This window comes from Scytonema sp. HK-05, from assembly GCF_963872035.1.
In the GTDB taxonomy this organism is placed as follows: domain Bacteria; phylum Cyanobacteriota; class Cyanobacteriia; order Cyanobacteriales; family Nostocaceae; genus Kalymmatonema.
Genome location: NZ_CAWMYC010000125.1, coordinates 1 through 57,031 on the forward strand (window position 1 = coordinate 1; position 57,031 = coordinate 57,031).

58 protein-coding genes and 2 pseudogenes (1 of these 60 cut by a window edge) are annotated in these 57,031 nt (G+C 43.0%); 36 read left to right on the forward strand and 24 right to left on the reverse strand.

Annotated features, from left to right (window positions below):
- The 5 genes and pseudogenes from AACT52_RS26675 to vapC all read left to right on the forward strand — a co-directional run.
- Nucleotides 1-568 (forward strand): annotated as a pseudogene (locus AACT52_RS26675) (hypothetical protein); the annotation flags it as partial.
- 282 nt (nt 569-850) lie between these two features.
- On the forward strand, nt 851-1,924 hold the full coding sequence (locus AACT52_RS26680; RefSeq protein WP_073627454.1) for a glycosyltransferase family 4 protein: 1,074 nt from the start codon (nt 851-853) through the stop codon (nt 1,922-1,924).
- A gap of 107 nt (nt 1,925-2,031) precedes the next feature.
- Nucleotides 2,032-2,958 carry a S66 peptidase family protein gene (locus AACT52_RS26685; protein WP_073627456.1) on the forward strand — a complete coding sequence of 309 codons (927 nt, stop codon included), beginning with the start codon at nt 2,032-2,034 and terminating at the stop codon, nt 2,956-2,958.
- A gap of 98 nt (nt 2,959-3,056) precedes the next feature.
- Complete coding sequence (locus AACT52_RS26690) at nt 3,057-3,257, forward strand: type II toxin-antitoxin system VapB family antitoxin (protein WP_073627458.1); 201 nt, start codon at nt 3,057-3,059, stop codon at nt 3,255-3,257.
- Nucleotides 3,254-3,655, forward strand: coding sequence for a type II toxin-antitoxin system VapC family toxin (vapC, locus tag AACT52_RS26695; RefSeq protein WP_073627460.1), 402 nt, complete (start codon nt 3,254-3,256; stop codon nt 3,653-3,655). The genes AACT52_RS26690 and vapC overlap by 4 nt, the downstream gene beginning before the upstream one ends.
- On the opposite strand, the gene AACT52_RS41520 is transcribed toward vapC, so the two are convergent.
- The gene (locus AACT52_RS41520) at nt 3,648-3,770 is read right to left on the reverse strand and encodes a hypothetical protein (protein ID WP_443216596.1); all 123 of its coding nucleotides are present in this window, start codon (nt 3,768-3,770) and stop codon (nt 3,648-3,650) included. The two genes, vapC and AACT52_RS41520, sit on opposite strands and share 8 nt — an antisense overlap.
- Between AACT52_RS41520 and AACT52_RS26700 the strand changes: the two are divergent.
- Nucleotides 3,717-3,851 (forward strand): annotated as a pseudogene (locus AACT52_RS26700) (LD-carboxypeptidase); the annotation flags it as partial. The gene AACT52_RS41520 and the pseudogene AACT52_RS26700 sit on opposite strands and share 54 nt — an antisense overlap.
- A 226-nt stretch (nt 3,852-4,077) precedes the next feature.
- Here the strand turns inward: AACT52_RS26700 and AACT52_RS26705 are convergent.
- Nucleotides 4,078-4,341, reverse strand: coding sequence for a SemiSWEET family sugar transporter (locus AACT52_RS26705; protein WP_073627462.1), 264 nt, complete (start codon nt 4,339-4,341; stop codon nt 4,078-4,080).
- Between the two features lie 379 nt (nt 4,342-4,720).
- The gene (locus AACT52_RS26710; protein WP_073627464.1) at nt 4,721-6,796 is read right to left on the reverse strand and encodes a S9 family peptidase; all 2,076 of its coding nucleotides are present in this window, start codon (nt 6,794-6,796) and stop codon (nt 4,721-4,723) included.
- A gap of 255 nt (nt 6,797-7,051) precedes the next feature.
- Here AACT52_RS26710 and AACT52_RS26715 point away from each other — a divergent pair, with 255 nt between their 5' ends.
- Both AACT52_RS26715 and AACT52_RS26720 read left to right on the forward strand, forming a co-directional pair.
- Nucleotides 7,052-7,255 carry a helix-turn-helix domain-containing protein gene (locus tag AACT52_RS26715; RefSeq protein ID WP_339375005.1) on the forward strand — a complete coding sequence of 68 codons (204 nt, stop codon included), beginning with the start codon at nt 7,052-7,054 and terminating at the stop codon, nt 7,253-7,255.
- Entirely contained in the window at nt 7,215-7,463 is a 249-nt protein-coding gene (locus AACT52_RS26720; RefSeq protein ID WP_233153786.1) for a hypothetical protein, read from the forward strand. The genes AACT52_RS26715 and AACT52_RS26720 overlap by 41 nt, the downstream gene beginning before the upstream one ends.
- Here AACT52_RS26720 and AACT52_RS26725 read toward each other — a convergent pair.
- Complete coding sequence (locus AACT52_RS26725) at nt 7,458-7,586, reverse strand: hypothetical protein (protein WP_233153787.1); 129 nt, start codon at nt 7,584-7,586, stop codon at nt 7,458-7,460. The genes AACT52_RS26720 and AACT52_RS26725 overlap by 6 nt on opposite strands.
- A gap of 146 nt (nt 7,587-7,732) precedes the next feature.
- The gene (locus AACT52_RS26730) at nt 7,733-9,325 is read right to left on the reverse strand and encodes a B12-binding domain-containing radical SAM protein (protein WP_073627466.1); all 1,593 of its coding nucleotides are present in this window, start codon (nt 9,323-9,325) and stop codon (nt 7,733-7,735) included.
- A 371-nt stretch (nt 9,326-9,696) separates the two neighbouring features.
- Between AACT52_RS26730 and AACT52_RS26735 the strand changes: the two genes are divergently transcribed.
- The 3 genes from AACT52_RS26735 (at nt 9,697) to AACT52_RS26745 (ending at nt 13,576) form a co-directional block, all read left to right on the forward strand.
- Entirely contained in the window at nt 9,697-9,897 is a 201-nt protein-coding gene (locus AACT52_RS26735; RefSeq protein ID WP_073627468.1) for a hypothetical protein, read from the forward strand.
- A 607-nt stretch (nt 9,898-10,504) separates the two neighbouring features.
- Nucleotides 10,505-11,347: a hypothetical protein gene (locus AACT52_RS26740; protein WP_073627470.1), complete on the forward strand. Its 843-nt coding sequence runs from the start codon at nt 10,505-10,507 to the stop codon at nt 11,345-11,347.
- Between the two features lie 219 nt (nt 11,348-11,566).
- Nucleotides 11,567-13,576 carry an HAD family hydrolase gene (locus AACT52_RS26745; RefSeq protein WP_143172711.1) on the forward strand — a complete coding sequence of 670 codons (2,010 nt, stop codon included), beginning with the start codon at nt 11,567-11,569 and terminating at the stop codon, nt 13,574-13,576.
- 425 nt (nt 13,577-14,001) lie between these two features.
- On the opposite strand, the gene AACT52_RS26750 is transcribed toward AACT52_RS26745, so the two are convergent.
- On the reverse strand, nt 14,002-14,961 hold the full coding sequence (locus AACT52_RS26750) for an NAD-dependent epimerase/dehydratase family protein (protein WP_073627474.1): 960 nt from the start codon (nt 14,959-14,961) through the stop codon (nt 14,002-14,004).
- Nucleotides 14,962-15,087: 126 nt separating this feature from the next.
- Between AACT52_RS26750 and AACT52_RS26755 the strand changes: the two genes are divergently transcribed.
- Nucleotides 15,088-15,621, forward strand: coding sequence for a GNAT family N-acetyltransferase (locus tag AACT52_RS26755; protein ID WP_073627476.1), 534 nt, complete (start codon nt 15,088-15,090; stop codon nt 15,619-15,621).
- Between the two features lie 105 nt (nt 15,622-15,726).
- Here AACT52_RS26755 and AACT52_RS26760 read toward each other — a convergent pair whose 3' ends face one another.
- Entirely contained in the window at nt 15,727-16,332 is a 606-nt protein-coding gene (locus AACT52_RS26760) for a protein-S-isoprenylcysteine O-methyltransferase (RefSeq protein ID WP_083629981.1), read from the reverse strand.
- An 88-nt stretch (nt 16,333-16,420) separates the two neighbouring features.
- Complete coding sequence (gene hemE / locus AACT52_RS26765) at nt 16,421-17,476, reverse strand: uroporphyrinogen decarboxylase (RefSeq protein WP_073627478.1); 1,056 nt, start codon at nt 17,474-17,476, stop codon at nt 16,421-16,423.
- Between the two features lie 147 nt (nt 17,477-17,623).
- Between hemE and AACT52_RS26770 the strand changes: the two genes are divergently transcribed.
- From AACT52_RS26770 to AACT52_RS26820, 11 genes are all read left to right on the forward strand, one after another.
- Nucleotides 17,624-18,388 carry a hypothetical protein gene (locus AACT52_RS26770; RefSeq protein WP_073627480.1) on the forward strand — a complete coding sequence of 255 codons (765 nt, stop codon included), beginning with the start codon at nt 17,624-17,626 and terminating at the stop codon, nt 18,386-18,388.
- 324 nt (nt 18,389-18,712) lie between these two features.
- The gene (locus AACT52_RS26775) at nt 18,713-18,913 is read left to right on the forward strand and encodes a hypothetical protein (RefSeq protein WP_041037465.1); all 201 of its coding nucleotides are present in this window, start codon (nt 18,713-18,715) and stop codon (nt 18,911-18,913) included.
- A 202-nt stretch (nt 18,914-19,115) separates the two neighbouring features.
- Nucleotides 19,116-20,375 carry a GNAT family N-acetyltransferase gene (locus AACT52_RS26780; RefSeq protein ID WP_073627482.1) on the forward strand — a complete coding sequence of 420 codons (1,260 nt, stop codon included), beginning with the start codon at nt 19,116-19,118 and terminating at the stop codon, nt 20,373-20,375.
- A gap of 117 nt (nt 20,376-20,492) precedes the next feature.
- Nucleotides 20,493-20,951 (forward strand): Holliday junction resolvase RuvX, encoded by a 459-nt coding sequence (ruvX, locus tag AACT52_RS26785; protein ID WP_073627760.1) that lies wholly within the window; start codon nt 20,493-20,495, stop codon nt 20,949-20,951.
- Between the two features lie 134 nt (nt 20,952-21,085).
- Nucleotides 21,086-21,658, forward strand: a complete 573-nt coding sequence (locus tag AACT52_RS26790) for a DUF3727 domain-containing protein (protein WP_073627484.1) — start codon at nt 21,086-21,088, stop codon at nt 21,656-21,658.
- Between the two features lie 83 nt (nt 21,659-21,741).
- The gene (mltG, locus tag AACT52_RS26795) at nt 21,742-22,821 is read left to right on the forward strand and encodes an endolytic transglycosylase MltG (protein ID WP_083629984.1); all 1,080 of its coding nucleotides are present in this window, start codon (nt 21,742-21,744) and stop codon (nt 22,819-22,821) included.
- An 89-nt stretch (nt 22,822-22,910) separates the two neighbouring features.
- Nucleotides 22,911-23,456: a YqeG family HAD IIIA-type phosphatase gene (locus AACT52_RS26800; RefSeq protein WP_073627486.1), complete on the forward strand. Its 546-nt coding sequence runs from the start codon at nt 22,911-22,913 to the stop codon at nt 23,454-23,456.
- A 1,231-nt stretch (nt 23,457-24,687) separates the two neighbouring features.
- Nucleotides 24,688-25,797, forward strand: a complete 1,110-nt coding sequence (gene proB / locus AACT52_RS26805) for a glutamate 5-kinase (RefSeq protein WP_073627488.1) — start codon at nt 24,688-24,690, stop codon at nt 25,795-25,797.
- Between the two features lie 124 nt (nt 25,798-25,921).
- On the forward strand, nt 25,922-26,146 hold the full coding sequence (locus tag AACT52_RS26810; RefSeq protein ID WP_073627490.1) for a DUF2281 domain-containing protein: 225 nt from the start codon (nt 25,922-25,924) through the stop codon (nt 26,144-26,146).
- Between the two features lie 2 nt (nt 26,147-26,148).
- Nucleotides 26,149-26,436 carry a type II toxin-antitoxin system VapC family toxin gene (locus tag AACT52_RS26815; protein WP_073627492.1) on the forward strand — a complete coding sequence of 96 codons (288 nt, stop codon included), beginning with the start codon at nt 26,149-26,151 and terminating at the stop codon, nt 26,434-26,436.
- Nucleotides 26,437-26,458: 22 nt separating this feature from the next.
- Nucleotides 26,459-26,530, forward strand: a complete 72-nt coding sequence (locus AACT52_RS26820) for a hypothetical protein (RefSeq protein ID WP_143172715.1) — start codon at nt 26,459-26,461, stop codon at nt 26,528-26,530.
- An 81-nt stretch (nt 26,531-26,611) separates the two neighbouring features.
- Here the strand turns inward: AACT52_RS26820 and AACT52_RS26825 are convergent, their stop codons facing one another.
- The 3 genes from AACT52_RS26825 to AACT52_RS26835 are packed head-to-tail and all read right to left on the reverse strand — an operon-like array spanning nt 26,612 to nt 30,396.
- Nucleotides 26,612-28,195 (reverse strand): DUF262 domain-containing protein, encoded by a 1,584-nt coding sequence (locus AACT52_RS26825; protein WP_073627494.1) that lies wholly within the window; start codon nt 28,193-28,195, stop codon nt 26,612-26,614.
- Entirely contained in the window at nt 28,192-29,238 is a 1,047-nt protein-coding gene (locus AACT52_RS26830) for a hypothetical protein (protein ID WP_073627496.1), read from the reverse strand. Before AACT52_RS26830 ends, AACT52_RS26825 begins: the two co-directional genes overlap by 4 nt.
- Nucleotides 29,239-30,396 carry an AAA family ATPase gene (locus AACT52_RS26835; RefSeq protein WP_233153789.1) on the reverse strand — a complete coding sequence of 386 codons (1,158 nt, stop codon included), beginning with the start codon at nt 30,394-30,396 and terminating at the stop codon, nt 29,239-29,241.
- A 652-nt stretch (nt 30,397-31,048) separates the two neighbouring features.
- On the opposite strand from AACT52_RS26835, the gene AACT52_RS26840 reads away from it, so the two are divergent.
- The 3 genes from AACT52_RS26840 to AACT52_RS26850 are packed head-to-tail and all read left to right on the forward strand — an operon-like array spanning nt 31,049 to nt 34,460.
- The gene (locus AACT52_RS26840; protein WP_083629987.1) at nt 31,049-33,427 is read left to right on the forward strand and encodes a molybdopterin oxidoreductase family protein; all 2,379 of its coding nucleotides are present in this window, start codon (nt 31,049-31,051) and stop codon (nt 33,425-33,427) included.
- Between the two features lies 1 nt (nt 33,428).
- Complete coding sequence (locus tag AACT52_RS26845; protein WP_083629998.1) at nt 33,429-33,887, forward strand: molybdopterin oxidoreductase; 459 nt, start codon at nt 33,429-33,431, stop codon at nt 33,885-33,887.
- Between the two features lie 12 nt (nt 33,888-33,899).
- Nucleotides 33,900-34,460 (forward strand): HPP family protein, encoded by a 561-nt coding sequence (locus tag AACT52_RS26850; protein WP_073627498.1) that lies wholly within the window; start codon nt 33,900-33,902, stop codon nt 34,458-34,460.
- Nucleotides 34,461-34,747: 287 nt separating this feature from the next.
- Here AACT52_RS26850 and AACT52_RS26855 read toward each other — a convergent pair whose 3' ends face one another.
- The gene (locus tag AACT52_RS26855) at nt 34,748-35,716 is read right to left on the reverse strand and encodes an ROK family protein (RefSeq protein WP_073627500.1); all 969 of its coding nucleotides are present in this window, start codon (nt 35,714-35,716) and stop codon (nt 34,748-34,750) included.
- Nucleotides 35,717-35,796: 80 nt separating this feature from the next.
- Nucleotides 35,797-36,540 carry a Mut7-C RNAse domain-containing protein gene (locus AACT52_RS26860; protein WP_073627502.1) on the reverse strand — a complete coding sequence of 248 codons (744 nt, stop codon included), beginning with the start codon at nt 36,538-36,540 and terminating at the stop codon, nt 35,797-35,799.
- 837 nt (nt 36,541-37,377) lie between these two features.
- On the opposite strand from AACT52_RS26860, the gene AACT52_RS26865 reads away from it, so the two are divergent.
- Complete coding sequence (locus AACT52_RS26865; protein WP_073627506.1) at nt 37,378-37,845, forward strand: hypothetical protein; 468 nt, start codon at nt 37,378-37,380, stop codon at nt 37,843-37,845.
- A 66-nt stretch (nt 37,846-37,911) separates the two neighbouring features.
- The gene (locus AACT52_RS26870; RefSeq protein ID WP_073627508.1) at nt 37,912-38,898 is read left to right on the forward strand and encodes a sucrase ferredoxin; all 987 of its coding nucleotides are present in this window, start codon (nt 37,912-37,914) and stop codon (nt 38,896-38,898) included.
- A 269-nt stretch (nt 38,899-39,167) separates the two neighbouring features.
- Here AACT52_RS26870 and AACT52_RS26875 read toward each other — a convergent pair whose 3' ends face one another.
- Nucleotides 39,168-39,395 (reverse strand): hypothetical protein, encoded by a 228-nt coding sequence (locus tag AACT52_RS26875; RefSeq protein WP_143172712.1) that lies wholly within the window; start codon nt 39,393-39,395, stop codon nt 39,168-39,170.
- A gap of 406 nt (nt 39,396-39,801) precedes the next feature.
- Nucleotides 39,802-41,682 carry an ABC transporter ATP-binding protein gene (locus tag AACT52_RS26880; protein WP_073627510.1) on the reverse strand — a complete coding sequence of 627 codons (1,881 nt, stop codon included), beginning with the start codon at nt 41,680-41,682 and terminating at the stop codon, nt 39,802-39,804.
- Between the two features lie 79 nt (nt 41,683-41,761).
- Between AACT52_RS26880 and AACT52_RS26885 the strand changes: the two genes are divergently transcribed.
- The 3 genes from AACT52_RS26885 (at nt 41,762) to AACT52_RS41525 (ending at nt 42,828) form a co-directional block, all read left to right on the forward strand.
- Nucleotides 41,762-42,316: a GNAT family N-acetyltransferase gene (locus tag AACT52_RS26885; RefSeq protein WP_073627512.1), complete on the forward strand. Its 555-nt coding sequence runs from the start codon at nt 41,762-41,764 to the stop codon at nt 42,314-42,316.
- Nucleotides 42,317-42,387: 71 nt separating this feature from the next.
- A complete protein-coding gene (locus tag AACT52_RS26890; RefSeq protein WP_233153790.1) occupies nt 42,388-42,696 on the forward strand; it encodes a GNAT family N-acetyltransferase in 309 nt (102 codons plus the stop codon).
- A 6-nt stretch (nt 42,697-42,702) separates the two neighbouring features.
- Nucleotides 42,703-42,828, forward strand: a complete 126-nt coding sequence (locus AACT52_RS41525) for a hypothetical protein (protein WP_272937061.1) — start codon at nt 42,703-42,705, stop codon at nt 42,826-42,828.
- An 8-nt stretch (nt 42,829-42,836) separates the two neighbouring features.
- Here the strand turns inward: AACT52_RS41525 and AACT52_RS26895 are convergent, their stop codons facing one another.
- The 3 genes from AACT52_RS26895 to AACT52_RS26905 all read right to left on the reverse strand — a co-directional run bounded on the left by AACT52_RS26895 (nt 42,837) and on the right by AACT52_RS26905 (nt 48,137).
- On the reverse strand, nt 42,837-45,086 hold the full coding sequence (locus AACT52_RS26895) for a hybrid sensor histidine kinase/response regulator (protein ID WP_073627514.1): 2,250 nt from the start codon (nt 45,084-45,086) through the stop codon (nt 42,837-42,839).
- Nucleotides 45,087-45,168: 82 nt separating this feature from the next.
- Nucleotides 45,169-45,594, reverse strand: coding sequence for a response regulator (locus AACT52_RS26900; protein ID WP_073627764.1), 426 nt, complete (start codon nt 45,592-45,594; stop codon nt 45,169-45,171).
- A gap of 14 nt (nt 45,595-45,608) precedes the next feature.
- Entirely contained in the window at nt 45,609-48,137 is a 2,529-nt protein-coding gene (locus AACT52_RS26905; RefSeq protein ID WP_073627516.1) for a GAF domain-containing protein, read from the reverse strand.
- Between the two features lie 226 nt (nt 48,138-48,363).
- Between AACT52_RS26905 and AACT52_RS26910 the strand changes: the two genes are divergently transcribed.
- A complete protein-coding gene (locus AACT52_RS26910) occupies nt 48,364-48,642 on the forward strand; it encodes a GNAT family N-acetyltransferase (RefSeq protein WP_073627518.1) in 279 nt (92 codons plus the stop codon).
- A gap of 38 nt (nt 48,643-48,680) precedes the next feature.
- Here the strand turns inward: AACT52_RS26910 and AACT52_RS26915 are convergent, their stop codons facing one another.
- Nucleotides 48,681-49,385 (reverse strand): class I SAM-dependent methyltransferase, encoded by a 705-nt coding sequence (locus AACT52_RS26915; RefSeq protein ID WP_073627520.1) that lies wholly within the window; start codon nt 49,383-49,385, stop codon nt 48,681-48,683.
- A 106-nt stretch (nt 49,386-49,491) separates the two neighbouring features.
- Nucleotides 49,492-50,136, reverse strand: a complete 645-nt coding sequence (gene hisG / locus AACT52_RS26920; RefSeq protein WP_073627522.1) for an ATP phosphoribosyltransferase — start codon at nt 50,134-50,136, stop codon at nt 49,492-49,494.
- A gap of 61 nt (nt 50,137-50,197) precedes the next feature.
- Here hisG and rppA point away from each other — a divergent pair, with 61 nt between their 5' ends.
- Nucleotides 50,198-50,884, forward strand: a complete 687-nt coding sequence (rppA, locus tag AACT52_RS26925) for a two-component system response regulator RppA (protein ID WP_073627524.1) — start codon at nt 50,198-50,200, stop codon at nt 50,882-50,884.
- 169 nt (nt 50,885-51,053) lie between these two features.
- On the opposite strand, the gene AACT52_RS26930 is transcribed toward rppA, so the two are convergent.
- The 3 genes from AACT52_RS26930 to AACT52_RS26940 form a co-directional block, all read right to left on the reverse strand.
- Entirely contained in the window at nt 51,054-52,100 is a 1,047-nt protein-coding gene (locus AACT52_RS26930) for a 1-acyl-sn-glycerol-3-phosphate acyltransferase (protein ID WP_073627526.1), read from the reverse strand.
- Nucleotides 52,101-52,376: 276 nt separating this feature from the next.
- Nucleotides 52,377-53,561 (reverse strand): aspartate aminotransferase, encoded by a 1,185-nt coding sequence (locus AACT52_RS26935; protein WP_073627528.1) that lies wholly within the window; start codon nt 53,559-53,561, stop codon nt 52,377-52,379.
- Nucleotides 53,562-53,661: 100 nt separating this feature from the next.
- Nucleotides 53,662-54,837 (reverse strand): iron-containing alcohol dehydrogenase family protein, encoded by a 1,176-nt coding sequence (locus AACT52_RS26940; protein ID WP_073627530.1) that lies wholly within the window; start codon nt 54,835-54,837, stop codon nt 53,662-53,664.
- Nucleotides 54,838-55,152: 315 nt separating this feature from the next.
- Here AACT52_RS26940 and AACT52_RS26945 point away from each other — a divergent pair, with 315 nt between their 5' ends.
- Complete coding sequence (locus tag AACT52_RS26945) at nt 55,153-55,638, forward strand: peptidoglycan-binding domain-containing protein (RefSeq protein ID WP_073627532.1); 486 nt, start codon at nt 55,153-55,155, stop codon at nt 55,636-55,638.
- Between the two features lie 72 nt (nt 55,639-55,710).
- On the opposite strand, the gene AACT52_RS26950 is transcribed toward AACT52_RS26945, so the two are convergent.
- Nucleotides 55,711-56,244, reverse strand: coding sequence for a Ycf51 family protein (locus tag AACT52_RS26950; RefSeq protein WP_073627534.1), 534 nt, complete (start codon nt 56,242-56,244; stop codon nt 55,711-55,713).
- Nucleotides 56,245-56,437: 193 nt separating this feature from the next.
- On the opposite strand from AACT52_RS26950, the gene AACT52_RS26955 reads away from it, so the two are divergent.
- Nucleotides 56,438-56,617 carry a hypothetical protein gene (locus AACT52_RS26955; RefSeq protein ID WP_073627536.1) on the forward strand — a complete coding sequence of 60 codons (180 nt, stop codon included), beginning with the start codon at nt 56,438-56,440 and terminating at the stop codon, nt 56,615-56,617.
- Nucleotides 56,598-57,031: the 5' portion of a class I SAM-dependent methyltransferase gene (locus AACT52_RS26960; RefSeq protein ID WP_073627538.1), read on the forward strand. Its footprint extends 292 nt past the window's final position; only the first 434 of its 726 coding nucleotides appear in the window; the start codon lies at nt 56,598-56,600; its stop codon lies off the right edge, out of view. The genes AACT52_RS26955 and AACT52_RS26960 overlap by 20 nt, the downstream gene beginning before the upstream one ends.

Sequence of the window (57,031 nt, forward strand, 5' to 3'; positions counted from 1 at the left end):
ACTGCCAAGGGATTTATTACCCGAAGCACTGGCTGCGGCAAAACTGATTCAGGATGAGTTATTTCGCGCCAGGGCACTAGCTGCCTTAGCCGACAAACTGCCATCCGTATTACCCGAAGCACTGGCTGCCGCAAAACTGATTCAGGATGAGGAATCTCGCGCCACGGCACTAGCAGCCTTAGCCGACAAACTGCCATCCGTATTACCCGAAGCACTGGCTGCCGCAAAACTGATTCAGGATGAGGAATCTCGCGCCACGGCACTAGCTGCCTTAGCCGACAAACTGCCATCCGTATTACCCGAAGCACTGGCTGCCGCAAAACTGATTCAGAATGAGTCAGATCGCGCCAGGGCACTAGCAGCCTTAGCTCTTTCTTTGTCAAAGAGACCAACAACTCTATTTTTTCCAGTCTGGGGGCAGACACTTCATGAGCTATCTCTCCGTACTCGTCAGAATTTATTGACAGACATAAAGACACTAGTTCCAGTTATTTTTGCATTAGGAGGTCAGGAAGCAATAGCAGAAGTGAGTTGTGCGATCTCAAATGTGGCACGATGGTGGCATTAACAATTCAAAATTCAAAATTCAAAATTCAAAATGAAAGACAGTTTGAGTATTGTAGGGTGGGCAGTGCTTACCCTATTTTGCCGACTACATCCGGGTTTTGCGTTCGCACTGCCCACCTTACGTGTTAAAGGTATGTAGTAGCGCTTTAGCGCTAAAGCGCTTACTACAAGCTAGCAATGTAAAGACTCGCCATGGCGCGTCTCTACACCATCACCAAATCTCACTAAAAATCCTTCACTGAACCGTATTGTTACATAAAGTGGTTAAAATTACCTGCTGCGGATGACTTCCAAACCTCTTAGACTCCTCTTTGTCTCCACGCCCGTTGGACCACTTGGGACTGGACTCGGTGGCGGTGTGGAATTGACTTTGTATAACATCGCCCAAGAAATGATCCGGCGCGGTCATCAACTGCAAATCGTTGCCCCTTCTGGTTCCACATGGGATTCTCTACCAATTGTGCAAATTCCTGGCAATTTACAAATCATTGCCCAAAGTCAGGAACGCACAGATCCTATAACCATGCCAGAAAATTCCGTGCTGGCGAATATGTGGGACTATGCACGACAAATTCAAAGTGAGTACGATTTGATTGTCAACTTTGCTTATGATTGGTTGCCATTGTATTTAACACCTTTTTTTCAACGTCCCATCGCCCACTTAATTAGCATGGGTTCGCTGAGTAACGCTTTAGACCAAATTATCAAACAAGTTGCAAAGCAGTTTCCTGGTACGATTGGCTTTCATAGCCTCGCACAAGCTGCCACTTTCACTCTTGACGAGCAGTTTTTTTGTTTAAGTAATGGAATTGATGTATCGCAGTATGAGTTTTGCGCCCAACCAAAACAACAGTTAGCTTGGGTAGGTCGAATTTCCCCAGAGAAAGGTTTGGAAGATGCGGTATCTGTAGCAGAAATTACCAACATTCCATTAAAAATTATGGGTAAACTCCAAGATGAATCATACTGGCAGCAGATTTGCCAGAATTACCCAAATGCATCTTTTGAGTATTTAGGATTTTTATCAACTTCCCAAATGCAGCAAGTTGTGCGCGAGTGTCGCGCGTTGTTGATGACACACCGTTGGGTGGAAGCATTCGGAAATGTCGCAATAGAAGCACTAGCCTGTGGAGTTCCCGTGATTTCCTATCGTCGCGGTGGTCCAGCGGAAATCGTTAAAGATGGCAAAACGGGGTTTTTGGTAGAACCTGATAGTATTCCTGGGTTAGTCGATGCTGTTTCCCGCTTGGATGAAATCAACCGTCACACCTGTCGCGCATCCGCAGAAACCGAATTTTCTCTGGAAGCTTTGGGCGATCGCTTTGAACAATGGTTCATGCAAATTTTAAACTTTTGATTTTCGCCTCTTAAGTCACTTGTCAATTAACTTGTACTGCCGAACTTTTTCTTTGCGTCTACAGCCTAGAGCGCCAGACAAAATAATATATATGCAAGGGTCTATTCATGCAATCCAAAATCCAAAATCTAAAATCTAAAATTGTTCCACCACCTCTCAAACCTGGTGACTTACTACAAGTCATTGCGCCAAGTGGTGCTTTGCGAGAATTTGAGGCTTTCCAAAAAGGAGTGGAAATTTGGCGATCGCGTGGTTATCAAGTAGAAATAATACTAGAGATAGATGACAAATGGGGATATTTAGCAGGTAAAGACGAACAACGTCGCGATCGCCTAGCAACAGCATGGAAGGAACCAGAGTGTCGCGGTATTCTCTGTGCTAGAGGCGGTTTCGGCAGTACCCGCATTTTAGAAAATTGGACTTGGCAGGATTCAGAAAACTCAGCACTTCCAAAATGGCTCATTGGCTTTTCTGACATCACTGCGCTTTTGTGGAGCCTTTACACAGCACGAATTTCCAGCGTTCACGCTCCCGTACTGACAACTCTCGCCTCAGAACCAGATTGGTCAATTGAAAGGTTATTTGATTGCGTAGAAGGTCGCCCTCTTGCACCCTTGGAAGGTTCTGGTTGGGGTGGAGGTGTTGCAACTGGTATCCTATTACCAGGTAATCTTACAGTGGCAACCCATCTTCTCGGTACGCCAATGCTACCAGATATCAATGGTGTAATTTTGGCATTCGAGGATGTGACAGAAGCTCCCTACCGCATCGACCGAATGCTGACACAGTGGCGGATGAGTGGCGCTTTATCAAAAGTCCGTGGGATTGCATTGGGTAGCTTTAGCCGTTGTGAACCGCCGCCAAACGTTCCCAGCTTTAGTGTTGAGGAAGTGTTGCGCGATCGCTTGGGTGATTTGGGTATTCCCATTGTCTCCGACTTGCCTTTTGGTCATGATGGACCGAATGCAGCGTTACCAGTTGGTGTATTGGCAACTTTGGATGCAGACCAAGGTATTTTGAGTTTGGGAGGCTAAGCTGTTAAGAAGTCTTTAACAGCTCTTTACCCTTTGAAACGCCTGTAGACTGAGCAGTCAAATTTTGATAGTGTAGCAGTTTCGCCAAAAGCAAGTGCATGACCATCAATCTCGAAATAGACGAAGCTTTAATCCAAGAAGCTCTAGCCCTTGGAAATCAACAAACAGAGCGTGATGTGGTCGAAGAAGCATTGCGCGAATATGTGCAACGTCGCAAGCAACTTAAGGTATTGGATTTGTTTGGAACAATAGACTACCACGAAGATTACAACTACAAACAGCAGAGAAGGCTGCAATGAGAGTTGTTGTGGACACGTCCGTATGGTCATTGGCACTACGGCGAAATACTCCATCACAAGCAATGCCTGTTGTCAACCAGTTGCGCGATTTAATTGTTGATGGTCGAGTCGTTTTGTTAGGGGCTGTGCGGCAAGAGGTGCTTTCAGGAATTCGTCATGTTGAACAGTTTACTCGCTTGAGGAACTACCTTCGTGCCTTTGGTGACCTAGAGTTAACAACCGAAGACTACGAGTTAGCTGCTGAGTTTTACAATACTTGCCGGACACATGGCATCCAAGGGGCGAACACTGATTTTCTACTCTGTGCAGTTGCCCACAATCGTGACTGGTGCATTATGACAATAGATAAGGATTTTGAGAGTTTTCAAGCGTATATCCCTGTTCGTTTATTTAGCTAAATTGGGTAGAAGCCCCTGACTCACCCGAACTAAGTTCTTCGGACATATTACGCAAACGGGCGATCGCTTGGGTGATTTGGGTATTCCCGTCGTCTCCGACTTGCCTTTTGGTCATGATGGACCGAATGCAGCTTTACCAGTAGGTGTGAAGGTCACTTTAGATGCGGAACAGGGAATATTAGATATTATCCAATAGATGCATTACTGTATTAGAGGATGTTTGGAAAGTGTAGTTTTGTACCAAAATTTATCAATGATCCCCCTAAATCCCCCTTAAAAAGGGGGACTTTTACCCCCCTTTTTAAGGGGGGCTGGGGGGATCAAATAAAAACTTTGATACTTCTCAAAGATCCTCTTAGGCATTAGCCAACAAAATATCTCTAAACTCTCAAATCGGTTGGCTCTTAGCCTTGCTTAATAGATTATTTATTTCTATAATAAATTGCCAATAATGTTACAGCACCACAAGCAATAAAACTAATTAAATTACCGTACATCAAAATCCAATCATTTTGGTAATATCCATAGAAAATACTGTTAAATTGAATAAAATTAAAGCCAGCAAAAGTTATTAAAGAAATATTTCTAGCACTTTGAGTTTTGAGAATTCTAATGGCTTGTGGAACAAATAAACTAGCATTGAATATAAATCCTAAGCCAAATAAAAAAGTGACTATTTCTTTCATGTTTACTATATCGCATACTTTGGAATTAAAAATATTGAAATAATTTTTATCTGAGTTTGAAATGATTTCATCTGTGATCCGATGTAGTGTTTGGTACGCCTAAAAATAAAACTTGGGAAGCTAAGCTGCCAGTGTAAAATTCTAATGGTGCAACAGTTTCGCCAAGGCACTCCGCGCTCTAATCTTTACCTTTGAGACGTTAGCTTGTTGGCTTGTTCCCAGTCAAAGACTGGGAATACTATTGGCTGGCTCTGCCTGCTTTACTTGCTCAACCGCCCCAACCGCATTTCCAGGTGAAACCACCGAAACGAGATTTTAGAAGGGTTTTGGCTTAAGTTGACACCAATGAACATTGTTATGTCCCTACAAACCACTGTACTTAGCTTCCACTGGATTCTAAACCTAGCCTATCTAAAACAAAGGCATATTCAAAAGCCAATTCTTTCAAGCTTTCATAACGCCCAGATGCGCCGCCATGTCCTGCACCCATGTTGGTTTTAAGCAGGAGAATGTTGTTATCTGTTTTCAGTTCTCGTAGTTTTGCCGTCCATTTGGCTGGTTCCCAATATTTGACGCGAGAATCATTCAAGCCAGCGACGATCAGGGTATCTGGGTAATCCTTCGCCTCGACGTTATCGTACGGCGAGTAGGACTTCATGTAGTCGTAATAAACTTTGTCGTTGGGATTACCCCATTCTTCCCATTCCATAGCTGACAGCGGTAGGGAGGTATCCAGTATAGTCGTCACTACGTCTACAAAGGGTACATCAGCAACGACGACTTTGAAAAGGTCGGGACGCATATTCATAACTGCTCCCATCAATAAACCGCCTGCACTCCCGCCGGAAATGGCAAGGCGATCGCTCGATGTCCACTTTTCGCCAATCAAATATTCTGCACAGGCAATAAAATCGGTGAAGGTGTTCTTTTTCTTCAAGAACTTGCCATCTTCATACCACTTGCGCCCCATTTCTTCGCCGCCACGAATATGTGCAACAGCAAACACTATCCCACGATCTAGCAGCGCAAGTCGATTGGAAGAAAAAGACGCCGGGTAAGATGCACCATAAGAACCGTATCCTGTAAGATACAAAGGATTTTTACCATCTTTTTTGATTCCCTGTTTGTAAACGATGGATATGGGAATTTGCGTACCGTCTTTGGCGGTAGCCATCAGCCACTCACTCTTATACTGAGTTCTGTCGTAGCCACCGAGAACTTCCGTTTCTTTTTTCAACTCCCGTTCATTTGTTTCCATGTCATAGTCAAACACAGATTGCGGAGTGATGAAAGAGGTGTAATTGAACCGCAAAATAGTCGTGTTAAATTCCGGGTTACTGCTTTCGTAAAAATTGTAGGTTGGCTCTGGAAAGGTAATGTTATGTTCCTCTCCTGTCGATAAATTTTGCACTCGCCCAATTGGCAATCCACCCTTTCTTTCGTAAATTACCATGTGATTGGCAAACAGGCTAACACCTGAGAGCAAGACATCTTCACGATGGGGAATAACAGTCTGCCAATTCTCTTTGGCTGGGGACGCTACCGAGGTTTTCATCAGTTTAAAGTTGATTGCCTCTTCATTTGTAACAATGTAAAAGTCATCACTGTGATGGTCAACGTCGTATAGCACCCCGGTATGTCGTGGGTGGATTAATTGAAAAGAGCCGATGGGATTATTAGCATCCAAATAGTAAACTTCTGATGTAATTGTGCTACCCACACTCATCAAAATGTATGCCTGACTCCGGGTTTTCCCAACATATAAATGGTAAGCATCATCCGGTTCTTGGTAAATCAGAGCATCTTCATCAACAGAATTGCCTAAAGTGTGCCGAAATAGTTGGAAGGGACGGTTTGCCTCATCAATTTTGGTGTAGAATACTGTCTGATTATCATTACCCCAAGCCAAAGAATAATTAGTTTCAGAAATGCTTTCTGGGTATAATTCAAATGTCCTAAGGTCAAGAAAGAAAAGCGTGTATTCCTCAGCACCACTGGTATCAATGGAATAAGCTAAGATTTGATGATTAGGGCTAACTTGCAATACACCTAAGCTCAAAAATTCATGCTCTTTTGCTAGTTCATTTTGATCTAGCAGCACTTGTTCGGGAGCGTCGAGACTGCCCTTTTTACGGCAGAAAATTGGGTAAGCTTTTCCTTCTTCAGTACGGGAATAATAATAATAGTCATCTTTACGGTATGGCACTGACAAATCGGTTTCTTTAATCCGACTAAGCATTTCCTCGTAAAGTTTTGTTTGCAGCGCTTCAGTGTGCTGCATCATCGCATTGGTGTAAGCGTTCTCAGCTTCCAGATAAGCGATAACTTTCGGATTGTTCTGCTCACGCATCCAAAAGTAGTTGTCAACTCGCTGCTCTCCGTGCAATTCCAATACTTGCGGCTGTTTTTCGGCGATGGGTGGAGTCACTGTAGTTTGTAAATCATGTTCGTTCATTTTTCTTAACTTTAACTAATTGGGGAGCTTGAGGGGCTATAAGTCCCCCACTATACCGCGCAAGCGGTTAGTGGTGGTTGTTGGAACCCCGAACAGGCAATTTTAGGGGTATGCGCCCTTGGCGCACGCGCAAAGCGCAAAGCGCTCAGCATGAGCGTAAGTCCTGCGGAGGCTTGTGCCAACGCGAACGATGCCCCTGAAATTGCCAATAGATAAGAGCTTACTGCTAGGTAGGTGTTGTGGTAAATTACTTTTATGCTGACAATGAACTTCACCTATCGAATTTACCCCGACGCTATCCAACAACAACTCATGCAGTCCTGGTTGGAGACGTGTCGATTTGTCTACAACCGTGCCTTGCGCGAGCTGAAAGACTGGATTGCGTCTAGAAAAAGTTTGCTCTTATCGGTGTTCGCTGGTGAAGGAATATATAATTCCAGCCAATACCCCGTTTCCTAGTTATCAGCGTCAGCAAAATGACTTGCCCAAACTGAAGAAAGAGATTCCAGAACTCTCGCAAGTTTATTCTCAAGTTCTGCAAACAACAGTACGTCGCTTGCACGATACTTGGGATGCATTTCAAGCCAGAGGATTTGGGTTTCCTCGCTTCAAAAAGTTTGGGGGAGGATGTCACTTCAATGTGCAGCTACTATCTTCGCATTCATGATGAACCTAAAATACCTGGAAAAATCCAAAGTATACTTTTTCCTAGTCTCAACCATGCCCAAAAGGCGTAGCAGCCAGAAATTTCTCCTAAAGCAGCAACTAAGAAGAAAACAAGCGTTTGCATTTTCGGCTTGAGGTTTAAAGCCGATATTATATTACACTATGGCACCGCTATAAACTAGGGTGTTTATTCAAAGCAGAGCCATAATAACATCAACACAGTTAGGGAAACCATGAGCGATCAGCTATTATCTATAGTTAACTATCTAGCTAACTAGCTATAGCGCTAACTTTCTCATTCTCATTCACCATTTCATATGGTTTTTCTGCGCCTTGTGCTAGATATTCAGCCAACTGAGATTCTATTTGCTCGCGTACAATTTGGCGATACTCTAAGAAATGCTCATTGTGGGCGCAGGTAGCAAGGTAATGCTCTGCAACGCTGGGATTACGCTTGATTATGCTAAACAAGTGGTGCCAGAACTTCCAGCGAGTTTCCCGTTTTATCCCTTGTCTCCAGATAACAATCAGTAAGGCTTTCACAACAATCCACTCTGGCATTTTAGACGGCGCTTTCCAACTCGGCGCACCCATCATCAGGAAACAGCGGTAGGTGCGATCCAAGTACTGCACCGGGTCGTATAAAGTACAAAACGCCTCAACATATTCTCTGGCAATGTCTTCTAGGGGACGGGTGGGGATAAAGTTCATCAAAGTGGTTTGGTTGATGTTTCCATCTTTGTTTTCCCGCAGTCGTCCTTCTTTCTTGAGACGGTGCCAAAGAGCAGTGTTTGGTAGTGCTTGTAACATGGAAAAGGTCGTAGAGGGAATTGCTGCAAGTTCTGCAAAGCGGACAATGCGATCGCCTGCGCCTGGTTTTTCGCCATCAAAACCAATAATAAACCCAGCCATTGGACGCAACCCAGCTTTGATGATGCTTTGCACTGCCTCAGTCAGCGAACTACGGGTATTTTGAAACTTCTTCGTGAGTTGCAAACTCTCCTCATCTGGTGTTTCAATTCCCAAAAACACTGCCGCAAAACCGCACTCAACCATCAACTCCATTAATTCTGGATCTTGCGCGAGATCAATCGAAGCTTCGGTGTCAAACCGGAATGGATACTGGTGTTCTGCCATCCAAACTTTTAACTCTTTAAGCAACAACTTGACATTGCGCTTGTTGCCGATAAAGTTGTCGTCCACCATAAAAATACCGCGCCGCCAACCCAACTTGTAGAGGTAATCTAACTCTGCCAACACTTGTGCCGGAGTTTTGGTACGCGGTTTGCGTCCGTAGAGAACAATAATGTCGCAAAATTCGCACTGGAAAGGGCAACCCCGCGAAAACTGAATCGACATCATGTCGTAAGCATCAAAGTCTAGCAAATCAAAGCGGGGTATTGGGGTGCTTGTCACATCCGGTTTTTCTGTAGCCCGGAAAATCCCAGAAATTTCACCTCGTTCAATTGCTGCAACAAACATCGGTAGGGTAATTTCCCCTTCATCCAGAATCATAAAATCTGCACCTACTCCCTGAACTTCGTGAGGTACAGAGGTGGGGTAAGGACCGCCCACAGCAACTAACTTACCACGTTGCTTTGCTTCGCGAATTTGCTCTAGTAAATCTTGTTTTTGAACTATCATCGCTGAGAAAATTACCACATCTGCCCAAGCCCATTCTTCTTCTGTCACTGGGCGGATGTTGCGATCAACCACCTTAAATTCCCATTCTTGAGGCAAAATTGCTGCGACTGTCACCAAACCCAAGGGTGGTAACAAAACCTTGCGGTCAACTAATTGCAATATTTTTTCATAAGACCAAAACGTTTTGGGAAAAATAGGATAAACCAATAAAACTCGCATAAACCGTCAAACCTCACACTCTAAGTGTTATTTCACTTTAACTAAATTAAAAGTTTATTGAGGTATTGACGAAATTGTCTTAATTAAAGTTTCTATTTTTATTAGGACTTACGCAAGAACTTTCTAAAACTCTTATTTCTTAGTGTCCTTTGTGTTTTAGCCTTGTCCTAACGGACACCCACTCGCCTTCAGCACGCCACTTGGTGTCTAGGCGGTTCGTTTCTTCATAATACATGCCTAAGTTCTATTTATTTTTAATTAGAAGAGAAAACAGTAAATTCTTATTATAAAAAACGAATAATATGCATCCTTCCTAACCGAGATATGCTCTACAGAGGACTGGTAAGCAATTTGGAAAAAGAGAAGCCCTGATGCGAGCAAGCATCCTGGCTGCTCACAGTCATGCAAATGAAAGGCACAACATAACACTATATTATCTATCGCTAGAGGCAAGGCAGGCAAAGCGATCGCCGTTTGCGGAGCGTGCGCTTTCCCCTCAGGCGATCGCTTTGCCCATCGCTCTTGAGGCGCTGTTCCTTGCCCAATCACCTGCATTAGCACGAAAAATTTAAAACTGCATCTACCTAAAAAACTTTAACTTAACCTAAAATTACTTTTTTGTCAATAGCTAACTCCTAAAATTACGAATACCGACATATATTCCATTATGAATCTAAAAAATCTGTAAATAAAACAAATCTTGATTGACCTGGTATTTACACGGGTATTAATATCATATACAGATGCAAATTTATAAATTGCATATACATAGATATAAATATGTAAGTATTAAGTACAAATTCATTTTTTTGTGAAGCCTCATCACTTCATAATTCAACATGAAAGTACCAAATACAGACGACTGAGATATAGTTAAAACTTTTCATTGACCAGAAAAATTTGGGAGAACGAAGAAATTAACTATTAGGAACTCATTTCTAAGGAAAACGGCACGAATAAGTTACCTTTTTTAATAGCTGAAAGTCCTGTCAATCAAGGCTTACATTTTTTCAAATAGGTAAGTTATTTGTGGGCAACTACTAAGCTTATATCTAGTATAAAGTCTCATGCGACCTGAAATAATATCAGGCTGGGTAGGATTGCAGCCAGCAATCTACAAATCCAAGCCTGACTGCAGGTATATTCCTAACTATTCTTGTTTTGTGTGAGGATTAATAAATGGTAAACATCGGCTATCATACTGCTAAATTTCAAGGGCAATTTATTCGTTCTCTTTATAGAAATGTAGTTGTTAAGTTGGTCAACCTTCCTATCAAACAAAATCGAAAAGCTCCGATAAAGGTCTATTCTTTATCATGTGAGCGCGATTTGCCAGAACAAGTGGTAAGTATTCGGTCATTCATCCGTCATGTCGGCATTCCAGATACATTCACTGTTATTTCTGATGGTAGCTACACTGACGATAGTTGTCGTTTACTGCGCCGCATACATCCCTGTGTTGAGGTGGTGCCTTTAAAAGAACTTCTTAGAAGCGATCTGCCTCAATGTGTTTCTGAATATGCCCAACTGCATGCAATGGGCAGAAAGTTGTCGGCATTAATGTCAATTCCTGTAGATGGTCCAACTATCTACACAGATTCAGATATTTTATTTTTCCCAGGTGGAATTGACTTAGTTGAGTTAGCTACTCCGGACGATAAATACACTAGATATTTACCTGATTGCTCTAATTCACTGGATGAGAGAATCATTTACGATGATTCCGAGAAATTAAATCCAATCAATGCTGGATTTATTTTATTCAAGCACGAGTTGGATTGGAGTTTCGCTATTGAACGCTTGGCGAATATTAAAGGAGTGCCTGGATATTTTACTGAACAAACAGTGGTGCATTTGACAATTCACCATAATCAGGGCAAGCCTCTGTGCTCGCAACGATATATTCTTAATGTAGAAGACCAGTTCATTTATCCAGATAAATTTGCTAGTAAAGAAATTGCTTTAAGACATTACGTTAGGGATGTCAGACACAAGTTTTGGTTTAATTTAGCGTTCACTTAATGGTAGCGTGAATATTTCTTGGATTAGCCGACAGGCTAAACAAACTAAGCCTACCTGTGTAGGCTAATTTCTACAGGCTGCAAAGGCAGCCTTTGTTAGTGTGTCCGTATCCGCACCATGCGCGGGTGACGGATACTGTTAAGCGACACGTATTGGATGGTAAGTGTCGCAACTGGTGTTGCTTGCTTAATTTTTACTAAAAACAAATACATTAATACAATGCATATCTCTTCATTTGATGTCTTTGACACCGTTCTGACGCGAGTTGTCGGAACACCAAAAGCATTCTTTCTCCTGCTAGGTAAGCAACTTGCAGCTCAATCGCTAATTAACTGCACGCCTGAAGCCTTCGTTCATGCTCGCACTACAGCCGAGTTCCGGGCTTACGCAAATCTAGGTGAAAAATATTCTTTGCACCAAATCTACACAGAACTTGCGATCGCGCTGCGACTCACTGATGAGCAACGCGAAAAAATCATGCACCTAGAATGTGCCTTGGAGTCTCAACTGATTCGCCCGATTCCGATTGCAAGGGAAATTATACAGGCAGCCCGTAACAAAAGCAAGCGTGTAGTTTTCGTGTCCGATATGTATTTGCCTGCTGAGTTCATCAAAGAGCAGTTAGTACGTCATTCATTTTGGGTAGATGGTGATCTGCTGTATGTATCTAATGAATACGGAAAATCGAAGGCAACAGGTCAACTTTTCCGAGAATTGCTCAGTCGTGAGGGTGTTTCGCCTGCCGAAGTATCTCATTATGGTAATGATCTACGCGTTGATGTTGAGGGTGCCAAAAAAGTCGGGTTGAAAGCTCAACATTTTTCCGAAGGCAACCTGAATCGATATGAACAAAAACTCGAGTCTCATTCCTACGCCACAGAGGGTTTATCTTCTGCTATGGCTGGTGCTTCTAGGCTAGTCCGTTTGCAAGTCCCGGTGTCGTCCTCAAAAGAAGAGGCTTTGCGTGATGTCGCTGCTGGCGTGGTGGCTCCTACATTAGTCGGCTATGTTCTCTGGGTACTCCAACAGGCTCAGCTAATGGGTTTAAAAAAGCTCTACTTTGTATCGAGAGATGGTCAAATTTTGCTGGAAATAGCGCGTAGATTAATCGGTAAGCTCAACTTTTCTTGCGAGCTTCGTTATATCTATGGCAGCAGACTATCGTGGAATCTACCAGCCGTCGTCAGTCTTGATCAACAACAGGCACTCGAGATGCTGAAAAGACCAAGCTGGATTTTGGATGGCACGAGTACCCTCTCTATTCGAGACTTTCTGGCGCGGGTTTCTATTGCTCCGGAAGAGATTCGTGATAGCTTGGCTGCTATTGGATTCAAAGAAAAAGATTGGTTCCGAATTCTTAGTAGGCAGGAGGTGCAGGGATTGCACCCAGTGCTTGACAAGCACGAAGTCAGTGAACTCATTCTTGAGAAAGCACAACAGAAGCAACAAGTTCTGATGAAATACCTGGAGCAAGAGGGAGTGCTTGACTCAACGCCAAAGGGGTTAGTTGATGTAGGTTGGTTTGGCAGCTCGTATGATTCCCTAGCCGCACTTGTGAATGCCAACGGTGGCACACTCGATGTGGGTCTATTTTATGGTCTCAAGAGTAACTCCCAGGGCAATCAATCTGACTCTAAGAAAGGCTATTTCTTTGATCAGCGGACAAAAACTGGCTTCAAAGACGTTTTACCTGAGTTGGGTATTGTTCCTCTGGAAATGTTTTGTAGTGCAGATCATGGTACCGTGCTCAGCTTCATGGAGGAAGGTGAACAAGTTCGACCGGTTTTTAAGGAGGAACGTAATCAAAGGATCATCGACTGGGGACTACCAGTTGTTAGGAAGGCAGTTTACTGTTTTACAGAGAATTTGCTACTTGATGCCTGCTTAGTGAATCCTTGGGCAGATGTGCGCGAAGCTTCTGCAGATGTCCTTCAATCGTTTTGGTTGAACCCTTCTGAGACAGAGGCAAAGGCTTGGGGTGATTTTCCCTGGGAGGCTGGTCATAGTGAGAAGACTAACTCTCTTGCCCAATCCTACTCTTGGATAAACGTTGCTAAATCTTTTTTGACTGCGAGATTCGCTTATAACCAGGGTTTATGGTTTGAAGCATCAGTAGCCCAAAGTGCCCCACCAGTGCGAAAAGCAATACAAGGTTTTCTCCGCTATCGGCGCTTGCTCCAGGCTATCAAGTCCAAGGTTTCCACAAAAGTTCTTCTCCGTAAAGCTTAGTAGTCTATGTCATTAATTATGATGGTTGTATGATTTCGTAGAAGGACTTTAGTCCTAGGCTCATTGAGCGCTGTTGGCGCTCATCTGCGTTCATATCAAAACTAATGCGGTTAACCACTAGTGGTCTGTTTCATTAATTCTAATGGGTTACAAGATCCCCGACTTCGTAAAAGTTGTCGGGGATCTGACCCCTACGACATGTCAAAATTAATGACATGAACCACTAGTCTGTCAATTTTGAGTTAAGAACGAGAACCCTTTAATTGCCTACAGTACGAAGACCCCACCCCTAACCCCTCCCCCTTCGGGTATGCCTTCGGCACGTCTTCGACGAACGCCAGTTGCCTGCGGAGGGAAACCCTCCTGCAGCACTGGTCTCACCGCAAGCGAGGAGGGGAATAGTAAGTCATCAAACGAACCTGATATTACTTGCTTAATGGCTCAACACCACTGATTTTCAAAACATCACTCACCGTCGCACAGTAATTTGGTAAACCGAAACTGCCGGGATTAATAAAATTTTGGTAACTAAAATGCCGATAGTTCATACAGAATCTATCCCAAGCAGCCATCTGAATGCGGAACAAAACGATAATTAAATTGGCTAAAGATATAGATAGAGGGATGCGAAAGTAAATCTTTTTCCCAAGGTAGGCGCAAACTTCTTCAATTGCTTGATTAGCAGTTAACTGCTTTTGACCTAAAACAAATGAGCGCGGTTCGTCTTCTTTGGGAGGATTATCAATCAAATACCGCACGACAGTGGCAATATCTCGTCCGTGGATGAAGTGGAAACTGCCATCAGCCTCAAAAAAGCGAATCAAATCTATATATTTCGTGACTTCTGGAATACCAGATGTTGAGTGAGAATAGGGTTTATTGCGATCGCCACCCAGCACTAAAGTCGGAAAAACAGTGGTCACTTTGGGCGCTATGGCTAACTGCGATATCTTTTGCAAGCAATCGTACTTGGAACGGATATAATCTGTACCCAGTTCCCCTGCTTCTTTCAAGGGTTGGTTGTTGCGATCCAAAACGCTGGCGGTGGAAAAATAAATCACTTGTTCGCATCTGTTTGGATCTAGCAAGTTGAGCAACTCGTGCGTTTTGTGTACATTAATATCAAATGTTGCTTCACCGCCCCAAGCCGTTGCCGTTAGCACAGCAACATCTATCGTTTTCAGCAAGTCGGCAAATTTCCCTATTTCTTGCATATCACCCTGCAAGACGGTAACACCCGGACGTGCTTGAGTATCTACTTGCAGTTTCTTTGGGTTCCTAACTAGCAGATACAGTTCGTGTTGAGTTTCTTGAATTAAAGCTTCACTTATGTAGTGACCGATACAACCACTTGCACCCGTTACTAAAATCCGTTTCTGGCTCATAAAGAGTTTCAAATAAGATTAAGGCATTATGAATTATGAATTGTGAATGAGAAAAAAGTTTCAAGATTCATAATCTATAACTTTTATATGAGCAAAAGCCCTTACTGGTATTAAAAATGATTCTACATGACTATCATTGCTGAAACTGACCGCCTAATTATCCGTACCTGGATTCCAGAAGAGGATGCAAAACAAGCTTTTGAGATATACAGCGACGCTGAAGTTACCCGCTTCCTGATCACCAAAGCAGAGAGTCTTGAAAGCGTAGTAAATATACTGCAACGATGGGTAACAATAGCTGCCCAACTCAATAATGGAACTGGTTTATGGGCAATGGTTCTTAAAGAAACTGGAGAAATTGTAGGAACTATTGTCCTCATGCAACTACGAGATGAGGATCAACAATTCACACAAGATTATGAAATTGGTTGGCATTTGAAAAAATCCGCTTGGGGTAAGGGATACGCGACGGAAGCGGCAAAAGCAATTTTAGATTACGGATTTAACACCTTAAAACTACCCGTAATTTGTTCAATTGTACAGCCCGAAAATACTGCGTCAATCCGTGTTATCCAGAGGTTAGGAATGATTCCAATAGGACGCACAACCCGATATTACAAAATGGAACTTGAAATGTTTAACGTAGTTGCCCCAACTTAGTACAATTGCACCCAACTTGTATACACTATTGTGTGCTATTATTGTGTCTGATTTTATAGGCGTGCAGCAAGCCGCCGCTCTTGCGTGCCGTTGCTCCGCAGCGTGTCACCCTAACTCCGCCGATGAATGTGGAAATTTTGGAATCACTCGCCCTGTGCGAGACATATAGTCTCGATACTGTTCCCCAAACGTATCGAGCATCATCTGCTCTTCTTGAGGTACTCTCAAAAGATACATCGGTAAAAACGATACGATGTTGAACAGTCCATAAATCCAGTTATGTAGGAGAAGCGCTTGGGCAATTCCCCAAAGCAAAAAGGATGCATACATTGGGTGGCGAATGTAGTGGTACACTCCAGTATCGACTAGCGAGTGATTCTCTCGAATTTCTAGTGAGGCTGACCAATTCAAACCCAAGTCTGCATGGGAACGCCAAAACAGCCAGATAGCAATGAGGAAAACACCTGTGCCGATCCAACCAGTCCAATCAGGAAGGTCGTATGCAGCAAACTCTAGCCAAGGTGTGAAAACACCAAGTAGAGGCAGGATAAATATGCCTATAAATGCTAAAAAAAGGAACAGCTTCTCTTCTTGGGTTTTACGTCCGTCAGTAATCTTGTTCTGCTTTACTTGGCGCGAAAAGTAAACGCGAATCGCTATTATAGCACAGAAATAGATGATAAAGACAACTTTTCGAGTAGCTTCAGACATCTTTTGACCTCAATAGACTCTAAAGGAAATACTGTGCCATAGCGATTAGACAGTCAGGGGCGCAAAGCCGCGCCCCTAACCTCGGCTATCATACAACTGCACTGCTGAGTTGCTTTGCTGTTTCAAAGAAGAAAGCGACATTCTCCTCTGGAGTTTCTGGAAGCACACCGTGACCGAGATTAAGAATGTGTCCCTTGTTACCTGCTTTGCGAACAGTATCGAAAATGCGATCGCGGATAAATTCTTTGGAACCAAACAGCACACCTGGATCAAGATTTCCCTGCACTTTGACGTGCTTACCTAATCTTTCCCGTGCGTCTGCCATATCCACTGCCCAGTCTACAGTGATGATATCCGCGCCCGATAATGCCATCCTCTCTAGCAAACCTGCACTACCACTCACCAACAGAATCAGGGGTGTATCAGGATGAGTTTCCCTGACTTGCTGGAAAACTCGCTGCTGATAGGGGAGTGCGAAAGTTTCGTAATCTTGAGGACTCAACTGTCCCGCCCAAGAATCAAACATTTGCACAACTTGAGCGCCACAGTCAATTTGGTAGCGGACATAAGTGGCGATCGCATCTGCAAATTTTGCCAGCAGCTGATGCAGCACCGTCGGGTTTGAGAACGCCATGTTTTTGATGATGGAATAGGTTTTGGAACCTTTTCCCTCCACAGCATAAGCTGCTAATGTCCAAGGTGCACCGACAAAGCCCAACACAGTTGATTGGTTCCCCACTTCTTGCCGCAATGCCTGCAGAATTGTTTTAATAAAAGGCAGGGATTGCTCTGGCTCTAACGGATGCAGGTTATCGACTTGTTCCTGGGTGCGAATGGGCGAGTCAATGATTGGTCCTTTGCCTTCAGCGATATCCATATCAATGCCTAAACCAGGAAGCGGCGTGACAATATCAGAAAACAAAATCACTCCGTCCGGTTGGAAGGCTTTCCAGGGTTGCAAGGATACCTCAATCGCTACTTCTGGTATTTCCGAGCGATCGCGAAAAGAAGGATACTTCTCCCTTAAATCTCGGTAAGCTTTCATATATCGTCCCGCTTGTCGCATCATCCATACGGGGGGACGGTCTAACACTTCACCACGAGCTGCCCTGAGGAGATAAGGTTCATTGGAAGAAATACCCATTTAACAGTTCATCCTAAACTCTTTTTTATGTCATTGTTTAGCTTATCATTCCAGGATTCTCCTTTTTGAAGAGCAAGAGCGTTTGGGGTGCAGATTGCAAAACTTCTACTCATATCCGACTCAAAACTTAATAAATATTAAATTCTTATGCAACCCCATTCAAAACAACCCTCTCAGAAAGTATTTTCTGGTAAACCCAAAGCGCGAAAGTTTTTAATACCCCGATTCGAGCGCCGGAGTTTCTTCATCCAATTTATGCTTATGACCTTTTTAGGATGGGTTGTAGGCGGAATTGCTAGTATAGCCATAGAAAAAACTATTGTAGAGATGCTGCCAAGAGCGGTTTTGCAAGAAAAAATATGGTATACCTTAGCAAAATACTTTAGCAATGGTGTGTTTGCGCTCATTTTCGGTGCAGATCAAGCGCTTGTTCTACGTAGATACCTATCCGGTTGGTTGTGGATGTTTGCCACTAGCCTGGGTTGGCTAGTTGCTAACGGCGTTTCCGCACAATGGATTAACTATATTGCATCTATCGCATCATTAAATCAAATATCTGTTGAACAAAAGGTCATCTTTGGATTTTTGTCAACTATCGCATATATCCTTTCCGGAATTTGGCTTGGGTTTTTCCAATGGTTAGTCCTGCAACGGTACACCACACGTGCTTGGTGGTGGAGTTTTCTGCCTTCAATTTCATTTCTATTCATCAGTATCTTGGTTTGGTTGCTTTCGCTTGTGCAGGAGTTTATTCCACAAGTCAACCGGGATCAGGTTGTGTATTTATGTCAACAAGGATTGACAGCGGTGGTTTTGGGAGTCATTCCAGCTATTGGCTTGTGTAGCTTGAAAACGAATTTACGGTACACCACAGGGACTTCAACTAGTTCCGACAGGAGTCCCGCACCATAATCTTTGATTTGGTGGTGGGAGGAATGTCGGGGAAATTGGTGCGCGTCCTCTGACCAATTCTTACCGTAGGGAAGAGAGGTCACCAGAGCAGCGCACCAATAACAATCTCTAACCAAAGTAGATGCTTCAAATGCTGGAAGAGTTTCATACCCTTCGTGTGCAATTGTCCTCCTCTTAACTCTTGAGCAAAGTTTACATTTCTCCACAATCTGTATGCCATACATTAAACTTCATTGCAAAGTAAGAAGATTAGGCAAAACAACATGATAAGTATTGGTAATGTAAATCAACAATCGGGAAAGATTCAAGGAGAACACAGTGGCAATGGAATCAAATTTCAGAATCGGCGCAAATGCAGTGCATGATGATTTCAGTGAATATGTTGCCCATCTACAACTTCACATGGCTCTGCAATCTCGCAATCTGGTTCCAACCCTGAAACAGTCTTTGGAAGACAGCCGGGAGCAATTACTCCATCAAACCCAAGCCAATTTTGAAAAACTAGTTTCTCGTAGAGCTATCTAGCCTATAGAATTGTTAAATAAAAACGAAGTAAAACAAACATAAAAGCAGATTTTGTGAAAAGAACGCTAAAACTGTTCTCACGAAATCTGCTTGCTTTGCATTAAAGTTTACGAAAATCACCCTTTTGGCTCAATAGAAAGGAGCTCAAAGCCGTTAAGATTATTATTGCAGCAGTTCCTTTGACCCAGTTACTATAGGCGCAATGGCGGCTCGAATGAAAATGGCCTCATTACTACCCCGAAATCTTAGCGTTGTGATCCGACAAGTCCAATACCGGGACTTGGATGGAATAGAACGCATAACTCAAGAGTCATTCTCCGCCCAAACCCCCCAGGGAGCCACTGATGCAATGCGGCAGATGCAATGGCTGCGGCGCTGGTATGGGTTGCTGAAGTTTTTGAATTGGTTTCCCAACCCGCTACAGTATAAGTTTTGTGCATACGTAGCAGAACAAGGGCGTATGCTTCTGGGGATGATCCAAGTATCCCCGTTTAATCGCACCCACAGCACCTGGCGTGTTGACCGCGTCATGCTAGAACGTGGAACTGATAAGCAAGGTATTGGGTCGCAACTTTTGCGCTATTGCTTTGAGTCGATTGTGGAAGCTCGAACTTGGATTTTAGAAGTCAATGTCAATGACAAAGATGCATTGGCGCTATACCGTAAAAATGGATTTCAGCGCCTAGCAGAAATGACATACTGGGAGATAGAACCAGAGTTGCTTCAAGAATTGGCACAATCAGAGCCAGACTTGCCCAATCTACTGCCGGTAAGTAATGCTGATGCTCAACTCCTCTATCAACTCGATACATCATCAATGCCGCCTTTAGTACGGCAGGTGTTTGACCGCAACGCTGATGACTTTAAAACAAGTTTGTTCGGCGCTTTAACACAAGCAGTGAAGCAGTGGGTGACAAAAACAGAAGTCGTGAGTGGTTACGTTTTTGAACCCCAACGCAAAGCGGCGATCGGCTATTTTCAAGTACGACTTGACCGCAAAGGTCAACAGCCCCATATGGGAACACTGACAGTTAACCCAGCTTACACTTGGCTGTATCCTGAGTTGCTGTCTCAACTGGCACGGGTTGCACAAGATTTTCCTCCACAGGCTCTACAACTGACCTCAGCCGACTATCACCCAGAAAGAGAAGAGTATTTGGAGCGAATTGGCGCAAATCGCAGAGAACACACCCTGATGATGTCTCGCTCAGTGTGGCACAAACTGCGGGAGTCAAAATTTGTATCCCTAGAAGGAATTCAATTACCCGAAGTATTGCAAGGTTTACAACCCGCACGCAAACCCATTCCAGGTGGTATGTCATGGGTACAAGCACAGCAAGTGTCGCCAGATAGAGTAGCGCAACCTACTAAAAATACAGAAACTGTTGCATTTTCGTGCAACAACAACTGTAGCGTGGAAGCATCTAGCCAAAGCGAGTCAGCAGATGCACAGCAGGAGTAATTCATAGTGGCTTTTGAACAGGGAGAAGCAGACAAGGAGACAAAGGGACAAAAAGAGATGGCGACAGGCGAACATCTCCCCTTGTCGTCCCCCTTACCCCTTGTGCCTGCATCCTCCGTGCAAAAGGAGTATATTTCCGCTTTGGGATTAGATGTTGGTCGCAAGCGTATTGGTGTAGCAGGATGCGATCGCACTGGTTTGATAGCCACTGGTATCACTACCATACAGCGGACATCGTTTGAGCGCGATGTGGAGCAATTCCGACAACTCGTCACTGAGCGTCAAGTGCAAGTGCTAGTCGTTGGATTACCTTATTCTATGGATGGTTCTTTAGGGTTTCAGGCACGTGAAGTGCAGAAATTTACCAAAAGACTTGCCAAGGCTCTCAAACTGCCAGTGGAATATGTTGATGAGCGATTAACTTCATTTCAGGCAGAGCAGATGCTTATAGCAGAAAAGCGATCGCCCTCTCGTCACAAAGAATTGATTGACCGCAAAGCAGCGTCTCTCATCTTACAACAATGGCTGGATACAAGGCGATCTAGCTCCAAAAGCACATTAGTCTCTGCTGATTAATAATGCAACCTTTGAACATGATATTCTAAAAATTATTAGCCAGCTGTACTCCTATTTAATTGATAATATGTTTCACAAGAAACAATCACGTCATTGTCAAAATTGCTGGTAGTTATAAATTATAGAGCTCGGCTATGTCACCCTCACAATTTCCTGAAGAAAATGACCAAACTCAAGCTGGTTCCATCACTTTGACTGATGACAAAGGGAGAAACCTCGAATGTTACATTGAGCATTCACTCACAGTAGATGGTCAAGAGTACGTTTTGCTTCTTCCTGTTGACTCACCAATAGAAATTTTTGCTTGGCAAGGTGATGGCGACGAAGAAGAAGCCATTTTAGTAGAAGATGAAGCGACAATTGAGCAAATTTTTGGCATTGCGCAAGCTGTTCTGGCTGAGCAAAATCTGCTCTTGAAAAACACGGCTTATGCTCTGACTGTTGAAGGTGAGTTACCACCAGTGGAAGAGTCAGAACTGTTTACCCTAGAAATTGAAGACGAAGGGACAGATTTAGAGCCAGAGCAATTACAGCTACTATCGAGCTTCTACCACGAAGACCAGGAGTACGCAATTTATACTCCCCTCGATCCACTGCTGTTTTTTGCACGCATAGCTAAAACTGGTAAACCAGAATTACTGTCCCCAGAGGAGTTCCGTAAAGTCCAACCCTTGTTGGAAGAACATTTGTTTAATGAAGTCGAATAAGATGGAAAATTCAAAATTAAAAATTAAAAAAATCAGAAATTTTAATTTTTAATGAAGAATTTTTAATTATCATCTTATGTAAGATGAGTAATTTGCAAAAAATTTGGAAGCGGTCTTTTCTATTGGGTGTGCTGCCGTTGACCGTTTTATTTTGTGGTTGGCAAGGTTGGGCGTGGTGGAGTTGGGCAATAGCACCAATCCAACCAGTAAAACTTGCTGCAACGGCAGATAACTCGGTAAAAGGGCTACAAATTCAAATCCCTCCCGGAACGGGATCACAGCAAATCGGTGGTTATTTAGAAAAGGCTGGTTTAATTCGCTCGCGCTTGGCGTGGAATTTGTGGGCGCGTTACCTGGGGTGGAAAGACCCTGAAGGTAATTTTAAAGCAGGAAGGTATCAACTTTCCCCCACCCAGCCTTTACCAGATCTCGCCCAAAAAATTTGGCGGGGAGAAGTGGTGCAAAATAGTTACACCATTCCCGAAGGCTGGTCATTGCGGCAAATGGCAGCTTATTTTGAGGAAAGAGCATTTTTCTCCGCCAAAGATTTTCTTGCAGCGATAACTCAAATTGACCGTAGCCAGTTCCCTTGGCTTCCCGCGAATCTACCTTCGTTAGAAGGATTTTTATACCCAGATACATACAAGATTGCTAGTGGTGGCATCACTCCCCAAGATGTTATCAAACAAATGCTCAGTCGCTTTGAGCAAGTAGCCCTGCCACTGTATCAAAAAGAACGCAACCGGACTTCTCTTAACCTCAAGCAATGGGTGACTCTCGCTAGTATTGTGGAGAAAGAGGCAGTGGTAGCGAGTGAGCGACCCCTGATAGCTGGGGTGTTCTTTTCTAGACTGCAAAAAGGTATGCGCTTGGAAAGCGACCCAACAGTTGAATACGCTTTAAACATCCGTCAAACAGCAGATCAACCTCTGACTTTGGCTCAAGTTCGCACTGCATCTCCCTACAACACCTATCTCAATCCTGGCTTACCACCCAGTCCTATTGCTTCCCCAGGTTTAGCAAGTTTAAAAGCTACACTTGATCCAGAAAAAACTGATTACTTATATTTCGTGGCACGCTACGATGGTACTCATGTGTTCAGTCGTACTTTACAAGAACACGAAGCAGCGGTTGCCAAAATCCGTAAAGAAAGAAGCGGTTAGTAGTCCTTTGTCCTTTGTTTAAAGCTAATAACTCATGACGAATGACTAATGACTAATAACTAATAACTCATGACGAATGACTAATGACTATGAGCTGGAACAATCTCTTACAGCCTAACTTGATATTGGAAGGTTCAGTGTTGAACCTCACACCAGACATGATCCAAAAATACGGGCTGAAGGGGCTGGTGTTGGATGTAGATGAAACATTAGTACCAATTAGAGTAGCCTCAGCTTCTCCTGAACTGCAACAGTGGGTAGAACAAATTCGTCCCTATGCAAAGTTGTGGTTGGTCAGCAATAATCTTAGCGAAGCCCGCATAGGTGGAATTGCTCGCTCTCTCAACGTGCCTTACTTCTTAGGTGCTGCTAAGCCCTCGCGGCGTAAAATTTGGGAAGCACTCCAAGCGATGAATTTGCCCGAACACCAAGTCGCCATGGTCGGCGATCGCTTATTTACTGATGTCATAGCAGGTAATCGCTTAGGAATGTTTACTATTTTGGTAGAACCAATTATCCATCCAGATGTAGCTCTGCGTTCCCATCCGATACGCAACTTTGAAGTTTGGGTATCTGAAATTCTCGGTGTCTCGATTACTCCTAAAACAAAGAGGTTTACAAAGCTTGACAAATAGTCAGGAAAGTAAATCTAAAGAAACAATTAAGAAATCTTGATTTGACACAAAAATCGGGGATCATATAAGTATAAATAACATGGGGTCAGCCAAATAAAGACCCTAGTCGATAACAAGTCAATATAAAAAAGCAAAGCGTCAGTCTCAACATATAAAGGGACTGGCGCTTTACAATTGAGTCAATTCTCGTCAGCACCCCGCACTAAAGTGACGGGGCTTCATGCCCTAAGTTTTAGTTAGCTGACCCGACTCAGTACCTTGTGTACTACGTTATCGGTAAGTGTTAAAATTCCTACTCCGGGATGCGTGATGCCAGTCCCGCGACACTAGAACCAAATGGTTAACCAGCTTTACGAGGGGTAAGGCAGTGCTGCTTGGAAAGTACCGACCCGAACTTTCGAGGCTACGATTACTGGTGCAGCACCTGCGTTCCCGGCATACAGGGATTAGGGTAAACACTGTACCTCTGTTTACTCACCCCGATTAGGGGGGCGGCTAAAAATAACGCCGTGTCGCGTTTCCTCCGTGGTCTAAAGACACACGGTTTCCACGCTTCCGGAGGTTTTTAGATGAGCTTTTTGTCATCAAACCAATGACTTATGACCAATGACCCTTCGGGTATGCCTACGGCACGCCTGACGGCGTTCACGTAGTGTGCGCTTTGCGCTTACGCCAGATGCCTGCGGAGGGAAATCCTCCCGCAGCACTGGTCTCACTAATGACTAAAACGATAAACAAAAAAGTTTACAAAGCTTGATAAATAGTCAGGTAAGTAAATCTAAAGAAACAATTAAGAAATCTTTATTTGACACAAAAATCGGGGATCATAATAAGTATAAATAACATCGGGTCAACCAAATAAAGACCCTAGCCGATAACAAGTCAATATAAAAAACCAAAGCGTCAATCTCAACACATAAAGGGGCTGGCGCTTTACAATTTAGTCAATTGTCCTTAGTTCTTTGTCGTAAAACGAATGACTGATCACTAATGACATCATGTCCGGTTGAATACTTATCATTCCCACACAACCCCACCCCCGTAAAGCTACGCTTCACGTCCCCTCCCCCTCCGGGTTCGCCAGTCGCCTACGGCGGGAAACCCGCCTGCAGCGCTGGACTCACCGCTAGCGGGGAGGAGATTAAGGGGTGGGGTGCAACCAACGTGCTAATTACAACTAATTAACCGGACATGATATGACTAATGACTGATGACTAATGACTGATGACTAATGACTAAAACGATTGTCGTCAAAATTGGCACTTCCAGCCTGACTCAACCAGAAACCGGACAACTGGCACTTTCCACGATCGCCACTTTAGCAGAAACCCTTTCACACCTACGACGGCAAAATCATAGGGTGATTTTGGTGTCTTCTGGCGCTGTAGGGGTAGGTTGTGCGCGGCTGGGTTTAACTGAACGCCCGAAGGCGATCGCTTTGAAACAAGCAGTCGCAGCAGTAGGACAAGGCAGGTTAATGCGGATATACGACGATTTATTTACGACTCTGCAACAGCCAATTGCTCAAGTTTTGCTCACTCGCAGTGATTTGGTACAGCGCAGTCGTTACCTTAACATCTACAACACATTCAGGGAATTACTGCAACTGGGGGTCATTCCGGTAGTGAATGAGAATGATACAGTTGCAGTGGACGAACTGAAATTTGGTGATAATGACACCCTTTCTGCCTTAGTTGCTAGCCTAGTTGAAGCAGATTGGCTATTTTTGCTCACCGATGTAGATCGGCTTTACTCAGCCGATCCCCGTTCTGTACCCGATGCCCAGCCGATTGCTTTAGTAAGTAACATCAAAGAATTAGCAGAATTACAAATACAAACAAGCACGCAAGGTTCCCAATGGGGTACTGGTGGTATGTTTACCAAAATTTCAGCAGCAAGAATTGCGATCGCTGCTGGTGTTCGCACCGTCATTACCCAAGGACGATACCCCCACAATATAGAAAAAATTTTACAGGGCGAACCCATTGGGACTCACTTTGAACCGCATCCTGAGCCAACTTCTGCCCGTAAACGGTGGATAGCTTATGGCTTGGTTCCTGCGGGGAAACTCTATTTAGATGAGGGAGCAGTGCTAGCAATTTCTGGTGGTGGCAAATCGTTGTTAGCTGCTGGTATTACCGCAGTGCAAGGGGAATTTGACATTCAGGATGCGGTGCAATTGTGCGACAAAAACGGGAATGAAATTGCCAGAGGATTGGTGAACTACAGCAGCACCGAACTGCAAAAGATTCGTGGACGCCGTTCCGGTGAAATTGCCGCTATTTTAGGTTATGTTGCTGCGGAAACTGTGGTTCATCGGGATAATTTGGTGTTGACGTAGGAAGCAATAAACCTACTTTAAACCTAGAAAATCAGTGGCAGATATTCAAGAGTTGGATAGGCAGACGGCTGCAATTATGGCAGAAATTCAAGCTATTTTGGAGAGTTAAATAGGGAGAAAATATATGAACTTGGAGCAAGCTGTCTTAGAAAAACTGCGGCAGTTACCTGTAGATAAGCAGCGAGAGGTATTAGATTTTGCTGAATTTCTGCACCAAAAAGTGACTCCTAAAGCTCCCTTACGCAGCGTCAAGGGACTGTGGGCTGACTTAGACATTGAAATTACAGAAGAAGAGATTGCCCAAGCCCGAAAAGAGATGTGGGGAAATTTCCCTAAGGAAGACATTTAATCATGGTAGCAGTTGTAGCCGATACTCATACCATCGTATGGTATTTGCGGGAATTACCCAGATTATCAGAAGCGGCACTAGCAGTTTTGGATGGTGCGACTGCTGCCGGCGATCCAATTTATGTATCTTCCATTTCTGTGGTAGAAGTTGCTTACCTGGTGGAAAAATATAGATTACCGGAAGCGGCTTTTGAGCAGCTAGTTGAAGTTTTATCTGATCCAGGTTCTGGTTTGGCGATCGCACCTTTAGATTTAGCCATTGCCCAAACCCTACAAAGGGTGAATTTATGACCCCTGTTGGGGTTCTGGAGGAATGTTTGTCCAGTCGGAGAAGTTTGTCGAAGCGCATGGGGAAAAAATTGGCGATATTTCCATTTATAGGTAATTTCAGGACTTTAGCAATGTAGCAGAGCAAATGGTAATGAACCAGATATACCAAAGAACAACGAAGGAGAGTTCGGGGAATTTAATTTGTATATCTAATTCCCCTTTTTTCTACAAACTCTTTTTCTTTCTCTTTCAAAACTTTTTCTCTTTCTGAAATAAAACTTTCTTTATCTTGTTTATATAAAATAACCATTTCTTGTGTTATAAAATGCCGATTCAAAACTTCAATGGAAGAAGTTTCAATAAAATTATTGGTCTGTTTTTTCTCCTTATCTTCCTCAAATTCAGATGACAATCTCAGAATAATATTAGCTGGAGTTCTGTCTTTTTTTGAAGAAGAGGAAATAAAAATTTCTTTTACTCCTTCTCTGTCTTGAATCTCACTATTTTCAATTATTGACTTTAAATAAAATAATTGCAACGCCTTTGATCTCACACCTGTAAAATTTAATTTATCTGGATATTTAGCTGTATTAAAAGGTAGATCATTATCAACTCTATAAATTCCATCAAGATGCTCTCCTTTTGCAAACTCACAGAATACTTGATACGCACTTCTTTGTTGACTTAAAGAATATAGTGTGAAATAGTTGGAATAGGTTGTTACCCAAAACCATTTTTTTAAGGCTCTACATTGTTCAAGTGTAGGTTCTGGATTTAGTCTAAAATATTCGGAAATAAAAATTAACTGAGTTGGATAAGGCAATAAACGAATATCTATTACAAATAATTTTTTATATAAAAACTCCACGGCTTTTTTGATATGTGTATATGCATTGTTGGTTAACGATTCCAAATCTGGTTCTGACTTTTGATTCGATAAATCTTCTATTTTTACATCAAAATAAATTCTTCCCTTTGCATTAGAAATACAATTTACAATGGTATCTCTCTTCAAGTCTTCAAAATTGTAAGCATTTAAGCTATTAAGGAATACAGTGATCGATTCACTAAGCAAGAATCCTGTTTCTTCATTATACCTAAGTGCTGAAAGCATATAGTCTTCAGAAATTTCTGTGCCTGTTGAGTTTATTCTTGAAAATATTTCAACAGCACTTCTTATATCTCCTCCCCTTATTTCCACATAAGGTAATTTATATTTATGTAAAATACTATGCAAATTTCTTGCATTATCAATGTATCTATTTTTATCAATTTCTGTAATGTCTTCTTTATCTAATTCACGAAGCAAATTAAACAATTCACGATTATCATAAATTTCATAAAGAGGAATCGAAAAGATATTTTTATCTTTTTTATTTCTTATATAGCTAAAGCTATTTTCTTTGATATCAAAATAAATTAAAAAGTTCTTAAGCTCAGTATTATTTTTTTCTTTGTATTCTTTAGGATTAGTCAACACTCCAAACAACGTAGATATTCGTTGAAATCCATCCAAAACATACTTAGTATCATCACTATCTTCTTTTTTTATCATGTAAAGACCTATTTGGTCTTTAGTTTTATAACCTTTGGTCTTCCAAAACAATAAACTACCTATTGGATAACCTTTTAAAATGCTATCAAAGAGGGCAAGAATTTGAGATGATTTCCAAACAAAATCTCGTTGAAATATAGGAATTATATACTCTCCATTAGCTATGTCATCCAATAAGTCTTCAAGATATATAGTATCGGGTTTGACACTTATTTTATCATTCATATTATTTTCGCCATTTTAAGTAAAATTTGTTCGATTTCAGAAACTGATTCGTTTGCTTCTGCGAGAAAAACTTTGTGGTGTTCACATCTTTGTTCAAAATCACGGTAAGAAAAAGGAGCAAGAAACATTTTAGGAAATTTATCTTTTATTTCCGATTTACCTATTCCTATATTATTTTGGTTGTATTCTATAAAATCCAAATCATCATTTGTTTTACTCTCTAAATCAGTTTTCTGAGCCTGAGTTATTGATGTAATATTCTCAAATAGTATATTTAAAGGTATATAATTTTCAATTTTTATTTTGTATAAAATATGCCATGCCAAGAAATCAGTGGGTTCGTGTCTGTAATCAATATCTTGAATAATCGTAATTGTTTTTGATTTGAAGTATTCAATTTTATTTTTATGAGGTGTTACATCCATTTGAAATTTTTTATCACTATCAAAAATAGCCATCAACTTATATTTAAAAATATTTTTGTAACGATCATTATCTATCCAGCGTTGTGCTATTTTTGTTATCTCCCCAACTCCACCACAATTATCAGATTCTATAATTTCATCTTTTATAGCCTGGTTTAATAATTGATAAATAGACCGTCTCTTTGTTTTGCCGCTGCTATATTTGTGGCAAATACCTTTAATAAATTTCCAATCATTAATTCCATTTTCTACTATAACTTTTGAGCGTTGTGTAATAATTTTGTAGGCATGACTAGGGTGGATTTCTTTATTATTTTTATCAAGACCAATAACAATATGGCTAAGGTGCTGTTTGTGCAAACTGGTGATGGGTTTTTGGCTTTTTTTATTTAAAAACTCTTTTAAGCCTCTCCGATCATTGGGTGAGAGATATGTTGTAGAAATTACATTTGAATCAAAAATATATTCGCGTTTTTCGTTATAAAAAATCGCATCAATACTTTTGATATCTATAAAGTGAAGGTTAGCATTCATCAAAGCTATAAGTATTTTAGCTAAGGCAGCTTGTATCTCAGCATCTTGACTTTGAAAAACGATGGGATTGAAAGAAATTATCATTTATTTTTCGTCTTTTTTATTAAGTGCCTTTTGCATTTCCAATATTTCTTTCAAGCCCTCATCAAAAACCCCATCTCGCCAATCGCTCAGAACCCCATCTTCATCAATTGTAATTTCCATTAATTCTTGCCCTTTGAATTCAGCATCTTCTAACCAGTAAATTACTACATCATCCTTTGTGAAACCAAAATCATTTTCAACAATTAGCTTACGAAGACGTAAGAGTATATTTTCAGAATGAGTTTCTATGATAAAAGTCTGATTATTTTCCTTCGCAGATTTTGCAAATAACTCCGCCAAATCACCATGTGCCGCAGGATGCAAATGTAGTTCAGGCTGTTCTAAAACAATCATAGAATCGGGTCTATCAGTAACATTAGCTCGCACTACCAAAGGCAAAGCTTGATTCATTCCTTGCCCAACATCTACAATATTTACATCGGTATCATTTTTAGAAAGTAAAATTTGAATAAGAGGTTTTTTATCCCTATCATCTACCTTTAATTCCCAGCCGTCAAAATGTTCTCTATACCACTTCCCTACATTTTTATATAACTCATCGTCTTTCTTTAATTTACTTATTCCAAGCATCGCGTAGGCATTTTCACCTGTGACACCGATGTCTCGAAATTGTGTCTGTCCCGTCAAATAAAAATATCTTTCGGGCAAAATTCTAAAAGATCCGATATAATCAACATCAATTTGCTCTATTTGAAAATTTATCGATAAATTTTTAATGGTATTTTTTTCGGTAAATTTAGTAGGAATAAATCCTTTAAATTCGCATTTATAGAATTTTTTACTAATAGCGTCAAAGTATCCATCATCATTAAGTTCAAGTTCAAATTCCTGTGTATTATCTTTATATTTCCATTGAAAAACATCTAATCCATAGCCGTCCACTTTTTTTAGTAAACCAACTTCTATTTGTACATTGTTTTCAAATACAATCTGAAAAATTAAAGGAATTCCAGCTGGGTTATTCTCAAAAAACAAATTATCAAACTCTCCACCCAATTCCACACCATTGTTCTTTAATAACAACGGTTCATCAATATTACCCATAAGCGAGTTTTCAAATAAGGTAAATAGTTTGGCAATAGAACTTTTACCTGAACTGTTTTTGCCAATCAAAACAGTAATTGGCTTTAATTGCATTGTCTACTTTTCGTAAAATGCTTTATAATTTTCAAATGAAACGGATTTTACTTTCATAATTTTTAATTATTAAATTTGCAAACTCAAGTATCAAGTATATTTTTTTATTATTGTTTATTCTGTATCAGTTACGTTTTTTAGGAATTGCGATCGCTTTTCCTTTTCAGGACTTGACCAACTTAGATCAGCCCTGAGAGATTATACTGCTGACAGTCAAGGTCAAACTGGCATTCCTCAAAAACAAGCGATCGCTGTGAGAAAAGTTGCTAATATTGTCAGATTAGTGCCGTGAGGGTGGTAGCATGGGCGGGGCGACTCTCCTCCCATCTAAGCCAAGAAATGGGCGCGTATAGTCGCATGCTTGTGAAAGACTCAAGAAAGTGTCAAATGATCAAGAATTTAACACAATTTCACAAATGAACGTTTTTATAACACAAGCTGCTTAACATTTATTTGTAGCCAAGGTAACACAGAAAAATCCTCCTTAGAAGAGTAGCTCAACTTCAACGCTTTCGGTAGGCTTACAGTGAATTATATGTGTTGTCGAAAACAAAGTATTTGGTTATGAAAATTACTAAATAATTGACATTGCTTAGAGATTGATGTCTCCATCTGGGATAAAAGCAGCAACCATAAACTCACAAGAGGAAGAATGCATCAAACGCGGGATAGCATTACGGATGTTTGGGGTCAGCGTACCCCCTTTTTTGGTGATTGGCCTGTCCGAGTCGATGAGCGATCGCTCGAAGAACCCGATCAATGGGTGCAATCGGCGTGCGTTCTTTGCTCCAACGGTTGTGGCATGGATATTGGAGTCAAAGACGGACGCATTGTCGGGGTGCGGGGTCGTGAAGTAGACATCGCCAATCATGGGCGACTCGGACCCAAAGGGCTAAACGGTTGGGAGGCAAATAACAGTCCAGACCGCCTCACGCATCCGCTCATCCGTCGTCAAGGAAAGTTTGAGCAGGCAACTTGGGATGAGGCAATGGACTTGATTGTGCAGCGGTCAAAAGACATTGTCGTAAAGGACACTAGTGGGGCGATTGGCTTCTATACCACTGGACAGTTGTTCATTGAAGAATACTACACGCTAGGAGTCATTGGCAAGGCGGGTCTAGGGACGCCTCATATGGATGGCAACACCCGCTTATGTACCGCGACTGCTGCTGCTGCCCTGAAAGAGTCGTTCGGAACAGACGGTCAGACTGGCTCTTACAAAGACCTGGATACGACTGACGCTATTTTGCATGTCGGGCACAATATCGCTTCTCAACAAACCGTATTGTGGATGCGTATTCTCGATCGCCTAGCTGGACCCAATCCTCCAAAAATTGTTGTCATTGATCCGCGCAACACGTTTACGGCTGCCAAAGCTGATGTCCACCTATCCCCCCGCGTGGGCACCAATATCCCGGTGATGAACGGCTTATTAAACCTGATTATTGAAGCGGAGCAAATTGATCATAAGTTTATCAACGCGCATACGGTAGGGTTTGAGAACTTAAAAGCTGTCGTCAGCAAGTGGACACCTGATCGCGTGGAACAGGTCGCAGGCGTTCCTGCGGATCAGTTACGGGCGGCGGCTGAGATTCTTGGTTCAGCATCTACACTGACATCCACCGTTTTGCAAGGTGTGTATCAATCGATGCAGGCGACTGCCGCTGCCTGTCAGGTGAATAACTTGCATCTGATTCGGGGACTGATCGGCAAAGATGGCTGTGGTGTTTTGCAGATGAATGGACAGCCGACCGCACAAAATACCCGTGAGTGCGGCGCAGATGGCGATATGCCAGGATTTCGCAACTGGGGCAATCCCAACCACATCGAAGAACTGGCGCGATTGTGGAACGTAGATATCAATATCATTCCGCACTGGTCGCCACCAACCCACGCGATGCAAATCTTTCGCTACTGTGAGCAAGGTTCGATTAAGATGCTCTGGATTAGCGCCACGAACCCAGCGGTTTCAATGCCCGAACTGCACCGGATTCGACAGATTCTGGCAAAAGAAGACTTGTTTGTAATCGTCCAGGATGCCTTCATGACCGAAACGGCTCAACTGGCTGATGTGGTGCTTCCTGCTGCAATTTGGGGTGAAAAAACAGGCACCTATACCAATGCCGGACGGACGGTGCATATTTCCCACAAGGCGATCGCTCCACCCGGTGAGGCGCGATCAGATCTGGATATCTTCTTAGATTATGCCCGCCGCATGGATTTCCGGGACAAAGACGGCGCACCGCTCATCAAATGGCACGATTCTGAAAGTGCATTTGAAGCCTGGAAGGAATGCACTCGCGGTCGTCCCTGCGACTATACCGGAATGAGTTATGCCAAGCTGACAGGTGGTTCTGGTATTCAGTGGCCCTGCAACGAACAATTTCCTGAAGGAACCAACCACCTATATACGGATGGGATATTCAACACTGCTGCCGACTACTGCGAAACGTTCGGGCAAGATTTTGATACCGGGGCTTCTACGAGCGAAGAAGAGTACCGCGCCAACGATCCAAAAGGGCGAGCACGGATTAGAGCCAGCGATTACCAACCGCCGCACGAGCAACCCGATGAGCAGTATCCCCTGATGCTAACCACCGGCAGACTCGTCTATCATTTTCACACCCGTACCAAGACAGCACGGGCAAAAGCGCTTCACGACGCCGCCCCCGATGCATTTGTGCAAATCTCCCCAGAAGATGCCCAAGACTACGGCATTGCGGAAGGTGATTTGGTGGAAGTAGTATCGCGACGGGGACGGGTGGTCGAACCTGCCCGGATTGGCGATATCGAACCGGGGTTAGTCTTCATTCCCTTTCACTATGGATACTGGGATAAAGCTGATCGCCCCCGTGCCGCCAATGAACTCACTCTGACAGAGTGGGACCCCATCAGTAAACAGCCCCACTTCAAATATGCGGCTGTCTATATTCGTAAGCTTGAAGGCAATGAACCGCACAAGCAGACCGCGCCTGTGGCTGAGACAGTCATGGATTCAGGCAAGGACGTAATGACGAAAGCGGAGGTGTGAAATGCATATTGGGAACTACCTGGGGCTACTTGATGCCAGCGAACAGCAGCTCGTAGATGCACTCCTGTTGGTGGCAGATCATCACGGCGATGAACCCGATATCTATCAGACCTGCCAGCTTGTAGCGTCTTGGTCACAGGAGGCGATCGCGTCCCTCCAACCGTTGATTGAACGCTACTCAGAGGAGAAAAGTGACGAACCAGAGCGATTGACTCAGGTACTCTTTGCCGGACCCCGCACCGGTAGCCTTGCTCTGATGCGTGACCTCCACGATTTGTGGTTGCTGGCGAGCGAGGTGCAGCTTTGCTTAGGAGTGCTAGACCAAGCCGCCAAAGCTCTGCGTGACCCAGAGTTAGAAGCCTTTTGTCAGCGGTTTACTGCGCAGACCAAACGGCAGCTTGCCTGGTTGCACTCTCGCATTCAGCAAGCTGCACCCCAGGCGCTCGTTGTGGCAACCTAACGCTTAAACAACATGAGTCAACAGCATCAGAAGAACAAGAATGGCGTTGGGCAAAAATGGCTGTGGTTTGCAGCACTCCCTGATGTCGTATGGGCACCCCTGACCGCTGGGGGATTGATGTTAATGGTTGGCATCATCGGGCTTTTGGCACACCAACCCTGGCTCTTTCCTAGCTTAGGTCCAACTGCCTTTTTGCAGGTTGAAACCCCAGGACAGCCTACAGCCAGATTCTACAACACCGTAATCGGTCATTGCTTGGGACTGGGAGCAGGCTTTTTATCGGTTGCCCTGGTAGGAGCACAGGCGGCTCCAGCCGTTCTCTCGACCCACCACCTGACGCCGATTCGCGTTTGGGCTGCCGTGCTAGCCGTGGGATTGAATATGCTGTTCGGATTACTTCTGAAAGCCTCTCATCCCCCAGCAGCGGCAACAACGTTACTGGTTGCATTAGGTGGCTTCGAGATGACCGTACATGGCGCACTAACCGTTGTGGCTGGAGTGATGATTGTTGCAACCGTTGGGGAGGTACTTCGGCGCATCCGCTTACAGGCTAATCCAGTGCATTTTTCTTAACCTGTCACGAATCAGTACACTCGAATCCCAGAGCTTAAATGCATATTACTGTGTATTTGTACAGTGCCTAAGTCCTACATTAAACTTCTTGCAAAAGTCAAGAAGAATGAAAATCAAACCACAGATGAACAACGGACACTTGCTTCAACGGGGGGAACCCCCAAGGGCGCAGTGTCCTCCAGATGCACACGGATGATTTATCTGTGTTCATCTGTGTGCATCTGTGGTTCTAAATATCCATTAATCATACTTTTGTAAGAGGTCTATTGAATCCTGGCTCTAAACCTTCAGCATAAAATATCCTCAGCCAACGCTACCGCCCCCCACAACGGGGCATCATCCCCCAGCGCTGCTGAAACAATCTCAAAATTCACCTCAGGTAACGCCGTCTCCCGCGCCACCCTTCGCAACACCTCCCAAAAATCCTCACCCGCCTTCATCACACCACCACCCAACACAAACCGCTGCGGGTTGATTAAATTCGCCACATTACCAATACCCACACCCAGCGCCCAACTAGCCCTGTACAAAATTTCCTGAGCCAAATTATCCCCACCCGCCGCAGCTTCACTCACCACTTGTCCCGTAATCAACTCCAAATTATCTCCCACCAACTCTCTGAGAATGTCTCCTCCTTGGCGTCCTTGGCGTCTTGGCGGTTCGTTTCTCAAAACCTCCCTCACATCCTGCGCCATATAAGGTCCCGAAGCCAACCTCTCCACACACCCCCGCTTTCCACACAAACACACAGGTCCATTCGGGTCTACAACCATGTGTCCAATTTCGCCAGCCATCCCTTCACTACCTCGCCAAGGCTGACCATTGAGTATCCAACCGCCCCCCACGCCAGTGCTAACGGTAATGTAAAACAAGCTATCGTAACCCTGACCTGCACCAAAGCGATGTTCGCCCAAAGCAGCAACATTAGCATCGTTATCTACACCAGCAGGAACGCCAAACTCTTCCTCTAGCAAGTCGCGCAGGGGAACATTTTCCCATCCAAGGACATGATGGGACAGCCTGACCTTCCCTGTTGTTGCGTCCACTGGTCCGCCAAAGCTAACACCAATAGCGTCTGGTTTCGCTCCCTTTAGTAAAGAATTGATAACAGAACGCATAATTTCCAAATCAGTGTCAGCATTTGCATTTGGAGGTGAAAGGCGACGTTCGTATCCCAGCCATTGCTTGGAACCCGCATTTATCGTCGCTGCTGCCAGCTTTGTTCCGCCAAAATCAAGCGCTAATATCAATGTCACAGTCTATGAGTAATAGAGATTAGGGAATTGGTAGTTGTTGGTTATGAGTGGTTAGTTGTTTTCCCACTACCCAATACCCATTACTTATTACCCACTACCAAGTCAACAAACTGTTGCAATCTTTCATAATGCGACCCTTTCCAGTAAATTTGGTTGCAGTTTTGACAGCGATGAAATTCATTATTGTACAATTTGACACTTTCTGGCAATTGGTCAACAATTGATTCTTTTGCTACAGGTTCTAATAATCCATTGCAGCGTAAACACCGTTGAAAGGGTGATACTAATTTATACAGGTCGAAGCGTTGCATGAGCTCAACAATTTGTTTCTGCGGGTCAGTATTTCTTACATAGTAGCCATAGCTCACAATACTTCGCATTAATAAAGCGCGATCGCGAGTTAACAGAATTCGGTTTTGGGTACTGGAGATGTGAGCTAATTCTTCATCTTCATAGTCATTGCGGTATAACGTATCAAACCCTAACAGCCGTAAAGATGTTGCTAGCTTGCCTAAATGAATATCTAAAACGAAGCGGATAATACTTAGGGGTTCAGGTCTAATAGAGATGGTGGATGTAACTATATCTGTAGCAGAAATTGGATAGACATCGATATTATCTCCATCCTGGACAATGTAGGAAAAATCTACAGATTTTCCGTTCACTTCAATACAAGAAACTTCTGGATGAGGGACACCAAAAGATTCAATCATGTCTTTAATTGAGGCTTTTTCAGTAAAAAAATGGGCTATTCTTACCTGCTTTTTATGCGAAGCTAAGAAATCATTCAACTCTGCATAAAAGCGGAAACAAGCAGAAGCCATAGCAACAACTCGCGGGATTTATTTTATTTACTATATTAACTTGAATCGAGTCAGATAAGAGTTATGACAAAGCAAGAAATTACGACTCATAATTCAGCTTATAAAATCTGCAAGATTCGGTGGAGCAAGGTTGCAACCCTAGAATTTATTCATAAATACAACAAGTTTTTTTTTGTGAATTACCCAAATTTATTCTGAGAATTATTCTACATTGTGAGTTCTGAATTCTAAGTTTTTCTCCAAGCATGAAAGAAGGTAACTTCCTTAAACTATTTGCACAAATTTTCTACTATCCGAGAATAATTATCGTATCCGGAAGGCAAAACCTCCTTCCAGCAGGCATTGTCAGCTATGTGATGCGAGTGAAAGAATGCATTAGCTCGCATCTCCCAGTTTGGAACGGTAGTGATGATTATAAAAATTGGCAAATACTTGCTTTTGTTATTGACTTCCGTTAGAGTCATAGCAGACGCCCTACTCCAGCCCTGATAGCATTTTCAGGAGCTTAGAAAAGGTGAAAAAATGCTTAAGATAGTCTAAGTCAGAATATATCGTAGGAATGAGCAAAATCTGCCGAAAAGCAGTGCCGTACCAGTGATATTCATATTATTCTTGAGGAGATTGCCATGTTACCGCTAAGTAAAAATACCTCTTATAAGTTGAAGATTGATGTTGAAAAAAAATGATATTAGCAATAAATAGTTGCTAATATTTAGTATTAAGTATACAAAAAAGGGTGCAACATATTAAATTATGTACTCTCACTTGATGCTAGAAATTCGTAATAATTAGTTTCCCTTTTATTTTTTTGATTTGCAATTGAGAAAAATTATCAATATGTATCAACTGATAAATTTGAGAAAACCATTTAGACTGCAACAACTTATAAAAAAAAATTGTACACAAGAAGCAGTTTTTCTATCTAGTGAAGGGCAAAATAAAATTGCTAGCTCTTTTTCTGGGAAAGATATTTCATCTACTTTAAACTTCCATCAACTCAAGTATTTGAATTTGTACTTTGCTTTAAATGAAAAATTACTAAATCAAAGCACAAATACTAACTTCTTGCAGCAGTGGGAAGTGGATAAAAAGAGGAGTATAAAGATACTCTATTGTTGGGTATCTAAAATTATCATTGCAGACAAGAAAGCACTCATCAAAAGAGCTGTCAGCTTTTTGAACGTAGGAGTTTGTACGAAAAGCCTTGTAAGCAATGGGCTACCCTGTTTTGACTGGAAGATAAATATCTTTCATCTGTTGTTATGCTTGACAGCCGAAGGTGTTGTTCGGGAAATTGGTAGCTAATAACACCATCTCTGTTTGTAATATCCTTTGTTCGTAAAACACATTAATTAAGTACAGTAGAGTGAGATGAATACTTTCTTTTGTTCCGACTATTCGCGACAAGCAGGAGAAGATATTATTGGTAGTGCCACTAATGAGCAGACTTATATATTAGTGGAATGTCCTCCACCTTGGACATCGGAAGGTTTTAACTCTAGGTGGGTTCCTGAAAATTTGCAGATTTTGATCAAGGAGGTGAAACGAAATAAGTTGCCTATCAAGTTTCTCTTGATTGCCAACAATGTATCGCATAAAGCAGATAGCACAACCTTGTTGATTTATCAAAGAAAAGAGGGTTTGAGCAATGGGTATCGTAAGCAAGAATTTCAGTTGGCAAATATTGAGCTAGTAGCACCGGTTGTTAGAAAATGGTTACGGGGCGGATTTTCTGATTATGATGCTCAAACAAGTGTAACGAGAGATATTCTTATATGTACTCACGGTAGCCATGATAGGTGTTGTGCTAGGTATGGCAATCCGTTTTACTTTAACGCTACATCTATCGTTTCTAGTTTGGAATTAGACAATGTTCGTATTTGGAAATCTAGCCATTTTGGTGGACATCGGTTTGCTCCAACAGCTATAGATTTCCCAGATGGAAGATATTATGGAGCTTTAGATCAAGAATCATTTCAGTCGATTTTGACTCGTACTGGTGACATCACATTATTGAAGAAAGTGTATAGAGGTTGGGGAATTCTGCCAAACTCACTTCAAGTTTTAGAAAGAGAACTCATTCTTCGCTACGGATGGGATTGGTTTAACTACAAAGTCTCAGGCGAAATCATTCAGCAAAACTTAGACAAAAATATGATTCTCGCTGAGTTAAATGTTGAAAAACCAGATGGTCTATACTGTTATCAAGCCAAGCTGGTGAAAGACGAAACTCAAAGTGTAAAACTTCGGGCTTCTTGTAATGCTACGCAAGAATCAGTCTGTCCTAAGTATGCTGTAGATAGCTTCTGCCTTGCTTCTAATAAGCTGGCAACTTATAGTAAATGTGGGAGTATGTAGATAAAAAGAGGTAAGGGCGGGTAAGATACCATACGTGTCAACAATCACGTTCAACCCTTGATTCCACGTTGATTTCACCCCACCCCTTAATCCCCTCCCCGCAAGCGGGGAGGGGAAGTTTTGGCGCAAGACAAAACCGGGGTGGGGTTCTGTGCAAAATTGTGGGCGACATAATAACAGTGACCTCTCCTACACTAAATCAAAGATTATAGTGTAGGCTTCTCAATCTCGCGATTAAGCCTTCCTGGTTATTTCCGCGTGCAGGTATTTCACCACTTACCTAGAACAGCCAGACTACGTCTCGCTTCGCTATCATGACTTATTCCCCGGCAGACCGATTGCCCAGGCAGTTTCCCTTCCGCACAGCCCATGCGTACATGGCTACCAAGTTTTCGCTCTTGAAGCCTTAGACCTACATACTGTGAAGTTTTTACCCAGCCACAGAAGCTACGACCTATAGCAAATTCTGGCTGGAACGCCCTAACTTCAGTTGTCAAGGTACAGACTAGTTTATGCCGTTTGCGCTGTTCGCCACGCTACCAAGGCGTGTCCGTTTGAGTCAAGGCAACCGTTAGTTATCCGGTATATGAATGCTATCATTTCTGCCAAGAATCATCAAGAAACATTCGGGTTATATTTGTTAATTTTAGGGATATTGAATCGGAGTAAAATTAACCTGGAGGAGTCCATGTATCCCACACCAAATTAAATTATGGTGTGGGTCTTATAGCTCCCCCAGACCCCCTCAAAAAGATAAAATGCTGTAATGCTGAGCTTTCATTGCTTAAGTTGACACCAATGGCTGGACAGCCCACCCCACAAGTATTATGAAGGACTATCGCCAATTCTGATCAGGAGGTAGGGCAGTTAAATGAAAATTTAAAATCTAACATCCAAAATTCTTCAACTTCCTAACATCTGCAAATTATGCAAAGTGGCGTACATTCCTCCTGTTTGCAGCAACTCTTCATGACTTCCCTGTTCTATTAACTCTCCGCGCTTGAGTACAAAAATCCGATCCACATTGCGAATTGTAGACAGGCGGTGAGCAATAATGATGGCGGTACGTCCCACTAAAAGTTTGTTTAAAGCTTCCTGAATTAAAGCTTCTGTCCCAACATCCAGACTAGCAGTTGCCTCATCCAGAATCAAAATTTCTGGGTTGCGAATTGCAGCACGCGCAAATGCTAAAAGTTGCTTTTGACCGCTAGAAAGATTTGTACCCCGTTCTCTGAGTTGGGTATCATAACCTTGGGGCAGTTGTTCAATAAACTGAGTGATGTTAGTTTTCGCTGCTGCTTGTTGGATTTCCTCAAAACTGTAGCTGTCCCCTAACGTAATGTTGCTTTTGACATCACCAGCAAACAAAAAACCTTCTTGCAAAATCACAGCCATGTAACGCCGCAGTTCTGCTTGGGGTATTTCCCGGATATCTATCCCATCCACCAAAATACGTCCTTGATTTGGTTCGTAAAGGCGACACAAAAGACGGATGATGGAACTTTTACCTGCACCTGTAGGACCTACTAATGCGATTTTCTCACCAGGATGAATGGTGAAGTCCAAATCCTTGATCACATAATCATCGTCTTTGTAAGCAAACCAGACGTGTTCAAAGCGGATTTCTCCAAGTTCAGCTTGTGAATTTTCCGTTGGAAGTTCGGGATTATGAGTTATTCCGTCTATATAACCCAACCGAGAATCCAAAATTGAGAATCTGGGATTAGCGCGATCGCGTATTTCTATCGGTTCATCCAAAATTTCACTCACGCGTTCTATAGCAGTGAAACCAGATTGAATCACAGTGAATTTTTCCGCAAACTGCCGTAAAGGGTCGAATAAGCGCTGGGCATAGAATATAAATGCAGATAATATCCCAAAAGTCAAGCTTTTTCCCAGTAGTAAATCACCGCCCACCCACAAAACACCTGCAACGGCAATTAAGGCAATCCATTCCAAGGTTGACGAAACCGCTGAATCATAAAAGATAGTATTATCTACCTCGTGGACGTAACGTTGATTGTTCCTGCGAAACAACTCTGCATTGAATTTTTCCCGCCGGAACAATTGCACGACATTTATGCCAATAATATTTTCTTGTAGCTGAGAATTGAGTAGAGAAAGTTCTTCCCTGACCTTATAATTGGCTTTGCGATATTCTTTTTGCAAGTATATTATAATACAGGCAACTGGCAAGAAAACTATCAGTAGCAAAAAAGCAAGTTGCCACTGCATAGAAAACATAAAACCAAGAATCACCAGCATGGAAAACATATCTGAGACAATGCCGATCGCCCCGGTGGAAAAGACATCTCCCAAGACTTCCACATCACTGGTGAGTCTGGTGATTAATTTACCTACGGCTGTTTTGTCAAAAAAGCGCACCGCCAAAGATGTGACATGATGAAACAAGTCTTGGCGAATTTCCGCAGTGATTTGCTGACCTAGCTTTTGTACCAAATAACCCTGAAAACCTGTAAATAGCAGTCGTACACTGAGCGTGATCAGCAACAACCCTTCAATGATATTTAGCCCCTGTAACAACGGGCGATTCTTGAGAAACTCATAGGTGTTTGGTTCTTTGCGAATCAGGGAAATAATTTGTCCAATCAGCTGCGGTTCCACAGCGTTAGCGACTGCTATTGGCACCAGCAGCAAAATGCTAACGAAGAGCGATCGCCCATGACGACGGGCATAAGGTACGAGACGCAAAAATAACCGCCAGTCATTTTCACCCCGACGGGAACCTGTGTGAATTTTTTTTTGGGGTTTGGAAGTGCTCATAATAAGAGCATTATATTAATTTTTACAACACAAAAAGCACATCTCCCTAATGTAGTGTTTCCATTCCTACCTTGACACCATGCCAGAGATTGAAACCGCACGGCTGCAGCTGAGACCTTATATGTTAGAGGATTTGGAGGAACTCAGTGTGATTTTGGGTAATCCAGAAGTGATGAAATACTCACCTAGAGGACCAATTCCAAAAGAAAAGGTAAAACAAGCTACTCAGGAAATTTTAGAGTTTTTTATCCAACATTGGAATCAGCATGGCTTTGGGGTTTGGGCTGTTGTTCACAAGCCAACTAGTAAATTACTAGGTCATTGCGGATTAAATTTTTTACCAAGCAGCCCAGAAGTTGAAGTCCTCTATCGCTTGGATCAAGGTTACTGGAATCAAGGCATTGCTACGGAAGCGACAAAAGCAAGCCTGAGATATGGTTTTGAGGAAGTCAAGCTAGATAAAATTGTTGCCATCACCGCACCAGAACATTTGGCTTCGCGGCGTGTGATGGAGAAAGCAGGGTTGAAGTATGAAAAAGATGCCCACTTCTACAACTTAAATGTGGTGTACTATGCCCTTGCACGAAAAGCCTGGCAACCCGATAATTCCCCTTACATTTTAGAAAATGCCTGAAATTGAAACCGCACGGCTACGGTTAAGACGATTTTGATGACTTGTTTCGCCTCTACAGCGATCCAGAAGTCATGAGATATCTATCGCCAAGAACAAAAGAACAAACGCAAACAAGCTTGTTCAAACATATCAAACAGTGGCAAGAACAGAACTTTGGAATGTGGGCAGTCATTCACAAAGACACCGGCAAAATGATTGGTCGTTGCGGGCTTGGTTTCTTGGAAAATACCCCGGAGGTTGAACTTGGCTATGTGTTTGACAAATCGTACTGGAACATGGGAATTGCGACAGAAGCATCGGGTGCCACTTTGAAGTATGGGTTTTTGGAACTCAAGCTCGATAAAATTGTCGCTATTGCCATACCACAAAACATTGCTTGAGTGCGTGTGATTCAAAAAGTCGGAATGAAGTATCAAAAGAATGCTCGCTACTACGGTCATGATGTCGTGTATTACGTCATTTCGCGTTCCCAATGGCAACCAGATGATACTTCATATATTGTACAAACCTAAGCTGTAGGTTAGTTTTCACTCAGAACCACCTGTAAAGTGTGCAATAATTCCTTGAGCGTGTAAGGCTTCGACAAAAATGTTTTGACACCACTGTCCATCACTGCTGCCAGCTTAGTGCTAGACATCAGCCCACTAGAAGCAATAATTTTGACTTGTGGGTTGATTTTTTGCAAAGTACGCATCGCAGTTAAACCATCTAAGGCAGGTAGCATCATATCAATCAACACAGCACTAATTTCGTGCTTATGTTGGGCGTATAAGGCGATCGCCTCAATGCCATCATTAGCAGTGAGAATTTTGTAATTGTATGTTTCTAAAGAAGCTTTGGTAATTTCTTGAATCGAGGGTTCATCATCCACAACCAGAATCAATTCTCCTTGTCCCGCCAGAATCTCCATTTCCTGTGCTGGCTGTGTTTCCATTTCCTGCACTGCTGGTAAGTAAATCTTAAAACTCGTGCCAGATCCCACCTCACTATACACGTTCACAAAGCCACCGTGACTTTTGACAATGCCAATAACAGTGGAAAGACCTAACCCCGTACCTTTACCTTGTTCTTTAGTTGTGAAAAATGGCTCGAAAATTCTGTCTAAAACTTCACGAGGAATGCCAACTCCAGTATCCGAAACAGTCGTCACAGTATAGGGTCCGGTTTTGGCTTCTAAGTGCATCCCCGCATAGTTTTCATCAATAAACAGATTTTCGGCACGGATACTTAAAGTCCCGCCATTGGGCATAGCATCGCGGGCGTTGACACAAAGGTTCATCAGCACCTGATGAAGTTGTGTACCATCTCCAGAAACTATCCACAAATCTGGCACTATGTCAATAGAGACTTCAACGGATTTAGGAAACGTCTCTTTGAGAATCTTCACCACTTCGCGGATCAGGTGCTTGAGTTGTAAAGCCATGCGCTTCCCTTCCACGCCTCGCGCAAATGACAAAACCTGCTTAACTAAGTCTGCTCCACGTTTGGCGCTGTTTTCTAGTATTTCCAGCAGGTGCTTATCTTGGTCGTAGACGTCAGGGAATTTCAGGGGTAACAATTGAGCCACTGCTAAAATCGGCGTCAGGATGTTGTTCAGGTCGTGGGCGATACCACTAGCTAAGGTGCCAATACTTTCCAAGCGTTGGGCGCGGAACAATTGCGATTCCAAGAGTTTTTTCTGGGTAATATCTGTGTCAACGCAGAGAATAGATATCGGTTTTCCTTGTTCATCACAGACTAATGTCCAACGGCTTTCTACCAGAATTTCCTTACGAAGTTTAGTAACTTTAGTTACTTCGCCCTGCCACTGACCTTTGCTGATAACGGTTGAAAGAGCTGCTTCCACTTCTGGTGGTATTTCCTTGTACAAAACCTTGTTGGCATTTTTGCCAAATACCTCTTGAGCTTGCCAACCGTACAAATTTTCTGCACTTTTGTTCCAGAATAAGATGCGATTCTCTAAATCTCGCACAATAATCGCATCAGTAGTAACATCAAGTAAAGCCGCTTGTTGGCGGATTTTCTCTTCAGCAAGTTTGCGCTCACTAATATCGATGCTAGCGCAGGTGATGCCTACGACTTCTTGCGACTCATTCTGCAATGGCTCTACAGTTAAATCGTAATACCGCGTCCCTTGATCGGTTGTAATAGAAACTTCCTCTCGAGTTCCTATACCCGTGGCAAGTACACCACGTTTAATAGCTGTCAGACGCTCTGCATCTTGAGCACAAATAAAATCGCAGTCTCGCTTGCCTAATATCTCTTGTGCCGTCAACCCAAAACTTGGATTATATACCCAGGTGTAGCATAACTCCTTATCTTGATTAAAGACAAAGATAGGAGAGTTCTTGAGAGCAACCCGAAATCGCTCCTCACTCTGTCGCAGAGCTTCCTCCGTTCGCTGACGCTCAATAGCATAACGCATTGAGCGTACCAGTAAGTCACCATTCACCTGTCCCTTGACCAAATAATCTTGAGCGCCTTCTTGCATTGCCCTAGTCGCCAAGGTATCATCATCAAAACCTGTCAACACGATAATGGGAATAGCAGGAGCCTGATGATGGATTTTGATAAACGTTTCTAGTCCCTCGCTATCCGGAAGTAAAAGGTCTAGCAGAATGACATCAAACCTTTCTTGCTCCAAAAAGTGCAGCGCCTCTTCTAATTCCTGCGCCTGCTTCAGGTGAAGCTTGACAGAGGTGACATCCCATAAAAATTCCTGCAACAGACGAACATCACCCGGATTATCTTCTACTAATAAAATTTTCATTATTTTTAGTCATTAGTCATTTGTCATTAGTCATTAGTCATTAGTTTCTTCCCCTGCTCCTTCATCCCCCTCATCCCCCTTATCACTCCGGTGGTAGCTTGACAACAGTGAACCAAAAACTTTCTATGGAATGTACAATTTTGACAAACTGGTCGAAGTCAACAGGTTTAGTGATATAGCAGTTGGCACAGAGGTTGTAGGCTCTGAGGATATCTTCTTCAGCCCCAGATGTCGTTAAAACAACTACAGGAATGCGCTTGAGGATTTTATCTGCTTTGATTTCTGCCAGCACCTCTCGCCCGTCTTTTCTAGGCAGATTGAAGTCAAGCAGGATAATATCGGGGGTAGGCATATTAGCATAATTTGCCTGTTTATGCAAGAATGCCATAGCCTCTACGCCATCAACCGCTACATTCAGGTTCACGGAGATTTTGCTATCTTCTAGGGCTATGCGGGTTAACTCCACATCGCCAGGGTTGTCTTCTACTAGCAAAACCTCAATAGGCATAATCACTTCAAAGTTCACAATTGGTTTGCCGCTCGATCAGGAATTGTAAAGAAGAAAGTTGCACCATGTTGCGGTTGCGACTCAATCCAGATATTTCCACCGTGGCGTTCCACAATTTTCTTACATATTGCCAAGCCGATGCCTGTGCCGGGGTACTTATCTCTGGTATGCAAGCGCTGAAAAATTATAAAAATGCGATCGCCATACTGAGGTTCGATGCCAATACCATTATCGCGCACTGCAAATCGCCATTCTTGCTCTGTGCGTTCAACCCCAATATGGATTTGGGGCGGTTGTTCGCTCTTGAATTTGATAGCATTGGCAATCAAGTTCTGAAACAACTGCGACAGTTGCGTAGCATCCGCCATCACTTCCGGCAAAGTATCGCGGGTGACGACTGCGCCACTTTCTTCAATAGCAAATTTGAGATTGGCGAGAGCGTTGTTGAGGACAGCATTACAATCAACTGGCTTAAAGGGCTGAGCACGCGTGCTGACACGCGAATAGCTCAACAAGTCATTGATGAGTGTCTGCATCCGGCGTGCTCCGTCTACAGCGTAGTCGATAAACTCATTCGCCCGATCATCAAGCTTGTCTTTGTATCGTCGCTCCAAAAGCTGCAAGTAACTCCCCACCATTCGCAACGGTTCTTGCAAGTCATGAGAAGCAACGTAGGCAAATTGTTCCAATTCCGCATTGGAACGAGCCAGTTCCTGACTTTGGCGAGTTTGTTGTTCCAAAAGTTGCGCTTGCGATAAGGCGATGCCTATTTGGTTTGCCAACTGTTGCAACAACTCAATTTCTGGAGTATTCCAATTTCGGGGATGTTCACATTGATGAGCAATCAGCAAACCCCACAAGTTGTCCCTTTGCAGAATTGGTACTACCAAGTTAGCTTTTACACCAAACTGTGCAAGAAATTCTTTATGACAAAGTTGAATGTTTGCTGTTTCCAGATTGGCGATCGCACTGACTCTTCCCTGACGATAAGGTTCTTGATAGTCTCTTTCAAAGCAAGGATCAACAAGATTTTTTCCTAAGACTACAGGAAAACCTGGCAGCACTGCCTCTTGCACCACAGTTCCCGAACCATCTCCCCAGCGCCTAAAGATCAGAACTCGGTCAGCATGCAGCAGTTTTTGGACTTCGGTGACTGCGGTTTGGAGAATTGTCTCAAGTTGTAAAGATTGACGAATTTTGAGGGTGATTTCGGAAAACACTTGAGAACGTTTGTTTTGACGCTTTGATTCCTCTTCTGCTTGCTTACGATCAGTGATGTCAAGCATGACACCAATCATGCGAGTTGGGCTACCATCAGCATCGTAAATTCCAGTACCTCGTGCTAGTATCCAGTGAACGCTGCCATCGAGCCAGATATTGCGGTACTCTGTTTCATAATCTTTCCGTTGCTCTAAAGCTTGTTTCACAGCCTCCTGCACGTAGGCGCGGTCTTCAGGATGGATGTGTTCATACAGCGCAGTATAGGAAAACTCTGCTTGGGGGGGTAGACCAAAGTTTGCCTTGCACTCGTTGGAGGAATATAACTCGCCCGTTTTCAAATCTAGTTCCCAGGAACCGAGTTTAGCAGCGTGCAATGCCAGCTTCAATCGTTGTTCGCTCTCGCGCAAAGATGCTTCAGTTCGCCTGCGTTCGGTGATGTCGCGCGTCACTGCTAGCAAGGCAATAATGTGTTTATCAGAATCACGCAGGGGGACGGCGTGGGTTTCCAACCAGCGACGAGTGCCTCTCAGTCCAACAATTTCAAACTCCAGTATTCCTGATTCGCCCTTGAAAACGCTTGCGGTAAGTGCCTTAAAAGCTTGACGATGCTCAGGAGCGACTATGGGATAAAGGGATTCTCCCCGCACTTGATTGAGGGAATCAGCTTCAATCATCGCCAGTCCAGCCGGGTTCATCTCCAGTAGTGTGCCGTTTTTGGTAAGCAATTTTACACACTCTGGTTCTGATTCAATGACTGTGCGGAGAAGATTTTCGCTATGCGCCAGTTTTTCCTCCGTACGCTTGAGTTCCTCGGTAACACGCGACGCCTCAGCTAAATTACGCCTGAGTTCCAGTTCGCTAATCACCTGGCGGGCTAGCGCCACAAGCGCTTCCACTTGTTTGTCGCTCAGTTGGCGTGGCACTTGGTCAATCGCGCAAAGAGTCCCCACCATATCTCCGTTTGGGGTAATGAGGGGTACACCTGCATAAAACCGCACATATGGATAAGACACAACTACTGAATTCTTTGCGAACCGTTCATCAGCCCAAGTATCAGAAATAACCACTACATCCTGTCGTTCCTGACAAAGGTAAGACAATCCGACGCTACGGGGCATTTCTGAAACATCCAAACCTATTTTTGCCTTAAACCACTGGCGGTTTTCATCAATAAAATTGACCAAGACTATGGGAGTACCACAAATGTAGGCAGCTAACTGGGCAATATTGTTGTATGCTTCTTCGGGTTCAGTATCAAGAATTCGGTACTGCCGGAGGGCTTCAAGCCTCGCCGCTTCGTCATGAGTCATTAGCGCTAACATAAATATTTATTAAAGCTTTTTAAAGTTACTTAATACTTTGCTCTTTTTCTTAGTAAAAAAGGTGGCTTATGATGAGTCTATGTTGATACTTCTTATATTTTATACTACTTTTGGTAGATGCCATCTACAACAATGCCAAAGAAGTTTGAATTTTGCAACAATGCTTAGTAGAAATCTAGAAAGCTTTGACCGGAATTGATGGGATTCAAGTCTTGAATACGAACTAGTGTATGCTCTTGCTCGCGGCTACTGGGGAAAAGGAATTGCCACAGAAGCCGCGAAAGTTAGTTTAAGGTATGGCTTCGAGGAACTAAAGGCAGAGCAGATTATGGCGTTAGCTGGGCCAACAAATTTTGCTTCTGTGCGAGTCATGCTTAAGGTGGGGATGAAATATGAAAAAAACGCCTTCCTCTACAACAGAAAAGTCGTTTACTACGCCATCTCACGGCAAGAGTGGCAGGCGGAAGATTCTGTGTACATTTTGCGACAAATGCCAACAGACTAGAAGCCTGAAGCTATACAAACTTAGACAGGAAAACAATTTCAATTTTTAGTTGCTACCCAACCGCCAACCCAAAACCCTGTATAAAATCTGATGATATTTCCAAAGCCTGCTTGCTGTAATAATTCTAACTCTCTCGCCTCTGGAATGGGGTAAACACCTTTGTTGAATGTTTCTAGCAATTGAGCCATCCTTTCTGGCTTCATGCCCATTTCTTCCCAAAAGACTTTCAAAATGAAAATCATCTGCTCTAATTCACGAGTGCCTTTTTCACCAAACACATCTACCAAGATAAAAGCAGCTGATGGTTTCAAACGCTGAGCAATACTTTCAAGTAATGCCAGTTTGCTGCCATCATCTGGGAGAAAATGCATAACTAAAATGCAAGTTGCTGCATGATACAGGGGAGTCACAGGCAAATCGTGCGTATATCCTTGAAATAGCTTAACTCGTTCAGCTAAGCCGTGCTGCTGTATTTTCTCTTGGGCAATGGATAGCATATTAGCAGATGGGTCTACACCTAAAATTTGCCACTGGGAATTGTCCTGACCAAACTTGACTAACTCCATCCCAGTACCAGCACCCACAATCAACAAATTACATGTTTCGCTTAAGTGCGCTTTCAAACAAGACAAAGCCATTGTATGCATTGCCTCATAACCTGGTAAAGCCATCTGAGCCATGTTGTCGTACTCGTTAGTACCAACTGGCGGGTTGGCGTCAAAATCTATAGTTTTTTCTGACATTGATTTGTAGTATTTTTGCTGAGATTGTCAGATTTTCTTGCGTTCGTAGAGAAGAATTTTTGTGGTCATCCTGTGCATTCCAATTGGACATAATTATTACGTAGATTTAAACTGTAGACAGAACTGTTGAGCGCAGCTGCTCGACGCATCCAAGTAAATTGCCCGTGTTTAAGCGATAACTCAAAGGATGAGCAATCAATCTTGCCGTACTTTCAAACAAAGTTTCAATCTCAAGCAAACCATTCTCGCGTAAGGTTCGCCCTGTGGAAACCAAATCCACGATCGCCTCTGACATCCCCGTAATTGGACCTAGTTCCACAGAACCATACAGCGGTACAATTTCCACAGGTAAATCTAGACTGTGGAAATATTCTCGCGCACTATTGACATACTTGGAAGCCACTCGACCATGAGCTGGTAATTCTAGCGCCGAACGGTAAGGGCTTGATTGCTTTACCGCCACCGACATTCGACAATGTCCAAACTGCAAATCAACCAATTGGGCGACTTGCGGCTTTTTCTCCCGCAACACATCGTAACCGACAATACCTAGCTGTGCCTGACCATATTCTACATAAACAGGGACATCCTGCGCTCGCACTAGCAGCCCTTTGGCTTTGCCACTAGAGTCGGAAATCTGAAGTTGGCGATTACTTGAGTCCAAAAAAGCACTAAAATCCAATCCCACATCTTGCAGGATGCGGATGCTATTTTTAAGAAGTTCCCCTTTCGGCAATGCAACAGTTAGCATAAGTAGCAGTCAGCGAGCAGCAAAATAATAATATCTGATAGCTAAGTACACATGGCTAACCATGCAAATTTTGCTTGTTGATGATGAAGTTGAATTAACAGATCCTTTGAGTCGCTTGTTAACTCGTGAGGGATACAGCGTTGATGCGGCTTATGATGGGACAAGTGGTAGCCAACTTGCACAAGGCGGCAGTTATGACTTACTGATTTTAGATTGGATGCTGCCAGGCAAAACCGGGTTGGAGATTTGTCAGGAATTACGACGCCAAGGCAAAACCACACCCGTCTTGTTTCTTACCGCTAAAGATACTCTCGATGATCGAGTACAAGGTTTGGATGCAGGTGCGGACGACTATTTGGTGAAACCTTTTGAGTTGCGGGAGTTACTCGCACGAGTTCGGGCTTTATTGCGTCGTTCCGGTTCACCAACCTACGGTACAACAACTCAAAGGCTTACGGTAGCGGACTTAGAACTCGATAGCGAAAACCAAGTCGCTTATCGTCAAGGCAGGATCATCGACTTATCAGAAAAAGAAAGTCAGCTTTTGCAATATTTTATGGAAAACACGGGACAATTGCTCACTCACGCGCAGATTCTCCAATATCTGTGGAAAGATGACGAACCACCTAGCAGCAATGTTATTGCTGCATTAATTCGGCTGCTACGACGCAAGATTGAACAAGCTGGTGAAACACAATTAATTCATACAGTCTACGGCAAAGGATACCGCTTTGGCACTTCTGCATAAATACTTGCTCACAATTCTCGCTTTACCCCACCCCGGTTTGTAAGAGCGCCAAAACCTCCCCTCCCCTTAGCAAGGGGAGGGGTAAGGGGTGGGGTAAATCAACGTGGAATAAAAGCTTGAACGTGATTTTTGACACTCAGGAGCAAAGCTTTGTATCCCTACAACGAACTCAAAACTTTTCACTTGTAACTTTAATACTTAACAACTGATTCATTTGACATTGCAGCTTTTCTCGTAATTGTTGTGCTTTTTTATAAGTCTCTGCTCTTTCTGTCTTATGTTCCTTTAACTCGGCTGTATGCAAAGGTTGAACAAAGTAACGCAGGCGACTTCTCATCGCCCAAACTCCCATTGATGGAAAGAGAATAAATAATGGTATTAAAGGTGATATAGGCAAAAATGGTAAATTGAATAGCCTTTGCAACTTTCTAATATTTAATGTCCAAGGATGTAAATTTTCATTACCGATGCAAATAACAGGCAAGATAGGAACTTGATAACGTAAGCTTAATTGAATAAAACTCGAATTAAAAGTTTCTAGTTGATAGCGTTTTGTCCAACCTTTCTTTGGTCCGCGTAAACCTTCTGGTGCATACAAGAGAATTTTGCGCTCTTGCATCGCCGCCTCAAAATCATCTAACTCTGCTCTCACACCACCCATAACCTTTGACCATCCGGGTGGTAACCACCAAATGACCCAAGGATGGTCAAACAAAGAGACACCAGTTAACGGTTGCACCAACCATCCTCGTGTTTTACTTAATAGATAACCTAGTGTTAAAAAGTCCCAGGGAAAACACATTCCTGCATGATTCATTGCCACAATCATTGGTCCTGTTTGTGGCAAATTTTCAATTTGCTGCAACTCTCCCCGGAAATAATATTTAATAATTGGAGCAATAACTTCATCTCGAAAGGCTTTTTGATAATTTGGGTCAAATTCACCTACCTCACTACGAGGTGAACGACAGCCAAGCCGTAACCAGCGGATGAAAAGTGCTAAGTAAAATCCGCCGGGAATCAAAAATAACCCGTATTCCAACCAATTCCAACCATCTGGATCTTGATGATAATGCTGCCAGTGGCGGTTGAATATAATCAGCCAACCAGGAGGATACCACAGACAAAACCAATCAAACCAGCCAAATTTGTAACTCTCAAGTGATGTTTTTTTCAATTGAGGGTTGAAAAGGTTATCAGAGTGTTGATTAATCACAATAGCTGAGATGTTTCCAAAACAATTGGCTTAATCGGTAATTTTAGCTTTAGAAACCTCTAGTTGCCATCTTACTCTGGACTAAAATGCTGTATATAACAAGGACATCTTGCAGGGCTACGCTATTGAATGACTTAAGATTCTGAGACTTTCGTTTCAGTAAAGCTGTACACATTTTGTACTTTTATAAAACCACTAATGGACACAAAAACACACAGATAAAAAACATCTACCTGTGTATTCTCCGGGAAGCCGCCCAAAGAGCGTATACATTTGTTATTGAAAGCGGATATTAGCTTGTTTGAAACGGTGCAAAGCTTCACCTAGGCGATCGCACTCCGCAATCAAGCTGATTCGCACATACCCTTCACCCGCAACGCCAAAAGCATTACCTGGCGTGACAACAACACCAGTTTGCTGCAACACCTTAAGAGCAAAATCTGTGGAACTGACGCCAACCGGACAAGGAACCCACAGATACATTGTCGCTTTGGTTTTACTCAAATTCCAACCCAACTGTGATAAACCTTCAACCAGAAAATCGCGGCGGGTACGGTAGCGTTCTTGTACCTCATGTAAATAATTATCCGGCAGTTGCAATGCGGTTTCTGCTGCCGTTTGCAATGCCGCAAAAATGCCATAATCCAAGTTTGTTTTCAGCGTCCGCAAACCTTGTATAATATGACGATTCCCTACCACAAAACCGACGCGCCAACCTGCCATATTATAGGTTTTGGAGAGGGTATGAAACTCAACGCCAATGTCTTTCGCACCCGGAATTTCTAACAAACTCGTCGGTTGATAGCCATCAAAAGCTAACTCCGCATAACACAAGTCATGCACGAGTAAAATCTCATACTTACGGGCAAAGGCAACAATTTCTTCAAAAAATTCGCGGGGTGCAGTGGCAGCTGTCGGATTACTGGGATAATTAAAATAGAGAATCTTTGCGCTTTGGGCAACATCATCAGGAATTGCTGCCAAATCAATAAGCCAGTCATTCTCTGGTTTGAGAATTAAGCTATGAACTTTGCCCCCAGCAATCACTGGACCACGAAAATGGGCAGGGTATGCCGGAGAGGGGACTAGAATTAAGTCACCAGGATTAATGTAAGCTATGGCAAGATGCGCCAATCCTTCTTTAGAACCAAGAAGGGGCAATGCTTCGCTATCTGGATCTAAATCGACTCCGTAACGACGACGATACCAGTTCGTGATGGCGCGGCGGAAACTCGCTGTCCCCTCAAAAGGAGGATAGCCATGATTTGCCGGATTTTGCAAAGCTTTGATCGCCGCTTCTATCACTGGTTGCGGTGTTGCGCCATCCGGGTTTCCCATGCCCAAATCAATCAAATCCAACCCTTGCTCTCGTGCTTTCGCCTTGAGTTCATCGAGACGAGCAAATACGTAAGGTGGTAATTTCTGTATACGTTCAGCTGGGGCAATCCAATCTAATGTCATCGAAAGAATTATGAATTATGAATTATAAAAGGTGAGAAACGCAGAATTATGAATTATCCAGCCAACTCATCGTTTCTCTGTGTCGGTTGTCGTTTAACAATCACTCAGCCTCATTCACAACAGACGTCAAACCCATATTCGTGCGTCCTTCTACTGGCGCAGTGGTGGAAACCATCGCCGCCATCAATTGTTCTACTGCAACTTTGAATGGGAGTCGGTGGATGTCAGAATGAGGAGATAAAGCAATTTCAGCAGCTTTTTGCAATTCGTTTAAGGTGATGTTCCCTAATCCTAAATCGCCCAATTTTTGGGGTAATCCTATCTCTGCATAAAACTTTAATAATTGTTGCCGTGCTGCTGCTGCAAGTTGATTGCCCTGTACCATTTCTTCTAAACGCAGTTGCACTAAGATCCCATAAGCGACTTTTTCGCCATGAATGCTGCCACTTTTAGAAATGTGAGTTAAACCATTGTGTACGGCATGAGCCGCTACGGTACGGCATTGTGCGCCTCCTAGTCCCCCAATGACTCCAGCAAGGAGAACCGTTGCATCCACAACTTGTTGCCAAGCTTCGCTACCTGGTTCTTTAACAGCAGTGGCAGATTTTTGGAAGAGGATATCTCGCAAAACTCTGGCTTGTTGCACTGCGGCAATGATTAAGGTTTGTTCCGAGTGTCCGCTGCTAACTGAGGCTTCATACCATTTGGCGATCGCATCCCCAATTCCTGCCACAAGCGTACGTTGCGGGGCAGTTTTTATCAAGTCGTAATCGAGTATCAATAAATCAGGACAGTTTGCCAATGCGACATCGTAGAGAAATGCCCCTTCATCAGAATACACATTCGACAGGGCAGTCCAAGCCGCACACGTCGCCGCTGAGGTGGGAATTGTGACGACTGGTAACTCCAACTGATGAGCGATTAATTTCGCCGTATCCAGTGCTTTACCACCACCAATACCGATAATCACATCGGCTTTATGTTCTTTCGCTGCCTTGTGTAAAGCTTTCAAGCTGGCTTCACTACAATCAGGAGTATAAAAGGCTTGGGCAATATGCAACCGTTGGTGTTTTAGAAGTGGTTGTAAACTTTCCTGGGTGACAGCAAGAGTACGTTCACCTGCTACAATCAGGGGACGACTTCCCAAGCGAGCGATCGCATCAGTTGCCTGTGTTAATATTTGTGAGCCACGAATGACCTTTGCTGGAGCTACCGAAAGAGCCAGCAACGGACTAGAAGTTTGAGTAGACAAAGTTTCAGTCGATTGATTGGGCATATAACTAATTAACAAATTAACAGTAGCACTTCCAGATATTTTGGAGAACTTTCCCCGATTAGGGAAGAGGTAACGGGTAATTAGTCCACAGTCCAATAAATTTTGACTATTCTCTTTACCCTAGTGAGCGTTATTGTCAGATTTATATCTTAACAAAAGATTAATAAACATTGTATTTGTTAACACTAAAAAAATACTACCTTTTCAATAGGAAAATCTTTTTCTTCCCTGTCATAATATCCCTAGGTGTGATGCGGCATCAGTAGTTAAAAAACTACTGTTAAATAAGAAACATTAATTTGTCTGAGAGGAAAAATGACATCTACCAGTGATGCCAGCGACACAATGCAAGAGACGTTGCAAATACAGTTAAGTCAGCCAGTGCTACAGGAAGGTTCCAACGGTAAACCAGTAGAGGAACTGCAAAACCTCTTGTTTGCTTGGGGTATTTATACAGGGGCCGTCGATGGTGAGTTTGGATACCAAACCGAACAAAGTGTTAAAAATTTTCAGCGCCGAGTCTTTTTGGAAGAAGATGGGATTGTAGCAGAGCGTACTTGGCGTGCCCTTTACACAGGTGCGCCAGTAGATATGCCAGAATTGAGTCAAGGTTGCAACGGAGAATTGGTGAAGAAGGTTCAGCGCATTCTCAAATCAACCTGTGATTATATAGGATGGATTGATGGTAATTTTGGCTCCATGACAGAATCAGCTCTGACAAGCTTCCAACGGCGCTATGAAGTGCCGATAACAGGCGTAGTGGACGAGAGTACCTGGCGCGCCTTAAGTAAAGTAAAATAGCCCAGTAGTAAAAGTGAGGAATTATGAGTTATGAGTTATGGATGCACAACTCTTAACTCGTAATTCATCACTCTAACTTTTGTGTGAGGTGGGCAGCTGTGGCAATTGGGCGAATTTGTCCTGGTAAATCTCGATCGCCATTTGAGAATCTTCACGAGACGCGAGCGATCGCTTGACTTGACCTAGGTAAAGTGGTATTGAAATTCCTGGTTCCGGGTGGACAAGAGTACGCAATCGAATAGTCAATTGGTTTTCTGCCCGTGTACCCAAGCGACCATAGGAATACAAATCACTAGCAGCTTGACGTAAGGTAGCTTCTAATTGTGATGGGGTAATTTGTGGTGGGATGGTAATGACCGCTTGAGTTGATCCGTTGTCATAAACCCGACTGTATCTTACTGCACCTGGAATCACAGTGCGAGACAAGGGCGTCAACGAGAGAGCAAATAGACCACCCGTCAGCACTAGCATAAAGCCAGTAGAACCCACCATCCGAAAGCGAAGGCCCCATTTCAAAATAAAAGCCAAAACCGTCAAGGCAGCAAATACTAATGTTGCAATACCCGACCACTGGGCGTATTTGAGAAAGTCAGCAGGTGTGAGCATAAAGGTTGGCTACTTGGCATGTCTTCTTATTTCAATGTTGCCATACCCTTGGAACACCTATACTTTTGTTACTTGACACTTATTAACTCGATGGATGCAATTTCAATGCGTGACAAATACCAAAAGAAGTTGCATAAAGGCTTGCGTTGTGTTACAGACACGCAGCTGCCTTACTCTTGAAAATGACCGTTACATGAGTCTGTATTTTCATCCTTGGGAATTTACTGATATTACCAGCTTCAGAATGCCAAATTATATTACCAAGGACTCTGGGAAAGAAATGCTTGACCGTTTGGAAGAATATCTAATATGGCTAAAAAGTCAAGGAGAGTTTATTTGCTTTTCAGAATTTGATGAAACCTTTAGAAGATAGAAATTATAAACTGGCTGATTATTTAGCGCGTTCTAGCGATCGCTATACTTTAACCAAGTACAAAATTGTCATGCAATGGCTACCCAAAACACCGAACCTGCGTGTATTAAATGCAGGATGTGGTTCTGGAGAAATGAACATTTTGCTATCGCAGAATTTAACTTGGCAAGTGGATGCTTTGGATGTAGACGTTGAAGCTATCAAGCTTTCACAAAACTTAAAAATAGAGAATAATATTAAAAATCTCAACCTTTATCACACCACTATTGAAGACTACACAGCACCCGAAAAATACGATATTATCGTTTCTAACGATGTCTTAGAACATATCAAAGACGACCAAGCAGCAATAAAAAAGCTTTCGTATCTACTAAAACCAAATGGATTAATCTGTATTTCTGTACCAGCGCTACA

Bases quoted from the DNA above. Each gene is read 5' to 3' on its own strand.
- AACT52_RS26680 (WP_073627454.1), top strand. From the start codon at position 851: ATGACTTCCAAACCTCTTAGACTCCTCTTTGTCTCCACGCCCGTTGGA.
- AACT52_RS26685 (WP_073627456.1), top strand. From the start codon at position 2,032: ATGCAATCCAAAATCCAAAATCTAAAATCTAAAATTGTTCCACCACCT.
- AACT52_RS26690 (WP_073627458.1), top strand. From the start codon at position 3,057: ATGACCATCAATCTCGAAATAGACGAAGCTTTAATCCAAGAAGCTCTA.
- vapC (WP_073627460.1), top strand. From the start codon at position 3,254: ATGAGAGTTGTTGTGGACACGTCCGTATGGTCATTGGCACTACGGCGA.
- AACT52_RS41520 (WP_443216596.1), bottom strand. From the start codon at position 3,770: ATGACCAAAAGGCAAGTCGGAGACGACGGGAATACCCAAATCACCCAA.
- AACT52_RS26705 (WP_073627462.1), bottom strand. From the start codon at position 4,341: ATGAAAGAAATAGTCACTTTTTTATTTGGCTTAGGATTTATATTCAAT.
- AACT52_RS26710 (WP_073627464.1), bottom strand. From the start codon at position 6,796: ATGAACGAACATGATTTACAAACTACAGTGACTCCACCCATCGCCGAA.
- AACT52_RS26715 (WP_339375005.1), top strand. From the start codon at position 7,052: ATGCTGACAATGAACTTCACCTATCGAATTTACCCCGACGCTATCCAA.
- AACT52_RS26725 (WP_233153787.1), bottom strand. From the start codon at position 7,586: ATGCAAACGCTTGTTTTCTTCTTAGTTGCTGCTTTAGGAGAAATTTCT.
- AACT52_RS26730 (WP_073627466.1), bottom strand. From the start codon at position 9,325: ATGCGAGTTTTATTGGTTTATCCTATTTTTCCCAAAACGTTTTGGTCT.
- AACT52_RS26735 (WP_073627468.1), top strand. From the start codon at position 9,697: ATGCGAGCAAGCATCCTGGCTGCTCACAGTCATGCAAATGAAAGGCAC.
- AACT52_RS26740 (WP_073627470.1), top strand. From the start codon at position 10,505: ATGGTAAACATCGGCTATCATACTGCTAAATTTCAAGGGCAATTTATT.
- AACT52_RS26745 (WP_143172711.1), top strand. From the start codon at position 11,567: ATGCATATCTCTTCATTTGATGTCTTTGACACCGTTCTGACGCGAGTT.
- AACT52_RS26750 (WP_073627474.1), bottom strand. From the start codon at position 14,961: ATGAGCCAGAAACGGATTTTAGTAACGGGTGCAAGTGGTTGTATCGGT.
- AACT52_RS26755 (WP_073627476.1), top strand. From the start codon at position 15,088: ATGACTATCATTGCTGAAACTGACCGCCTAATTATCCGTACCTGGATT.
- AACT52_RS26760 (WP_083629981.1), bottom strand. From the start codon at position 16,332: ATGTCTGAAGCTACTCGAAAAGTTGTCTTTATCATCTATTTCTGTGCT.
- hemE (WP_073627478.1), bottom strand. From the start codon at position 17,476: ATGGGTATTTCTTCCAATGAACCTTATCTCCTCAGGGCAGCTCGTGGT.
- AACT52_RS26770 (WP_073627480.1), top strand. From the start codon at position 17,624: ATGCAACCCCATTCAAAACAACCCTCTCAGAAAGTATTTTCTGGTAAA.
- AACT52_RS26775 (WP_041037465.1), top strand. From the start codon at position 18,713: ATGGAATCAAATTTCAGAATCGGCGCAAATGCAGTGCATGATGATTTC.
- AACT52_RS26780 (WP_073627482.1), top strand. From the start codon at position 19,116: ATGGCGGCTCGAATGAAAATGGCCTCATTACTACCCCGAAATCTTAGC.
- AACT52_RS26790 (WP_073627484.1), top strand. From the start codon at position 21,086: ATGTCACCCTCACAATTTCCTGAAGAAAATGACCAAACTCAAGCTGGT.
- mltG (WP_083629984.1), top strand. From the start codon at position 21,742: ATGAGTAATTTGCAAAAAATTTGGAAGCGGTCTTTTCTATTGGGTGTG.
- AACT52_RS26800 (WP_073627486.1), top strand. From the start codon at position 22,911: ATGAGCTGGAACAATCTCTTACAGCCTAACTTGATATTGGAAGGTTCA.
- proB (WP_073627488.1), top strand. From the start codon at position 24,688: ATGACTAAAACGATTGTCGTCAAAATTGGCACTTCCAGCCTGACTCAA.
- AACT52_RS26810 (WP_073627490.1), top strand. From the start codon at position 25,922: ATGAACTTGGAGCAAGCTGTCTTAGAAAAACTGCGGCAGTTACCTGTA.
- AACT52_RS26815 (WP_073627492.1), top strand. From the start codon at position 26,149: ATGGTAGCAGTTGTAGCCGATACTCATACCATCGTATGGTATTTGCGG.
- AACT52_RS26825 (WP_073627494.1), bottom strand. From the start codon at position 28,195: ATGAATGATAAAATAAGTGTCAAACCCGATACTATATATCTTGAAGAC.
- AACT52_RS26830 (WP_073627496.1), bottom strand. From the start codon at position 29,238: ATGATAATTTCTTTCAATCCCATCGTTTTTCAAAGTCAAGATGCTGAG.
- AACT52_RS26835 (WP_233153789.1), bottom strand. From the start codon at position 30,396: ATGCAATTAAAGCCAATTACTGTTTTGATTGGCAAAAACAGTTCAGGT.
- AACT52_RS26840 (WP_083629987.1), top strand. From the start codon at position 31,049: ATGCATCAAACGCGGGATAGCATTACGGATGTTTGGGGTCAGCGTACC.
- AACT52_RS26845 (WP_083629998.1), top strand. From the start codon at position 33,429: ATGCATATTGGGAACTACCTGGGGCTACTTGATGCCAGCGAACAGCAG.
- AACT52_RS26850 (WP_073627498.1), top strand. From the start codon at position 33,900: ATGAGTCAACAGCATCAGAAGAACAAGAATGGCGTTGGGCAAAAATGG.
- AACT52_RS26860 (WP_073627502.1), bottom strand. From the start codon at position 36,540: ATGGCTTCTGCTTGTTTCCGCTTTTATGCAGAGTTGAATGATTTCTTA.
- AACT52_RS26865 (WP_073627506.1), top strand. From the start codon at position 37,378: ATGTATCAACTGATAAATTTGAGAAAACCATTTAGACTGCAACAACTT.
- AACT52_RS26870 (WP_073627508.1), top strand. From the start codon at position 37,912: ATGAATACTTTCTTTTGTTCCGACTATTCGCGACAAGCAGGAGAAGAT.
- AACT52_RS26880 (WP_073627510.1), bottom strand. From the start codon at position 41,682: ATGAGCACTTCCAAACCCCAAAAAAAAATTCACACAGGTTCCCGTCGG.
- AACT52_RS26885 (WP_073627512.1), top strand. From the start codon at position 41,762: ATGCCAGAGATTGAAACCGCACGGCTGCAGCTGAGACCTTATATGTTA.
- AACT52_RS26890 (WP_233153790.1), top strand. From the start codon at position 42,388: ATGAGATATCTATCGCCAAGAACAAAAGAACAAACGCAAACAAGCTTG.
- AACT52_RS26895 (WP_073627514.1), bottom strand. From the start codon at position 45,086: ATGAAAATTTTATTAGTAGAAGATAATCCGGGTGATGTTCGTCTGTTG.
- AACT52_RS26900 (WP_073627764.1), bottom strand. From the start codon at position 45,594: ATGCCTATTGAGGTTTTGCTAGTAGAAGACAACCCTGGCGATGTGGAG.
- AACT52_RS26905 (WP_073627516.1), bottom strand. From the start codon at position 48,137: ATGTTAGCGCTAATGACTCATGACGAAGCGGCGAGGCTTGAAGCCCTC.
- AACT52_RS26915 (WP_073627520.1), bottom strand. From the start codon at position 49,385: ATGTCAGAAAAAACTATAGATTTTGACGCCAACCCGCCAGTTGGTACT.
- hisG (WP_073627522.1), bottom strand. From the start codon at position 50,136: ATGCTAACTGTTGCATTGCCGAAAGGGGAACTTCTTAAAAATAGCATC.
- rppA (WP_073627524.1), top strand. From the start codon at position 50,198: ATGCAAATTTTGCTTGTTGATGATGAAGTTGAATTAACAGATCCTTTG.
- AACT52_RS26935 (WP_073627528.1), bottom strand. From the start codon at position 53,561: ATGACATTAGATTGGATTGCCCCAGCTGAACGTATACAGAAATTACCA.
- AACT52_RS26940 (WP_073627530.1), bottom strand. From the start codon at position 54,837: ATGCCCAATCAATCGACTGAAACTTTGTCTACTCAAACTTCTAGTCCG.
- AACT52_RS26945 (WP_073627532.1), top strand. From the start codon at position 55,153: ATGACATCTACCAGTGATGCCAGCGACACAATGCAAGAGACGTTGCAA.
- AACT52_RS26950 (WP_073627534.1), bottom strand. From the start codon at position 56,244: ATGCTCACACCTGCTGACTTTCTCAAATACGCCCAGTGGTCGGGTATT.
- AACT52_RS26955 (WP_073627536.1), top strand. From the start codon at position 56,438: ATGAGTCTGTATTTTCATCCTTGGGAATTTACTGATATTACCAGCTTC.